57 protein-coding genes and 1 pseudogene are annotated in these 56039 nt (G+C 63.2%); 33 read left to right on the forward strand and 25 right to left on the reverse strand.

Features of this window, described 5'->3' with window-relative positions; genetic code table 11:
• Nucleotides 1-261, reverse strand: a pseudogene (locus Q7C30_RS02590) (VRR-NUC domain-containing protein); the annotation flags it as partial.
• The gene (locus Q7C30_RS02595) at nt 258-758 is read right to left on the reverse strand and encodes a PAAR domain-containing protein (protein WP_317870568.1); all 501 of its coding nucleotides are present in this window, start codon (nt 756-758) and stop codon (nt 258-260) included. The gene Q7C30_RS02595 and the pseudogene Q7C30_RS02590, both read right to left, overlap by 4 nt.
• 361 nt (nt 759-1119) lie before the next feature.
• On the opposite strand from Q7C30_RS02595, the gene Q7C30_RS02600 reads away from it, so the two are divergent.
• The 6 genes from Q7C30_RS02600 (at nt 1120) to Q7C30_RS02625 (ending at nt 8029) form a co-directional block, all read left to right on the forward strand.
• Complete coding sequence (locus Q7C30_RS02600) at nt 1120-1632, forward strand: RNA polymerase sigma factor (protein WP_029613376.1); 513 nt, start codon at nt 1120-1122, stop codon at nt 1630-1632.
• 62 nt (nt 1633-1694) lie between these two features.
• Nucleotides 1695-2654, forward strand: coding sequence for a FecR domain-containing protein (locus tag Q7C30_RS02605; RefSeq protein ID WP_317870570.1), 960 nt, complete (start codon nt 1695-1697; stop codon nt 2652-2654).
• Between the two features lie 146 nt (nt 2655-2800).
• On the forward strand, nt 2801-5389 hold the full coding sequence (locus Q7C30_RS02610; protein WP_317870571.1) for a TonB-dependent receptor: 2589 nt from the start codon (nt 2801-2803) through the stop codon (nt 5387-5389).
• A 160-nt stretch (nt 5390-5549) separates the two neighbouring features.
• Nucleotides 5550-6155 (forward strand): biliverdin-producing heme oxygenase, encoded by a 606-nt coding sequence (locus Q7C30_RS02615; protein WP_295484259.1) that lies wholly within the window; start codon nt 5550-5552, stop codon nt 6153-6155.
• 52 nt (nt 6156-6207) lie between these two features.
• Complete coding sequence (locus tag Q7C30_RS02620) at nt 6208-6624, forward strand: YbaN family protein (protein WP_037027852.1); 417 nt, start codon at nt 6208-6210, stop codon at nt 6622-6624.
• 55 nt (nt 6625-6679) lie between these two features.
• A complete protein-coding gene (locus tag Q7C30_RS02625; RefSeq protein WP_317870572.1) occupies nt 6680-8029 on the forward strand; it encodes a CoA transferase in 1350 nt (449 codons plus the stop codon).
• An 18-nt stretch (nt 8030-8047) separates the two neighbouring features.
• On the opposite strand, the gene arcD (Q7C30_RS02630) is transcribed toward Q7C30_RS02625, so the two are convergent.
• Complete coding sequence (arcD, locus tag Q7C30_RS02630; RefSeq protein WP_317870574.1) at nt 8048-9475, reverse strand: arginine-ornithine antiporter; 1428 nt, start codon at nt 9473-9475, stop codon at nt 8048-8050.
• A 446-nt stretch (nt 9476-9921) separates the two neighbouring features.
• On the opposite strand from arcD (Q7C30_RS02630), the gene arcD (Q7C30_RS02635) reads away from it, so the two are divergent.
• The 11 genes from arcD (Q7C30_RS02635) to Q7C30_RS02685 all read left to right on the forward strand — a co-directional run bounded on the left by arcD (Q7C30_RS02635) (nt 9922) and on the right by Q7C30_RS02685 (nt 22603).
• A complete protein-coding gene (arcD, locus tag Q7C30_RS02635; protein WP_317870575.1) occupies nt 9922-11349 on the forward strand; it encodes an arginine-ornithine antiporter in 1428 nt (475 codons plus the stop codon).
• A gap of 26 nt (nt 11350-11375) precedes the next feature.
• Nucleotides 11376-12629 carry an arginine deiminase gene (arcA, locus tag Q7C30_RS02640; RefSeq protein WP_039575671.1) on the forward strand — a complete coding sequence of 418 codons (1254 nt, stop codon included), beginning with the start codon at nt 11376-11378 and terminating at the stop codon, nt 12627-12629.
• Between the two features lie 51 nt (nt 12630-12680).
• Nucleotides 12681-13691 carry an ornithine carbamoyltransferase gene (locus Q7C30_RS02645; protein ID WP_039575669.1) on the forward strand — a complete coding sequence of 337 codons (1011 nt, stop codon included), beginning with the start codon at nt 12681-12683 and terminating at the stop codon, nt 13689-13691.
• A gap of 88 nt (nt 13692-13779) precedes the next feature.
• A complete protein-coding gene (gene arcC, locus Q7C30_RS02650; RefSeq protein ID WP_317870576.1) occupies nt 13780-14709 on the forward strand; it encodes a carbamate kinase in 930 nt (309 codons plus the stop codon).
• 55 nt (nt 14710-14764) lie between these two features.
• A complete protein-coding gene (locus Q7C30_RS02655) occupies nt 14765-15133 on the forward strand; it encodes a DUF5064 family protein (protein WP_029613575.1) in 369 nt (122 codons plus the stop codon).
• An 88-nt stretch (nt 15134-15221) separates the two neighbouring features.
• Nucleotides 15222-16730 carry a sigma-54-dependent transcriptional regulator gene (locus Q7C30_RS02660; RefSeq protein WP_039575665.1) on the forward strand — a complete coding sequence of 503 codons (1509 nt, stop codon included), beginning with the start codon at nt 15222-15224 and terminating at the stop codon, nt 16728-16730.
• A gap of 280 nt (nt 16731-17010) precedes the next feature.
• A complete protein-coding gene (gene gcvH / locus Q7C30_RS02665; RefSeq protein ID WP_317870579.1) occupies nt 17011-17388 on the forward strand; it encodes a glycine cleavage system protein GcvH in 378 nt (125 codons plus the stop codon).
• Nucleotides 17389-17399: 11 nt separating this feature from the next.
• Complete coding sequence (gene gcvP / locus Q7C30_RS02670; RefSeq protein WP_317870581.1) at nt 17400-20255, forward strand: aminomethyl-transferring glycine dehydrogenase; 2856 nt, start codon at nt 17400-17402, stop codon at nt 20253-20255.
• A 91-nt stretch (nt 20256-20346) separates the two neighbouring features.
• Entirely contained in the window at nt 20347-21468 is a 1122-nt protein-coding gene (gcvT, locus tag Q7C30_RS02675; protein WP_317870583.1) for a glycine cleavage system aminomethyltransferase GcvT, read from the forward strand.
• A 344-nt stretch (nt 21469-21812) separates the two neighbouring features.
• Entirely contained in the window at nt 21813-22025 is a 213-nt protein-coding gene (locus Q7C30_RS02680; protein WP_029613578.1) for a cold-shock protein, read from the forward strand.
• Nucleotides 22026-22114: 89 nt separating this feature from the next.
• Complete coding sequence (locus Q7C30_RS02685; protein WP_317870584.1) at nt 22115-22603, forward strand: RDD family protein; 489 nt, start codon at nt 22115-22117, stop codon at nt 22601-22603.
• Between the two features lie 77 nt (nt 22604-22680).
• On the opposite strand, the gene lptG is transcribed toward Q7C30_RS02685, so the two are convergent.
• Together lptG and lptF are read right to left on the reverse strand one after the other, a co-directional pair.
• Nucleotides 22681-23742: an LPS export ABC transporter permease LptG gene (gene lptG / locus Q7C30_RS02690; RefSeq protein ID WP_317870585.1), complete on the reverse strand. Its 1062-nt coding sequence runs from the start codon at nt 23740-23742 to the stop codon at nt 22681-22683.
• Nucleotides 23735-24850, reverse strand: a complete 1116-nt coding sequence (lptF, locus tag Q7C30_RS02695; RefSeq protein ID WP_029613581.1) for an LPS export ABC transporter permease LptF — start codon at nt 24848-24850, stop codon at nt 23735-23737. The genes lptG and lptF overlap by 8 nt, the downstream gene beginning before the upstream one ends.
• A 334-nt stretch (nt 24851-25184) precedes the next feature.
• On the opposite strand from lptF, the gene Q7C30_RS02700 reads away from it, so the two are divergent.
• The 5 genes from Q7C30_RS02700 (at nt 25185) to rlmF (ending at nt 31597) form a co-directional block, all read left to right on the forward strand.
• Nucleotides 25185-26678 carry a leucyl aminopeptidase gene (locus Q7C30_RS02700; RefSeq protein ID WP_295484291.1) on the forward strand — a complete coding sequence of 498 codons (1494 nt, stop codon included), beginning with the start codon at nt 25185-25187 and terminating at the stop codon, nt 26676-26678.
• A 54-nt stretch (nt 26679-26732) separates the two neighbouring features.
• Entirely contained in the window at nt 26733-27161 is a 429-nt protein-coding gene (locus Q7C30_RS02705; RefSeq protein WP_317870587.1) for a DNA polymerase III subunit chi, read from the forward strand.
• Between the two features lie 5 nt (nt 27162-27166).
• Entirely contained in the window at nt 27167-27529 is a 363-nt protein-coding gene (locus Q7C30_RS02710; RefSeq protein WP_317870588.1) for a DNA polymerase III subunit chi, read from the forward strand.
• A 138-nt stretch (nt 27530-27667) separates the two neighbouring features.
• Nucleotides 27668-30514: a valine--tRNA ligase gene (locus Q7C30_RS02715; protein ID WP_317870590.1), complete on the forward strand. Its 2847-nt coding sequence runs from the start codon at nt 27668-27670 to the stop codon at nt 30512-30514.
• Nucleotides 30515-30643: 129 nt separating this feature from the next.
• Nucleotides 30644-31597 carry a 23S rRNA (adenine(1618)-N(6))-methyltransferase RlmF gene (gene rlmF / locus Q7C30_RS02720; RefSeq protein WP_317870591.1) on the forward strand — a complete coding sequence of 318 codons (954 nt, stop codon included), beginning with the start codon at nt 30644-30646 and terminating at the stop codon, nt 31595-31597.
• 50 nt (nt 31598-31647) lie between these two features.
• On the opposite strand, the gene Q7C30_RS02725 is transcribed toward rlmF, so the two are convergent.
• The gene (locus tag Q7C30_RS02725; RefSeq protein WP_029613585.1) at nt 31648-31929 is read right to left on the reverse strand and encodes an HU family DNA-binding protein; all 282 of its coding nucleotides are present in this window, start codon (nt 31927-31929) and stop codon (nt 31648-31650) included.
• Between the two features lie 390 nt (nt 31930-32319).
• Here Q7C30_RS02725 and yejK point away from each other — a divergent pair, with 390 nt between their 5' ends.
• Entirely contained in the window at nt 32320-33327 is a 1008-nt protein-coding gene (gene yejK / locus Q7C30_RS02730; protein WP_039575640.1) for a nucleoid-associated protein YejK, read from the forward strand.
• On the opposite strand, the gene Q7C30_RS02735 is transcribed toward yejK, so the two are convergent.
• The 13 genes from Q7C30_RS02735 to Q7C30_RS02795 all read right to left on the reverse strand — a co-directional run bounded on the left by Q7C30_RS02735 (nt 33308) and on the right by Q7C30_RS02795 (nt 43427).
• A complete protein-coding gene (locus Q7C30_RS02735) occupies nt 33308-33628 on the reverse strand; it encodes a GIY-YIG nuclease family protein (protein ID WP_029613587.1) in 321 nt (106 codons plus the stop codon). The two genes, yejK and Q7C30_RS02735, sit on opposite strands and share 20 nt — an antisense overlap.
• 11 nt (nt 33629-33639) lie before the next feature.
• Entirely contained in the window at nt 33640-34107 is a 468-nt protein-coding gene (locus Q7C30_RS02740; protein ID WP_317870593.1) for a nuclear transport factor 2 family protein, read from the reverse strand.
• A gap of 99 nt (nt 34108-34206) precedes the next feature.
• Complete coding sequence (locus Q7C30_RS02745; RefSeq protein ID WP_039575633.1) at nt 34207-35487, reverse strand: MFS transporter; 1281 nt, start codon at nt 35485-35487, stop codon at nt 34207-34209.
• Nucleotides 35484-36533, reverse strand: a complete 1050-nt coding sequence (hisC, locus tag Q7C30_RS02750) for a histidinol-phosphate transaminase (protein ID WP_317870594.1) — start codon at nt 36531-36533, stop codon at nt 35484-35486. The genes Q7C30_RS02745 and hisC overlap by 4 nt, the downstream gene beginning before the upstream one ends.
• Nucleotides 36534-36535: 2 nt before the next feature.
• Nucleotides 36536-37858, reverse strand: a complete 1323-nt coding sequence (gene hisD / locus Q7C30_RS02755; RefSeq protein ID WP_317870595.1) for a histidinol dehydrogenase — start codon at nt 37856-37858, stop codon at nt 36536-36538.
• Between the two features lie 127 nt (nt 37859-37985).
• Nucleotides 37986-38621: an ATP phosphoribosyltransferase gene (gene hisG, locus Q7C30_RS02760; RefSeq protein WP_029613592.1), complete on the reverse strand. Its 636-nt coding sequence runs from the start codon at nt 38619-38621 to the stop codon at nt 37986-37988.
• A gap of 102 nt (nt 38622-38723) precedes the next feature.
• Nucleotides 38724-39989 (reverse strand): UDP-N-acetylglucosamine 1-carboxyvinyltransferase, encoded by a 1266-nt coding sequence (gene murA, locus Q7C30_RS02765; protein ID WP_317870596.1) that lies wholly within the window; start codon nt 39987-39989, stop codon nt 38724-38726.
• Between the two features lie 25 nt (nt 39990-40014).
• Nucleotides 40015-40254 carry a BolA family protein gene (locus Q7C30_RS02770; RefSeq protein WP_029613593.1) on the reverse strand — a complete coding sequence of 80 codons (240 nt, stop codon included), beginning with the start codon at nt 40252-40254 and terminating at the stop codon, nt 40015-40017.
• Nucleotides 40255-40373: 119 nt separating this feature from the next.
• A complete protein-coding gene (locus Q7C30_RS02775) occupies nt 40374-40676 on the reverse strand; it encodes an STAS domain-containing protein (RefSeq protein ID WP_317870598.1) in 303 nt (100 codons plus the stop codon).
• Nucleotides 40673-41326, reverse strand: a complete 654-nt coding sequence (locus Q7C30_RS02780) for an ABC transporter substrate-binding protein (protein WP_295484323.1) — start codon at nt 41324-41326, stop codon at nt 40673-40675. The genes Q7C30_RS02775 and Q7C30_RS02780 overlap by 4 nt, the downstream gene beginning before the upstream one ends.
• 9 nt (nt 41327-41335) lie before the next feature.
• Nucleotides 41336-41821 carry an outer membrane lipid asymmetry maintenance protein MlaD gene (mlaD, locus tag Q7C30_RS02785; protein ID WP_039575620.1) on the reverse strand — a complete coding sequence of 162 codons (486 nt, stop codon included), beginning with the start codon at nt 41819-41821 and terminating at the stop codon, nt 41336-41338.
• Nucleotides 41821-42618 (reverse strand): lipid asymmetry maintenance ABC transporter permease subunit MlaE, encoded by a 798-nt coding sequence (mlaE, locus tag Q7C30_RS02790; RefSeq protein ID WP_295484326.1) that lies wholly within the window; start codon nt 42616-42618, stop codon nt 41821-41823. The genes mlaD and mlaE overlap by 1 nt, the downstream gene beginning before the upstream one ends.
• Nucleotides 42618-43427 (reverse strand): ATP-binding cassette domain-containing protein, encoded by an 810-nt coding sequence (locus tag Q7C30_RS02795; protein ID WP_295484328.1) that lies wholly within the window; start codon nt 43425-43427, stop codon nt 42618-42620. The genes mlaE and Q7C30_RS02795 overlap by 1 nt, the downstream gene beginning before the upstream one ends.
• A 245-nt stretch (nt 43428-43672) precedes the next feature.
• Here Q7C30_RS02795 and Q7C30_RS02800 point away from each other — a divergent pair, with 245 nt between their 5' ends.
• The 10 genes from Q7C30_RS02800 (at nt 43673) to Q7C30_RS02845 (ending at nt 50675) form a co-directional block, all read left to right on the forward strand.
• Complete coding sequence (locus tag Q7C30_RS02800) at nt 43673-44647, forward strand: KpsF/GutQ family sugar-phosphate isomerase (RefSeq protein WP_317870601.1); 975 nt, start codon at nt 43673-43675, stop codon at nt 44645-44647.
• A gap of 1 nt (nt 44648) precedes the next feature.
• Entirely contained in the window at nt 44649-45173 is a 525-nt protein-coding gene (locus Q7C30_RS02805) for an HAD family hydrolase (protein ID WP_116887625.1), read from the forward strand.
• An 8-nt stretch (nt 45174-45181) separates the two neighbouring features.
• Complete coding sequence (lptC, locus tag Q7C30_RS02810; RefSeq protein WP_317870604.1) at nt 45182-45754, forward strand: LPS export ABC transporter periplasmic protein LptC; 573 nt, start codon at nt 45182-45184, stop codon at nt 45752-45754.
• Entirely contained in the window at nt 45741-46265 is a 525-nt protein-coding gene (gene lptA / locus Q7C30_RS02815; RefSeq protein ID WP_029613600.1) for a lipopolysaccharide transport periplasmic protein LptA, read from the forward strand. The genes lptC and lptA overlap by 14 nt, the downstream gene beginning before the upstream one ends.
• A gap of 3 nt (nt 46266-46268) precedes the next feature.
• The gene (lptB, locus tag Q7C30_RS02820) at nt 46269-46994 is read left to right on the forward strand and encodes an LPS export ABC transporter ATP-binding protein (protein WP_029613601.1); all 726 of its coding nucleotides are present in this window, start codon (nt 46269-46271) and stop codon (nt 46992-46994) included.
• A gap of 174 nt (nt 46995-47168) precedes the next feature.
• The gene (locus Q7C30_RS02825) at nt 47169-48662 is read left to right on the forward strand and encodes an RNA polymerase factor sigma-54 (protein ID WP_039575611.1); all 1494 of its coding nucleotides are present in this window, start codon (nt 47169-47171) and stop codon (nt 48660-48662) included.
• A gap of 79 nt (nt 48663-48741) precedes the next feature.
• On the forward strand, nt 48742-49050 hold the full coding sequence (raiA, locus tag Q7C30_RS02830; RefSeq protein ID WP_029613602.1) for a ribosome-associated translation inhibitor RaiA: 309 nt from the start codon (nt 48742-48744) through the stop codon (nt 49048-49050).
• Nucleotides 49051-49062: 12 nt separating this feature from the next.
• Nucleotides 49063-49527 (forward strand): PTS IIA-like nitrogen regulatory protein PtsN, encoded by a 465-nt coding sequence (gene ptsN / locus Q7C30_RS02835; protein ID WP_039575609.1) that lies wholly within the window; start codon nt 49063-49065, stop codon nt 49525-49527.
• 2 nt (nt 49528-49529) lie between these two features.
• Nucleotides 49530-50384: an RNase adapter RapZ gene (gene rapZ / locus Q7C30_RS02840; RefSeq protein WP_029613604.1), complete on the forward strand. Its 855-nt coding sequence runs from the start codon at nt 49530-49532 to the stop codon at nt 50382-50384.
• A gap of 18 nt (nt 50385-50402) precedes the next feature.
• Complete coding sequence (locus Q7C30_RS02845; RefSeq protein WP_029613605.1) at nt 50403-50675, forward strand: HPr family phosphocarrier protein; 273 nt, start codon at nt 50403-50405, stop codon at nt 50673-50675.
• Nucleotides 50676-50699: 24 nt separating this feature from the next.
• On the opposite strand, the gene Q7C30_RS02850 is transcribed toward Q7C30_RS02845, so the two are convergent.
• From Q7C30_RS02850 to pmbA, 6 genes are all read right to left on the reverse strand, one after another.
• Nucleotides 50700-51593: a ZIP family metal transporter gene (locus tag Q7C30_RS02850; RefSeq protein WP_317870607.1), complete on the reverse strand. Its 894-nt coding sequence runs from the start codon at nt 51591-51593 to the stop codon at nt 50700-50702.
• An 11-nt stretch (nt 51594-51604) separates the two neighbouring features.
• Entirely contained in the window at nt 51605-52216 is a 612-nt protein-coding gene (locus Q7C30_RS02855) for a superoxide dismutase (RefSeq protein WP_317870609.1), read from the reverse strand.
• A gap of 1 nt (nt 52217) precedes the next feature.
• A complete protein-coding gene (locus Q7C30_RS02860; protein ID WP_317870610.1) occupies nt 52218-52679 on the reverse strand; it encodes a hypothetical protein in 462 nt (153 codons plus the stop codon).
• Nucleotides 52680-52706: 27 nt separating this feature from the next.
• The gene (locus Q7C30_RS02865; protein WP_317870611.1) at nt 52707-54083 is read right to left on the reverse strand and encodes a class II fumarate hydratase; all 1377 of its coding nucleotides are present in this window, start codon (nt 54081-54083) and stop codon (nt 52707-52709) included.
• Nucleotides 54076-54477: a FagA protein gene (locus Q7C30_RS02870; RefSeq protein WP_295484359.1), complete on the reverse strand. Its 402-nt coding sequence runs from the start codon at nt 54475-54477 to the stop codon at nt 54076-54078. The genes Q7C30_RS02865 and Q7C30_RS02870 overlap by 8 nt, the downstream gene beginning before the upstream one ends.
• A 127-nt stretch (nt 54478-54604) precedes the next feature.
• A complete protein-coding gene (gene pmbA, locus Q7C30_RS02875; protein ID WP_317870613.1) occupies nt 54605-55951 on the reverse strand; it encodes a metalloprotease PmbA in 1347 nt (448 codons plus the stop codon).
• Nucleotides 55952-56039 lie beyond the last annotated feature (88 nt).

The raw sequence follows: 56039 nt of genomic DNA on the forward strand, positions 1-56039 counted from the left end.
GGTCATGTCGTAACTGACCTCGGGCTTGTAGGGGCTGCGCTGTTGCAGCACATCGTCCAGCGCCCGCAGGTGCTGCGCCACGCACACTTGCTTGAGATTGCGCCCGTCACGGCTGATGGCGGGCGCCGCCGAGCAATGACAAACCGCCGAACACAGCACGCTTTTGTCGTTCTGATCGAGCTGAGGCGCTTGCAGGCGAACAGGATTGACGCGCTCGCCCACCGCCGTACCGCCCTGGTCGAGACGGGGCCTGTCGCTCATGCCTCGTCGTCTCGCAGCAGATCGATGTAGAGCGTCTCGGGGCGGCTGTGAACGCGCGAAACCGTACGACCTTCTGCATCCGTGGTGTCGACCAGGTTCCACCCATCGTCCGACCACAGCCTGACCCTGCGCCCGGCAATGGGCTTACCTGTCATCTGGTCTATCAGTTGAAAGTGCCCGCGATAGCAGTCAGGCGAGTCGTCAGAAGCCGCAGGTACGGCTTTTGCCGCCCCGCCGATATTGACGTTCCCGGATCCGCCAATCACTAGGCCACCATGACCGCCGCCACTGCCCTGTAACGCAGCCGGTTTGCCATTGATGAACACGGAGGTGGAAAAGCCGGTGCTCAGGGTGTCGCCACAAGCGCACTCATCGCCTTCGCGAGCGGCGGGACGACCGTTGATCAAGACGTTGGAGGAACCGGAAAGAAGCGTGCTGTCGCCATGCACCGGGCACTTGATCGAGTCGCCCTTGCGGGCGGCTGGCTTGCCAGTCATGACAGTTCTCCTCGCTCAGCGCTCGGTCCCAAACGCTCGATGAGCACCGCAAATTCGGCGAAGTGAATGGGCGAAATGCTCCGAGCCGCCTGATAGGCCATGGTGTCTCCCGATCGTCATCGCGTGAGGTTGGAGACACAAACCTAGGCAGCTCCTTCCTTCAAGACAACGCTTGATCGAGAAACCAGAAAATCCCTACTTATAGAAACAATTAGAAACTCAATAGCTGATTATCACCGCAGATTTCTTACATTGAAAATAATCCTCGCCCCCATAGAGCATGGCGCCATGACATTTCCCAGCTTGACCTTTAGCGCGAATGATACGCATCATCAAAAATCCCATTCGGTCAGGTTTTCTCGTGAGTCAGTCCCGCTTCACTGCCCTGTTTCTCAACCAGCGCCTGAGCCTGCTGCGCACGCTCCAGCGCATGGTCGGTAACCCGAGCACGGCTGAAGACCTGGTGCAGGAAACCTACCTGCGGGTCACTCGCGCATTGGGCGAGCGTCCCGTGGAACACCTCGAACCTTTCGTCTTCCAGACCGCGCGCAACCTGGCGCTCGACCACCTGCGCGCACGTCGCGTCCAGGCGCGCACGCTGGTGGACGACGTCTGCGAGCAGGTTCTGCACAATGTCGCCGCGCCGCTGAGCAGCCGCGAAGATGCCCTGCACGCCGAACAACTGCTGGAGCGTCTGAGCCTGAGCCTCGGCCAGCTCAGCGAGCGGCAACAACGCATCTTCATCCTCAGCCGCTTGCAGGGCGCCAGCTACCAGGAAATCGCCGAGCAATTGCAGGTCTCGGCCAGCACGGTGCAGAAGGAACTGAAACTGATCATGGCGATCTGCGTGAGCGTGGCCGAGCGCCTCGCCTGAGCGCTTGCCAGCCCTGGCGCCAGCACCGATCATCTGCAGCAGCCATCGCCCAAGGACATGCCGTGACCGACTCCGCCTCTCGCCCATCGCTCGCCGCGCCAGACGCCCGCGCCCGTGCCCTGGACGAGGCCCAGGACTGGCTGATCCGTCTGCAATGCCCTAGCGCCGAAGACACCGAACACTTCCAGGCCTGGCTGAGCGCCAACGACCATAACGCCCACGCCTATGTGGAGGCCGAAGCGCTATGGAACGGCGCGCAGGTGCGCCGACTCGCCGGCGATCTGCACCAGCGCCGTCGCGCGTCCCTGCGCGGTCGCCTCCGTCGCCACTGGAAACCGCTGGCCACGGCTGCGTTGCTGTTGGTGGGGCTGTTCACCTTCGGCAATCTGCCGGTGCGCCTGCAAGCCGACCACCTGACCCAGGTCGGCGAACGCCAGCGCTTGCAACTGGACGGTGGCGCCCACGTGCTGCTGAACACCGATTCGGCATTCGCCAGTCACGCGCGCGACGGCCAGCAAGTCGCACGCCTGCTACAAGGCGAGGCCTACTTCGAAGTGCCCGGCGGCGACCAGCCGGCGCTGGAGGTCCAGGCTGGTCCGCTGCGTGCGCAGGCACGCGATACCCATTTCGCCGTGCGCTACCTCGACGGCCAGGCGCAGGTGCGGGTACAGCGCGGAGATGTCGACCTGCAGGCCGCCAGCGACCAGCGCATTCGTCTTCGTGCCGGCGACAGCATCGCGGTCGGCCCCGAGGGCTTCGGCCAGCGCCAGCGGGTCGATCCGCAGAAGGACCTGGCCTGGGTCGAGGGTCGCCTGGTCTTCGAGAATTGCCCCATGAGCCAGGTGCTCGACGAGTTGCGCCGCTACTACCCCGGCTGGATCATCAATCGCAACCCGCGCCTGGAAACCGTAGCGGTGACTGGCAACTACCGCCTGGACCAGCCACTGGAGGCGCTACGGGCCCTGGCGCACATCACTTCAGCGCACGTGCATGAGTACCCGAAGGTGGTGATTCTCAACTGATCGCCGCGCTCCCGCGCAGTCCATCCCACTATTTTTTACGCAATCGCGATCCTGGCACGTCTCGTTATAGCCAATGCAACTGATTCTTGTTCAAAAACAAGAACTGCACTCACTCATAACGGTTCGCGCGACAGGGAGCGCTTTCGATGTCCTCAGGTCCAACCCGTCTTCATTCCTCCCCCCAACGCCGGGGGCAGTTGTCCCTATTGACCTTGGCCTTGATCGCCAGTGGCGTCGGCTGCCTGCCTGCGCTGGCCGCCGCGCCCGCCCAGGTCAGCAGCCCACGTAGCGGCGAATACCGCTTCGCCATCGCCCAGCAGCCACTGGTCTCAGCCATCAATGCCTTCAGCCAGACCACCGGCTGGCAGGTCGGCTTTTCCGCCGAACTGGCCCAGGATGTGGCCTCCCCCGGCGCCCAAGGCGCGCTGTCGCCTGAGGCCGCGTTGCGCCAGTTGCTCGCCAATACCGGTCTGGATTTTCGCATCCTCGGCCCCGGCAACGTGGTGCTCGAACGTCAGCGCGCCGGCACGGTGATCGCCTTGCAGCAGATGACCGTCAGCGCCACCCGCAGCGCCCAGGATGCCAGCCAGGTGCCCAGCAGCGTCAGCGTACACACCCGCGAACAACTGGACCGGCAGAACGTCGGCGACATCAAGCAACTGGTGCGCTACGAGCCCGGCGTATCGGTGGGCGGCACCGGCCAACGCAGCGGCCTGAACGGTTTCAACATCCGCGGCATCGACGGCGAGCGCATCCTCACCCAGATCGATGGTGTGTCGATCCCCGACAGCTTCTTCTACGGCCCCTACGCCCAGACCCAGCGCAACTACGTCGACCCTGAAATCGTCAAGCGCGTGGAAATCCTGCGTGGCCCGGCCTCGGTGCTCTACGGCAGCAATGCCATCGGCGGCGCGGTGAGCTACTACACCCTGGACGCGGACGACATCATCAAGCCCGGCAAGGACATCGGCGCGCGCCTGAAGACGGGCTACAGCTCGGCCGACGAGAGCTGGCTGACCTCCGCCACCGTCGCCGGCCGCCAGGGCGACGTCGACGGCTTGCTGCACCTGAGTCAGCGCAACGGCCACGAGACCGAGTCCTACGGCAGCCACGGCGGTACGGGCCTGGCCCGGACCGAGGCCAACCCCGAAGACGTGCGCACCACCAACGTGCTGGCCAAGCTGGGCTGGAACTACACCGACGACGCGCGCCTGGGCCTGACCTACGAGCACTACAAGGACGACCGCGATCAGAACATCCGCAGCGCCGTGGGTGGGCCGTTCATCCCAGGCTTCGGCGCCATGAACAGCTACCGCCTGCGCCAAGGCAACGACACCGTCACCCGCGAACGCGTGGGCATCAATCATGAATTCGGCCTCGACAGCCTGCTGGCAGATCACGTCAAGTGGAGCCTGAACTACCAGATCGCCAAGACCGACCAGCGCACCGACGAGCTGTATTTCGCGTCCGGGCGCCAAGTGGCGCGCGATCGCCAGACCACCTACAAGGACCGTCAGTGGGTGCTCGACGCGCAATTGGACAAGGCCTTCAGCCTCGGCGAGACCGAGCACCTGCTGACCTACGGCACCACCTTCAAGCATGAGAAAGTCACCGGCTCACGCAGCGGTAGCGGCGTCTGCCTGAATGTCGGCGGCACCTGCCGCGCCATCGGCCAGGTCAGCACGAACGACGGTCAGGCACGGGTCAGCGACTTCCCCGACCCCACCGTCGACACCTACAGCCTGTTCGCCCAGGATGAGATCCGCTGGAACGACTGGACCTTCCTGCCCGGCGCCCGCTACGACTACACCCGCCTGTCGCCGAAGATGACCGACGAATTCCTGCGCGGCATCCAGGGCAACGGCGCGGCGGCCGCCGGTATCGACGACAGCGACAAAAAGTGGCATCGGGTCTCGCCCAAGTTCGGCATCACCTATGCCTTCGACGATCACTACACCTGGTACGGCCAGTACGCCGAGGGCTTCCGCACACCGACCGCCAAGGCCATGTATGGCCGCTTCGACAACCCGACATTGGGCTATCGGGTCGAGCCCAACCCGAACCTGGAACCGGAAAAGAGCAAGAGCTACGAGACGGGCCTGCGCGGCCAGTTCGAGGCCGGCCAGTTCGATGTCGCGGTGTTCTACAACAAGTACCGCGACTTCATCAACGAAGACGCTGTGCAGTCGGCCAACCTCGGCTCGACCTTCCAGGCCAACAACATCCGTCACGCCACCATCAAGGGTGCCGAACTCAAGGGTCGTCTGAACCTGGACAGCTTCGGCGCCAGCCAGGGCCTCTACACCCAGGGTTCGCTGGCCTATGCCCATGGCCGCAATGACGACAATGGCCAGCCGCTGAACAGCGTCAACCCGCTCACCGCCGTACTGGGCCTGGGCTACGAGCAGCCGCAGTACGGTGGCCTGCTGAGCTGGACGCTGGTCAAGCGCAAGACCCGGGTCGACGACAGCACCTTCTTCGCCCCGGACGGTACCAGCTCGCAGTTCCGCACCCCAGGCTACGGCGTGCTCGACTTGACCGGCTTCTACAAGGTCACCGACGACGTGACCGTCAACGCAGGCCTGTACAACCTCACCGACAAGAAATACTGGCAGTGGGATGACGTGCGCGGCTACGACGGCCTGGGCGAAGCCGCCGTGACCCAGCCGGCCAACCTCGACCGCCTGACGATGCCCGGTCGCAACTTCGCCATCAATGTGGTGTGGGATATCTGATTCGGGGCTGTTCACCGTGAGCCACTGCGCGCGCAGTGGCTCACCCGCCCATCTGACCCTCAATGCGAATACGTCCCGACCGCAGGTGAGGTTTTTTTACTGCCCTGCGTCTTCTCTTTCGTCTTTTACCTAGACAGCCCCATTTCCCAAGGATGCCTCCATGACCCAAGCCCCTTCCGAGCGCCCTGCCCTGCGCTCGCAGCGCCTGAACCAGGTGACCCACGCCCCGCATACCGAGCTCGATGCCCTGGTCAAGTCGCATGCGCCGTTCGACAGCCGCGACAGCTTCGCCCGCTTCGTCGTCGCCCAGTACCTGTTCCAGTCCGAACTGCAGGCGCTGTACAACGACCCGGCGCTGATCTCGCTCTTCCCGGACCTCGCCGCCCGCTGCCGGGCCGAACAGGCACGGCTGGATCTGGCAGACTTGAATACCGCTGTGCCGTCACCCGTTCCCGGCGCCGTGACCGCGCCGACGCTGGGCCAGGCGCTGGGCTGGATCTTCGTCTCCGAAGGCTCCAAACTGGGCGCCGCGTTCCTGATCAAGCGCGCGCAGGCGCTGGGCCTGTCCGACAGCTTCGGTGCCCGCCATCTGGGCGAGCCCGAAGGTGGCCGGGCCGAAGGCTGGAAACAGTTCACCCGCACGCTGGACGGCTTGCAGTTGTCGCCAGAACAGGACGCCGCCGCCGAGCACGCCGCCGTGGCTGCCTTCGAGCGCTTTACCGAGCTGCTCAGGCACGCCTATGCCACCGATGCCGCGCTGGCTTGAAATGCCTTTGCCGGCCACCCTCCCGGTGGCCGTACCGCCTTGCAGTGAGACCATGACGACCCGACTTGCCCGCTCCCGAGTGTCACGCCTGCTGTATGCGCTTCTGGCCTATGTCAGCCTCGGGATAGGCCTGGTCGCCATCGTGATACCCGGCCTGCCCACCACCGAGTTCATCCTCCTCGCCGCCTGGGCCGCGACCCGCAGCTCGCCCCGCTTGGCAGCGTGGCTGGACAACCATCGGCTGTTCGGACCGATCCTGTGGAACTGGCGCAATGGCAAGGTCATCCAGCGCCGCGCCAAGATCAGCGCCACCCTGAGCATGCTGTTGTGCGCCAGCCTGATGCTGATCGTGCTCGAGCACCGCTGGCCGGTGTTCCTGGCCATCGCCGGCATGACCCTGGGCAACCTGTGGATCTGGTCGCGTCCAGAGCATCCCACTGCGCCACTTCCCGCCGAACTGCAACGCTGACATTGCATCGACGCGCCGGATGTACTGCAATGACTTCCAGCACGGAGGATCCTGCATGCATCAGATGCTCGACACCATCGCCCAAGCACTCGACCTGGACAGCAGCGCCCTGCGTTGGCACGGCATCGGCGCGCTGCCCTCGACCTTCGCCGTCACCGACCTGGCCGCCGCCAGTGTGGCAGCCGCTGGTCTGGCCCTGGCCAGGCTGCTGCAACAACAGACCGACCAATGCCCGTTGGTCAGCGTCGATCGGCGCCTGGCTTCGTTCTGGTTCGCCACCAGCCTGCGTCCCCACGGCTGGCAGACACCGCCGTTGTGGGACGCCATCGCGGACGACTACCCCACCCGTGACGGCTGGATTCGCCTGCACACCAACGCCGTCCATCACCGTCAGGCGGCACTGGCTGTGCTGGGCACCCCCGCCGAACGCCAGGCCGTCGCCGCCGAGGTCGCGCGCTGGGATGCCGAAGCGCTGGAAAGCGCCGTGGTCCAGGCCGGCGGCTGCGCGGCGAAGATGCGCAGTTGGGCGCAGTGGTGCGCGCATCCCCAAGGCCTGGCCGTCAACCAGGAGCCGCTGGTGCTGCGCGAAGGCTTCGAAGCCGGCCCGATCCTGACCTGGCAGGGCACACCGACGCGTCCGTTGGCAGGGCTCAAGGTACTCGACCTGACCCGCATCATCGCCGGCCCCACGGCCAGCCGCCTGCTGGCCGGCTTCGGCGCCCAGGTCCTGCGTATCGACCCGCCAGCCTGGGAAGAGCCCTCGCTGGTCGCTGAGGTCACCCTCGGCAAGCGCTGCGCGCGTCTGGACTTGCACGCCCCCGCAGACCGCGAGACGTTCGCCGCCCTGCTTGCCGACGCCGACGTCCTGCTGCACGGCTATCGCGCCAATGCCCTGGAGCGTCTGGGCTTCGGCGCGCGGTATCGGCGCCAGCTCAACCCCGGTCTGATCGACGTCAGCCTCAATGCCTACGGCTGGAGCGGGCCGTGGCAGGATCGCCGGGGTTTCGACAGCCTGGTGCAGATGAGCAGCGGTATCGCCCGTGAAGGCATGCGCTGGCAGCAGGCGGAAAAACCCATACCGCTGCCAGTGCAGGCGCTCGACCACGCCACCGGTTACCTGATGGCCGCCGAAGCGATTCGGGGCCTGCAACAGCGCCTGCACAGCGGCGCCGGTTGCCGCGCGCGCCTGTCGTTGGCGCGCACCGCCGCCTTGCTGGTCGAGCACGGTACGGTCGGCGAAGACCTGCCACTGGCCGAAGAAAGCGCCGACGATCTCGATCCCCACCTGGAGCAAACGCCCTGGGGCGTGGCGCAGCGGCTCAAGGGCCCGTTGAGAGTGGGCTGCGCGCAGTTGGAGTGGGCACTGGGCGCCAACGAGCTGGGTTCGGCCGGCCCGGCCTGGTGACCGTCACAGGGCGGGACGCTAAAGACTCAGCAGCCCCACCGAAAGCGCCCAGGCCGCCACCCCGGCGCCCAGCAGCACCACGGCGAAGATCAGCGTCTCCCATCGGCTGAACAGCGCCCGGCCCTGCTCTCGGCGAGCCCGTGCGAACAGGATTGCACCAGGGGCATACAGCAGCGCCGAGAGCAGCAGGTACTTGGCGCCACCGGCGTACAGCAACCACAGCGCATACACCAGGGCCAGCAGACTAATCATCAGGTCCTTGCGCCGCGTTGCCGACTGCCCGGCATAACCCTCGCCGCACCAGGCCAACTTCAAGGCATAGGCGGCCGACCAGAAGTACGGCATCAGGATCATCGATGAGGCGAGGTAGATCAGGCTGGTGTAGGTGCCGGCAGAAAACAGCGTGATCAACAGGAAACCCTGGATCATGCCATTGGTCAGCCACAGCGCATTGGCCGGGACCTGGTTGGCGTTCTCCTTGGCGAGAAAACGCGGCATCGTGCCGTCACGGGCCGTGGCAAACAGGATCTCGGCACAGAGCAACGCCCACGACAGCAAGGCGCCGAGCAGCGACACCGCCAGGCCGACGCTGATCAGCAGCGCGCCCCAGGGGCCTACCAGGTGCTCCAGTACCGAAGCCAACGACGGGTTCGGCAATCCTGCCAACTGGCCACGACTCATCACCCCCAGCGACAGCACATTGACCAGCACCAACAGCGCCAACACGCCGAGAAAACCGATCAACGTCGCCCGGCCCACATCCGAGCGACGCCGCGCGCGTCCGGAATAGACGCTGGCGCCCTCGATGCCGATAAACACGAACACCGTCACCAGCATCATGCTGCGCACCTGCTCCAGCACGCTGCCCAACTGCGGCGTATCCAGGCCCCAGACATCGCGGGTGAAGACATCGGCGCGAAAAGCGCAAGCGGCGATGACGATGAAGATCAGCAGCGGCACGACCTTCGCTACGGTCGTGACCAGATTGATGAACGCCGCCTCCTTGATGCCGCGCAGCACCAAGAGGTGCACGCTCCAGAGCAACAGTGAGGCACAGCCGATGGCCAGGGGCGTATTGCCCTCGCCGAACAACGGAATGTAGAACCCCAGCGTGCTGAACAGCAGGACGAAGTAGCCGACATTGCCCATCCAGGCACTGATCCAATAGCCCCAAGCCGAGCAGAAACCCAGATAGTCGCCGAACCCGGCCTTGGCGTAGGCATACACGCCCGAGTCGAGTGTCGGCTTGCGATTGGCCAGGGTCTGGAACACGAACGCCAGCGCCAGCATGCCCACGGCGGTGATCGACCAACCGATCAGCACCGCGCCCACTTCGGCACGGGCGGCCATGTTCTGCGGCAGCGAAAAGATACCGCCGCCGATCATCGACCCCACGACCAAGGCGACGAGCGCGCCCAGGCCCAGTTTGTGTCCTTGCTCGCCCATCAAGGAGCACCCTCACCGCGTGCACGGCAGTTGAACGATCGAATTGAAGCGTGAGATTTCATGACAGTCATATCAACTAAAACCATTAAATTTAAATGACTCATAACGGATCTGTCTATCGGTGAGCGCTTATCCAGAAGCCGAGTGCCAAACGTTTCACATCCTGAGCACTTATCGCCTTTGAAGACGAGAAAAATGGGCGAAAACCCAGGAAACGACTAGGTTGAAAGTTTACTTGGCAAACGCCGTGTTTTTCTGGCGGCCGACCTCAAAGCCTTGTGGCACATGGCCTTCATGCAGAGGGATGGATCGCCTTCGTCTTCAATTTAGAACTAGCGAGCGGGAAGTTTCTGACGACGAATCCTCAACGACTGATCCAAATCAGCGAATGTCGAACGCGTCGGATTTATTCTTTCAGCAACTTCCTCCTGACGTGGAGTCGTTAAATGTCTGATGCTCCCGGAAAACTCAAACTTGGTGCATTAGTTGCCCTCGTAGTGGGGTCGATGATCGGCGGCGGTATCTTCTCGCTGCCGCAGAACATGGCCGCCAGCGCCGGGGTCGGCGCGGTGCTGATCGGCTGGGCAATCACCGCCGTGGGCATGCTCACCCTCGCCTTCGTGTTCCAGACCCTGGCCAACCGTAAGCCCGACCTGGACGGCGGCGTCTACGCCTACGCCAAGGCCGGGTTCGGCAACTACATGGGCTTCTCTTCGGCCTGGGGCTACTGGATCAGCGCCTGGCTAGGCAATGTCGGCTATTTCGTCCTGCTGTTCAGCACCCTGGGCTATTTCTTCCCGATCTTCGGCCAGGGCAACACGCCAGCGGCCATCGTCGGCGCCTCGCTGTTGTTGTGGAGCGTGCACTTTCTGGTGCTGCGCGGCATCAAGGAGGCGGCGTTCATCAACTTGGTCACCACGGTGGCCAAGGTGGTGCCGTTGCTGCTGTTCGCCTTGATCTGTCTGTTCGCCTTCAAGCTCGACGTGTTCACCGCCGACATCTGGGGCCAGGACTCCCCCGACCTGGGCGGGGTGATGAGCCAGGTGCGCAACATGATGCTGGTGACCGTATGGGTGTTCATCGGCATCGAAGGCGCGAGCATCTTTTCCTCACGGGCGCAAAAACGCGCCGACGTGGGCAAGGCCACGGTCATCGGCTTCGTCACCGTGTTGCTGTTCCTGGTGCTGGTGAACGTGCTGTCGATGGGCGTGATGACCCAACCGGAACTGGCCAGATTGCAAAACCCATCGATGGCCGCCGTGCTCGAACACGTCGTCGGTCACTGGGGGGCGCTGTTGATCAGTGTCGGCCTGATCATTTCGCTGCTGGGAGCGCTGCTGTCGTGGGTGCTGCTGTGCGCGGAAATCATGTTCGCGGCCGCCAAGGACCACACCATGCCGGCGTTCCTGCGCCGTGAGAACGCCAACCATGTGCCGGCCAATGCCCTGTGGCTGACCAACGCCATGGTGCAGATCTTCCTGGTCATCACCCTGTTTTCCAACAGCACCTACCTGTCGCTGATCTACCTCGCCACCTCGATGATCCTGGTGCCCTACCTGTGGTCGGCGGCCTATGCGGTGCTGCTGGCGGTGCGCGGGGAAACCTACGCGCAGGCCCTGGCCGAACGACGCAAGGACCTGGCCATCGGCACCATCGCCCTGCTCTACGCCATCTGGCTGCTGTACGCCGGCGGCGTGAAGTACCTGCTGCTGTCGGCATTGCTCTACGCACCGGGCGCGATCCTGTTCGCCAAGGCCCGGCACGAAGTGGGCCAACCCATTTTCAGCCGCCTGGAAAAACTGATCTTCGCCGCCGTGGTCCTGGGCGCCCTGCTGGCAGCCTACGGCCTGTACGACGGCTTCCTGACCCTGTGAATCACCTCTTGCTGGAGGAACACCTCATGTCTGCGGACAAAGCGAAATACGGCGTCCATTCAGAAGCCGGCAAACTGCGCAAAGTGATGGTCTGTGCACCGGGGCTGGCGCACAAGCGTCTGACCCCAAGCAACTGCGACGAACTGCTGTTCGACGATGTGATCTGGGTCGACCAGGCCAAGCGCGACCATTTCGACTTCGTCACCAAGATGCGCGAGCGCGGCGTCGAGGTGCTGGAGATGCACAACCTGCTGACCGACATCGTGCAGGACAAGGCGGCGCTGGCCTGGATCCTCGACCGCAAGATTTCGCCGGACACCGTCGGCGTCGGCCTCACCAACGAAGTGCGCAGTTGGCTGGAGGGCCTGGAGCCGCGCCACCTGGCCGAATTCCTGATCGGCGGCGTGGCCGGCCAGGACCTGCCGCAGAGCGAAGGCGCGGCAGTGGTGAAGATGTACAACGACTACCTGGGCCATTCCAGCTTCATCCTGCCGCCGCTGCCCAACACCCAGTTCACCCGCGACACCACCTGCTGGATCTACGGTGGCGTCACGCTCAACCCCATGTACTGGCCGGCGCGCCGCCAGGAGACCCTGCTGGCCACGGCCATCTACCGCTTCCACCCACAGTTCACCCAGGCCGACTTCCAGGTCTGGTACGGCGACCCTGACAAGGAGCATGGCCAGTCCACCCTCGAGGGCGGCGACGTGATGCCGATCGGCAACGGCGTCGTGCTGATCGGCATGGGCGAGCGCACTTCGCGCCAGGCCATCGGCCAGTTGGCGCAGAGCTTGTTCGCCAAGGGCGCGGTGGAAAAAGTCATCGTCGCCGGCCTGCCCAAGTCGCGCGCAGCGATGCACCTGGACACGGTGTTCAGCTTCTGCGACCGCGACCTGGTCACGGTCTTCCCGGAGGTGGTCAGCGAAATCGTGCCGTTCATCATTCGCCCCGACGAGAGCAAGCCCTACGGCATGGACGTACGCCGGGAACATAAATCGTTCATCGACGTGGTCGGCGAACACCTGGGGGTGAAGCTGCGAGTCGTGGAAACCGGTGGCAACAGCTTCGCCGCCGAGCGCGAGCAGTGGGACGACGGCAACAACGTGGTGGCCCTGGAGCCCGGCGTGGTCATCGGCTACGACCGCAACACCTACACCAACACCTTGCTGCGCAAGGCCGGCGTGGAAGTGATCACCATCAGCGCCGGCGAACTGGGCCGGGGTCGCGGCGGCGGCCACTGCATGACCTGCCCGATCGTGCGCGACCCGATCGACTACTGAGAGCCGTCATTCCCGGCCACACGAGCCTACCGAACCCAAGGAGACACCGTCATGGCGTTCAACATGCGTAACCGCAACCTGCTCAGCCTCGAACACCACAGCACCCGCGAACTCAAGTACCTGCTGGACCTGTCGCGCGACCTCAAGCGTGCCAAGTACACCGGCACCGAGCAGCAGCACCTGAAGGGCCGCAACATCGCGCTGATCTTCGAGAAGACCTCCACCCGCACCCGCTGCGCCTTCGAGGTCGCCGCCTATGACCAAGGCGCCAACGTCACCTACATCGATCCCAATTCCTCGCAGATCGGCCACAAGGAAAGCATGAAGGACACCGCCCGCGTGCTCGGGCGCATGTACCACGCCATCGAATATCGCGGCTTCAAGCAGGAGATCGTCGAGGAGCTGGCCACATTCGCCGGCGTGCCGGTGTTCAACGGCCTGACCGACGAATACCACCCCACGCAGATGATCGCCGACGTGCTGACCATGCGCGAGCACAGCGACAAGCCGCTGCACGACATCAGCTATGCCTACCTGGGCGATGCGCGCAACAACATGGGCAACTCGCTGCTGCTGATCGGCGCCAAGCTCGGCATGGATGTGCGCATCGCCGCGCCCAAGGACCTCTGGCCCCACGACGATCTGGTGCAACGCTGCAAGCAGTACGCCGAAGAAAGCGGCGCACGCCTGACCCTGACCGAAGACCCGCGCGCGGCCGTCAAGGGCGTGGACTTCATCCACACCGACGTGTGGGTGTCGATGGGCGAGCCGATCGAAGCCTGGGGCGAGCGCATCACGCTGCTCAAGCCTTATCAGGTCAACGCTGCGCTGATGCAGGCCAGCGGCAACCCGCGGACCAAATTCATGCACTGCCTGCCCGCCTTCCACAACTGCGAGACCAAGGTCGGCAAGCAGATCGCCGCGCAGTACCCGGAGTTGACCAACGGCATCGAGGTCACCGACGACGTGTTCGAGTCCCCGGCCTGCATCGCCTTCGAACAGGCCGAGAACCGCATGCACACGATCAAAGCGATCCTGGTCTCGACCCTCGCCGATCTTTGAGCGTCAAGCTGCGAGCCTCAGCCCGACCGCGCGTCTACTGGCCGCTCGGCGCTCACCGCTCGCAGTGGCTTCCCAAAGGAGATTCCCCATGCGTATCGTGGTTGCACTGGGCGGTAACGCCCTGCTTCGCCGCGGCGAACCGATGACCGCTGATAATCAGCGCGCCAACATTCGTACCGCTGCCGAGCGTATCGCCCGCATCCATCCGGGCAACGAGCTGGTCATCGCCCACGGCAACGGCCCGCAGGTTGGCCTGCTGTCGCTCCAGGGCCAGGCCTACAAGCCTGACGAGGCCTATCCGCTGGACGTGCTCGGCGCTGAGACCGAAGGCATGATCGGCTACATGATCGAGCAGGAATTGGGCAACCTGCTCGACTTCGAAGTGCCCTTCGCCACCCTGCTCACCCAGGTCGAAGTCGATGCCGACGACCCGGCCTTCAAAGACCCGACCAAGTTCATCGGACCGATCTACGAACGGCAGGAAGCCGAGCGCCTGGCGCAGGAAAAGGGCTGGGTGGTCAAGGCCGATGGCGACAAGTACCGCCGCGTGGTCGCCAGCCCCAAACCCAAGCGTATCTTCGAGATCCGCCCGATCAAATGGCTGCTGGAAAAGCGCACACTGGTGATCTGTGCCGGGGGTGGCGGCATTCCGACGATGTACGATGCCCATGGACGACTCAAAGGCATCGAGGCCGTGATCGACAAAGACCTGTGTTCCGCGCTGCTGGCCGAGCAGCTCGACGCCGACCTGTTGATCATCGCCACCGACGTCGATGCCGCTTATGTGGACTTCGGCAAGCCGACGCAAACCGCCATCGCCCAGGCGCACCCGGACGCGCTGGACACGCTCGGTTTCGCCGCCGGCTCCATGGGCCCCAAGGTCCAAGCCGCCTGCGAGTTCGCCCGCAATACCGGCAAGGTCGCAGTCATCAGCTCGCTGGAGAACATCGAGGACATCGTCAAAGGCACCGCCGGTACACGCATATCGACCGGCCTGCCCGGGATCAGCTACCGTTGAACGCAGTTGGCCGGTGCGCCCCACCGGCCGTTTTCGATTTACAGGAGGACGCCCCATGGCCCAGTTCCATCCTGGTCACGTGCACATCGAGCGCGTCGCGCTCAACAGCCACGACCACAGCTACGACCTCGCCATCGAGTACGAGGCCACCCAGGACCCCAAGGAAGGGCACGGCATCCAGTTCCACATGCATGGCAGCATCGAAGGCAAACCGGTGGACGAACGCTTCTTCCTGGCCAAGGACCAGGTCCTGCCGAGCTTTCTCATGCAACTCACGCGCAGGGCGCAGGCACACCTTCCGGCACCGAAGAAGTTCGAGAGCCTGAACTCGCCGCACAAACTCTACGACCACATGTTCGAAGACATCCGCCAGACGCTGGCGGTGAAGTCCGGCGATCCGATCAAGCCTGAACATTTGCAGTGACCCCAGCGCCGACCATGCACCGTTCGTGTGGGCGCGCCAGGCATCTCGAGGCATACTGCTGCCTCTCGTCCCAAGACCGCTCGCCCCCATGCGCATCCACGTCAGCTTCATCGACCGCGTCGGTATCACCCAGGAAGTCCTGGCCCTGCTCGGCGCCCGTCACCTCAACCTCGATGCGGTGGAGATGGTTCCGCCCAACGTCTACATCGACGCACCGACCCTGAGCCCTGCCGTGCTCGAAGAGCTGCACGATGCGCTGTTCGAGGTGCACGGCGTGCAGGCGGTGGAGGTGGTCGACATTCTGCCCGGCCAGCGCCGTCACCTGCAGCTCGATGCCCTGCTGGCGGCCATGAGTGATCCGGTGCTGGCCGTGGACAGCGCCGGCAAGGTGCTGCTGGCCAACCCGGCACTGATCGCCCTGTGCGGGCGCGAATCGGCCGGCCGCTCGGTGGGCGAGCTATTCGGCGACGACAACCTGCTCCAAGCCCTGCTGGACAACAACTTCCACCTACCCATGCGCGAAATGCAGCTCAATGGCCAGAGCCTGCTGCTCGACGCCACACCGATCACCCAGGCCGGTGGCCTGCTCACGCTGTATCCGCCGAACCGCATGGGTGAGCGCCTGTCGGCGCTGCGGCACGACCGCGCCGAAGGCTTCGATGCACTGCTCGGCGAGTCGCCGGTCATCCGCACCCTCAAGGCCCGCGGCCTGCGCGTGGCGACCTTGGATGCGCCGCTGCTGGTGCATGGCGAAACCGGCACCGGCAAGGAACTGGTGGCCCGCGCCTGCCATGCGTTGAGCAGCCGCCAGGCCGCACCATTCCTGGCACTCAACTGCGCCGCGCTGCCCGAGAGTCTGGCCGAGAGCGAGCTGTTCGGCTATGCCCCCGGCGCCTTCACCGGCGCCCAGCGCGGCGGCAAGCCCGGTCTGATGGAGCTGGCCAACAAAGGCACGGTGTTCCTCGACGAGATCGGCGAAATGTCGCCGTACCTGCAAGCCAAGCTGCTGCGTTTTCTCAGTGACGGCAGCTTCCGCCGGGTTGGCGGCGACCGTGAGGTCAAGGTCGACGTGCGCATCATCAGCGCCACCCACCGCGACCTGGAGCGCATGGTCGCTGAAGGCAGCTTCCGCGAAGACCTGTTCTATCGGCTGAACGTGCTCAACCTGCAAGTGCCGCCCTTGCGCGACCGCGGGCAGGACATCCTGATGCTGGCCCACTACTTCATGCAGCAGGCTTGCACCCAGATCCAGCGCCCGCCCTGCCGCCTGGCGCCCGCCACCCACCAAGCGCTGCTGGCCAACCCCTGGCCGGGCAACGTGCGCCAGTTGCAGAACGTGATTTTCCGCGCCGCCGCCATTTGCGAAAGCCACTTGGTGGACATTGGCGATCTGGACATTGCTGGCACGTCGGTCGCGCGCGGGCAGGACGGCGAAGTGGCTAGCCTGGAACAGGCCGTCGGCGATTTCGAGCGCAGTTTGCTGCAACGGCTCTATGCCAGCTACCCCTCGACGCGCCAACTCGCCGCGCGGCTGCATACCTCGCATACCGCCATTGCGCAGCGCTTGCGCAAGTACGGCATCTCTGGAAAGTCCTGAGGCCGACCACGGCCGTACTGATTTCAATACACCGTAATGAAATCAGTACAAACCCTGTTGCGCTTGTCTCTGCAAAGGTTTGATTGGTCGATCTTTTGTTCCCACTTTTGCGCCGTAGCGTTTTCATTCCATCTCCACGCTCCCCCGCACCCACAAAAAGCTCCCAACCCATTGAATTGAAGGGCTTCCATTCGAGTGGCCGCATTATTGCTAGGTGAAATCCCATCTCAAGAGCGCGGAACCACCGCGCCCATCGACCCCTGCGTTACGAGGATTTCCCATGAGCGAGTTGCGTTTCACCGAAGATCACGAATGGCTGCGCGTCGAAGCGGACGGCAGCGTCACCGTCGGCATTACCGCCTACGCCCAGAACGCCTTGGGCGATGTGGTCTTCGTGCAACTGCCGGAGTTGCAGCACTACGACAAAGGTGCCGAAGCCGCCACCGTCGAATCGGTCAAAGCCGCCAGCGGTGTGTACATGCCGCTCACTGGCGCAGTGGTCGCCGTCAACGAAGACCTCAACGACAGCCCGGAACAGGTCAACGAAGACCCACTGGGCCAAGGCTGGTTCTTCCGCTTCGTCCCCGCCGACATGGCTGAAGTGGCCGCCCTGCTCGACCAGGATGCCTACGACCGCCTGCTCAACGCCAACGCCTGAGGATCACCACCATGACCAGCAACCTCGGCACCGCCAACGAATTCATCGCCCGCCACATCGGCCCGAATAGCGCCGACGAACAGGGCATGCTGCACACCCTGGGCTTCGATTCGCTCGAAGCCATGACCGCTGCGGTCATTCCCGAAAGCATCAAGGGCACCAGCGTGCTCGGTCATGCCGATGGGCAAAGCGAAGCCGACGCGCTCGCCGCCCTCAAGACCATCGCTGCACGCAATGAGCTGTTCAAGAGCTTCATCGGCCAGGGCTACTACGGCACCCACACGCCAGCGCCGATCCTGCGCAACTTGCTGGAAAACCCGGCCTGGTACACCGCCTACACCCCCTATCAGCCGGAAATTTCCCAGGGTCGCCTGGAGGCGCTGCTGAACTTCCAGACGCTGATCAGCGACCTGACCGGTTTGCCGATCGCCAACGCCTCGCTGCTCGATGAAGCCACCGCTGCGGCCGAGGCCATGACCTTCTGCAAGCGGCTGTCGAAGAACAAGGCCAGCAATGCCTTCTTCGCCTCCGTGCATTGCCATCCGCAGACCCTCGATGTACTGCGCACCCGCGCCGAGCCGCTGGGCATCGAAGTGGTGGTGGGCGATGAGTTCGCGCTGCAGGACACCAGCGCCTACTTCGGTGCGCTGCTGCAGTATCCGGCCAGCCATGGTGCAGTGTTCGACTACCGCGAAGTGGTCCAACGCCTGCACGACGGCAACGCGTTGGTAGCAGTAGCCGCCGACCTGCTGGCCCTGACCCTGCTCACCCCGCCGGGCGACTTCGGTGCCGACGTGGCCATCGGCAGCGCCCAGCGCTTCGGCGTGCCGCTGGGCTTTGGCGGTCCCCACGCGGCGTACTTCGCCACTCGCGACGCGTTCAAGCGCGACATGCCGGGCCGCCTGGTCGGCGTGTCGATCGACCGCTTCGGCAAAACCGCCCTGCGCCTGGCCATGCAGACCCGCGAGCAGCACATCCGTCGCGAGAAGGCCACCAGCAACATCTGCACCGCCCAGGTGCTGTTGGCCAACATCGCCAGCATGTACGCCGTCTATCACGGCCCCGACGGCCTCAAGCGCATCGCCGAACGCACGCACACGCTGACTGCCGTGCTCGCTACCGGCCTCGACAGCCTCGGCGTCTCGGTGCTCAACAGCACCTGCTTCGACACCCTGACCCTGAACACCGGCGCCGCCACCGCCGCGCTTCACGAAAAAGCCCGGGCACAGCGCTTCAACCTGCGCCAGATCGACGCCACGCACGTGGGCCTGTCGTTGGACGAAACCAGCACCCAAGCCGATGTCGAAGCGCTGTGGGGGCTGTTCGCCGAAGGCCGTCGCCTGCCCGACTTCAACGCCCTGGTCGAAGGCCCCGTTTCGCGCCTGCCGCAGGCCCTGCTGCGCCGCTCGGGCTACCTCGAACACCCGGTATTCAACCGCTACCACAGCGAAACCGAGTTGATGCGCTACCTGCGCCGCCTGGCCGACAAGGACCTGGCCCTGGACCGCAGCATGATCCCGCTGGGCTCGTGCACCATGAAACTCAATGCGGCCAGCGAAATGATGCCGGTGACCTGGGCCGAATTCGGCAACCTGCACCCGTTCGCCCCGGCCAGCCAAAGCCAGGGTTACCAGCAACTGACCGATGAATTGCAGGCCATGCTCTGCGCTGCCACCGGCTACGACGCGGTGTCGCTACAGCCCAATGCCGGCTCGCAGGGCGAGTATGCCGGCCTGCTGGCGATCCGCGCCTATCACCGAAGCCGCGGCGACAGCCACCGCGACATCTGCCTGATCCCCTCTTCGGCCCACGGCACCAACCCGGCCACGGCCCACATGGCCGGCATGCGCGTGGTGGTGACTGCCTGCGACGCGCGCGGCAACGTCGATGTCGACGATCTGCGGGCCAAGGCCAGCCAGCACCGCGAGCACCTCGCCGCACTGATGATCACCTACCCGTCGACCCACGGCGTGTTCGAGGAAGCCATCGGTGAGATCTGCGCGCTGATCCACGACAACGGTGGCCAGGTGTACATCGATGGCGCCAACATGAATGCCATGGTCGGGCTGTGCGCCCCAGGCAAGTTCGGCGGCGATGTCTCGCACCTGAACCTGCACAAGACCTTCTGCATCCCCCACGGCGGTGGCGGGCCGGGCGTCGGGCCGATCGGCGTCAAATCCCACCTGGCACCGTTCCTGCCCGGTCATGCGGCGCTGGAGAACACCACTGGGGCGGTCTGCGCTGCGCCATTCGGCAGCGCCAGCATCCTGCCCATCACCTGGATGTACATCCGCATGATGGGCGGGGCGGGGCTCAAGCGCGCTTCGCAGATGGCCATTCTCAATGCCAACTACATCGCCCGCCGACTGGAAGAGCACTATCCGGTGCTGTACAGCGGCAGCAATGGCCTGGTGGCCCACGAATGCATCCTCGACCTGCGCCCGCTCAAGGACTCCAGCGGCATCAGCGTCGATGATGTGGCCAAGCGCCTGATCGACTTCGGTTTCCATGCCCCGACCATGTCCTTCCCGGTGGCCGGCACGCTGATGATCGAGCCGACCGAGAGCGAGTCGCGCCAGGAACTGGACCGCTTCTGCGAAGCGATGATCCAGATCCGCGAAGAGATTCGCGCGGTAGAGAACGGCAGCCTGGACAGGGACGACAACCCGCTGAAGAACGCCCCGCACACCGCAGCCGAGTTGGTCGGGGAATGGGCACATGGCTACAGCCGCGAGCAGGCGGTGTATCCGCTACCCAGCCTGATGGACAACAAGTACTGGCCGCCGGTGGGCCGCGTCGACAACGTCTACGGCGACCGCAACCTGGTCTGCGCCTGCCCGTCGATCGAAAGCTATCAGGACGTCTGAGGCCGCCAACGTCGCAGCCTCAGCAAGGCCTGCGTGCGAATGCCACTTGCCGCTCGCGCGCAGGGCTGGACCACATTCCAAGGAGTCATCGATGTCCGCCACACTGCTCAAGACCCCGCTGCACGCCCTTCACCTGGAACTGGGCGCACGCATGGTGCCGTTCGCCGGCTACGACATGCCCGTGCAGTACCCGCTGGGCGTACTCAAGGAACACCTGCACACCCGCAGCCAGGCGGGATTGTTCGACGTCTCGCACATGGGCCAGATCCTGCTGCACGGGCCTGAGGCGGCGACCGCTTTGGAAAGCCTGGTGCCAGTGGACATCGTCGACCTGCCGGTGGGCACCCAGCGCTATGCGCTGTTCACCGACGAACAGGGCGGCATCCTCGATGACCTGATGGTCGCCAATCTCGGCGACGACACGCTCTTTCTGGTGGTCAACGCCGCCTGCAAGGAGCAGGACCTGGCCCATCTGCGCGAGCATCTGGGCGCCCGTTGCGAGGTGCAACCGCTGTTCGAGACGCGCGCCCTTCTGGCACTGCAAGGCCCGGCAGCGGCCTCGGTGCTGCAGCGCCTGGCACCTGAAGTGGCGCAGATGACCTTCATGCAGGTGCGGCGCGTGACGCTGCTCGAGGCGGATTGCCTGATCAGTCGCTCTGGCTACACCGGCGAAGACGGCTACGAGATCTCGGTACCCACGGCGCACGCCGAAGCCTTGGCGCGGCGCCTGCTGGCCGAACCCGAGGTACAACCCATCGGCCTCGGCGCCCGCGACTCGCTGCGCCTGGAAGCCGGGCTATGCCTGTATGGACACGACATGGACCCTGACACCACCGCAGTGCAAGCCAGCTTGTGGTGGGCCGTGTCCAAGGCCCGTCGCGCCGAGGGCGCGCGTGCGGGCGGTTTCCCAGGCGCTGAGCGGGTGTTCGAGCAGCAGCGTGAGGGCGTGGCCCGCAAGCGCGTCGGCCTGCTGCCACTGGAGCGTACGCCGGTTCGAGAAGGTGCCGACATCGTCGATGGCACTGGCAAGACGGTCGGAAGGGTGTCCAGTGGCGGCTTCGGACCGACATTGAATGCGCCTGTGGCGATGGGGTACGTCGATAGTGAACACAGTGCATTGGAAACGCCGCTGTTCGCCGTGGTGCGGGGCAAACAAGTTGCCTTGAAGGTCAGCAAAATGCCTTTCGTTGTACCGCGTTACTACCGAGGTTGAAGGTAATTCATTAAGCGCTCGCTTATTCGATTGCGAACCCATTCAATAACTTTCGAACATGGCGCCAGCCCAGGCGCCATGCTGTTTGCGACCATTGTGTCGGTAATCGGCAAAAGCCTGATCTGGAGGCGATTCGGGGCTTGTTTTTGTCGCGAGAGTTGGCGTAGAGTCGGCTCACTGTGTTTGCATGGGTCGCAACAGTTCGTGACCTGGGCCAGTAGCCGAATTTTGCTACAACCCGTCTGACGTCTCTTACTTTCCTGCAACCCAGCCCAGTACTCTTTCGTCCTTCCAAAACGAAAGAAACTGAAATCACTATCTAAAGATTCATAGGAAGCAAGAAAATGGCTGAGCGTCAGAACGGTACCGTCAAGTGGTTCAATGACGAGAAAGGTTACGGCTTCATTACCCCCGAAAGCGGTGCGGATCTGTTCGTTCACTTCCGCGCGATCGAAGGCAATGGCTTCAAGAGCCTGAAAGAAGGCCAGAAGGTCACCTTCGAAGCCGTGCAAGGCCAGAAAGGCATGCAAGCTGACAAGGTTCAGGTTGCAGAGTAAGCCGATCCGGCTTCGAAAAAGCCCCTGCCAAGTGCAGGGGCTTTTTTTTAACCGTAGAATGGCGGCTTCGTCTTTCGGAGCCACCGTGCATGACCAAGCCCTTGCTCACTCCCCAGGGTGAATTCCCGCCTGTCGGCCTTGGCCGACGCCTGGCAGCGATGTTCTACGACTTCCTGCTCTGCACGGCCCTGCTGATCGTGACGGCGGGCGTCTACAAGCTGATCCAGATGTCGATCATCGGCGAGGCTCGCATGCGAGCGCTCACCGAGACGGGCGCGCTGGATGGCGACCCGCTGCTGTCCACGGTGTTGCTGTTCGCCCTGTTCGGCTTCTTCGCCAAGTTCTGGACCCACGGCGGCCAGACGCTGGGCATGCAGGTCTGGGGAGTGCGCGTGCAGAATGCCGATGGTAGCGCCATCACGTTGTGGCAGGCTTTACTGCGCTTCGTGGTCTCGATCGCGTCCTGGCTGTGCCTGGGCCTGGGCTTCATTTGGTCCTTGATCGACAAGCACAAACGTAGTTGGCATGACATCTACTCCGAAACCCGGCTGGTACGCGTGCCAAAGTCGAAGAAATGACGGCGGCCAGGCTCTGCGCAGCGGCCAACAAAAAGCCGACCCTAAGGTCGGCTTTTTCGTTTACGCCAAGGCTAGGCTCATCCCGCCCTTCGTAGCAGCCATACCCCTGCAAGGGCGCAGACCCCTGCCGGTATCACCACCGCCAGCAACGGCGGGAAGCCGAACACTTGGCTCGAGGGGCCGAGCAAATCCTGGGCGATGCGGAACACGAAGCCCACCAGCACCCCGGTGAACACGCGCTGACCCAAGGTCACCGAGCGCAGCGGACCGAAGATGAAGGAGATCGCCATCAGCACCAATGCGGCGGTCACCACCGGCTGCAGAATCTTGCTCCAGAAAGCCAGCCAGTAGCGGGCATTGTTCAGACCCTGATCGGCCAGGTAATGGATGTACTCCCACAGCCCAGTCATCGACAGCGATTCGGGCGGCAGCACCACGGTATTGAGCAGTTCCGGCGTCACCGAAACATCCCAGAGTTCTTCCGGCACCTGCACCACTTCGGTGTGATCGCCCTTGAAGAACGTGGTGTTGACGTCATGCAGCACCCAGCGCTCGTCCTTGTACAGGGCACGACGGGCGAAGCTGGAACTGAGAATCTTGCGCTCGTCGTCGAAACGGTAGCGAGTCACGCCCAGCAGCAGGCCGTTGGGCTGCACCGAGTTGATGTGCACGAACTCGTCGCCCTGGCGGTGCCACATGCCTCGCTTGGAGCTCTGCGCCTCGCCACCGCCCTGGGCCAACGAACGCTCGGCCTGGGCCTTGTTCTCGGTGACCGGGGCGACGTATTCGCCAACCAGAAGGCCGACCAGCATCAGCACCAGCATCGGCTTCATCACCGCCCAGACGATGCGGCCGATGGACACGCCAGCGGCACGCATGATGGTCAATTCGCTGCTGCTGGCCAGGCTGCCGAGGCCAATCAGGCAACCGATCAGTGCGGCCATCGGCAGCATGTCGTAGAGGCGGCGCGGCGCGGTGAGCAGCACATAGCTGCTGGCATCGAGCAGGCTGTAGGTGTCGCTCAAGTCACCCATCTCGTCGATGAAGGCGAACAGCGAGGCCAGGCCGAGGATGATCCCCAGCACGGCGAGAATGGCCAGCAGTACGCTCTTGCCAATGTAGCGGTCGAGTTTAACCACGGCTCACCCCCGCACGGCGCGAGGCCATCTTCAAGCGCAGCGGCTCCCAGTACATCAGCGCAAGACCGATGAGCAGGAACAGCGTGTGTACCCACCAGAAGCCAAGGGAAATCGGCAGCTTGCCTTTCTCCAGGGCACCGCGAACGGAAATCAGCATCGTCAGGTAGGCCATGTACAGAAGAATCGCCGGCAGCAGCTTGAGGAAGCGGCCCTGGCGTGGATTGACCCTGGCCAGCGGCACCGCCAGCAGCGTCACGATGAAGACCAGCAGTGGCAGCGACAGCCGCCACTGCAACTCGGCGCGCTCGCGCAGACCGTCGTGCCCGATCAGGTCGGAGGTCGGGATGGCTTCGCGCTCGGTGACCTCCTGGCTGACTTCCGGCTTGGGCAATTGCACACCGTAGGTCTCGTACTTGATCGCACGATAACCGGCCTCGCCTGGGTTGCCATCGTAGCGATAGCCGTTTTCCAGGATCAGGTAGCGGTTGCCGTCGGCCTGGACTTCCTGATGGCCCTTTTCGGCGACCAGTACCGAAGGCGCACGGTCCTTGGTCTTGTCTTGGTTGAAGCGCTTCTCGGAGATGAACACGCCACCGAGATTGACCCGATCGTCGGACATCGTTTCGGCATAGGTGACACGGGTACCGTCACGCAGGCTCTGGAAGCGACCGGGCACCAGGGTATCGAACTCGGTCAAGGCATCTTGCTGGGCCACGATCTTCTGCACCTGGGCAACGCCCAACGGCGCCAGGCTCAGACTCAGCCACGCCACCAACAGCGCGACCAGCGCAGCCGGCGCCATGGTCAGCGCCAACAGGCGCTGCTGGCTCATGCCGGTGGCCGAAAGCACGGTCATCTCGCTTTCCAGGTAGAGCCGGCCGTAGGCCAGCAGGATGCCGAGGAACAACCCCAGCGGCAGGATCAGCTGCAGAAACCCCGGCAGGCGGAAGCCCATGATCAGGAACAGCACACCCGGATCGAGTGCACCCTGGGCCGCCTGGGCCAGGTACTTGATGAAGCGCCCGCTCATGATGATCACCAACAGCACGGCGCTGACGGCGCTCAAGGTGACCAGGACCTCGCGGGACAGATAACGAAAGACGATCAAACCAGACACTCCTGGGTTGTCAGGGGCGGATTGCCAGGACACTGACTGAAAGGACAATCAGGACCCGCGCCGGTTCGCCAGCAGCGAACCTCCATTCAAAAGTGCGCGCATTATCCTGTGATTGGGGGCGCCTGTCACTTGGCGGCGCATCACAGCGAATGTCCTGACTGGCGAAAGCCGGATGCCCCCCTGCAAAAGCGGGCTCCGGGGTTGTCAGCGAGGCGCCGGCAGGCTCAAACTGGCAGCTTTTCCACTGGCCCGCGACAGCGCCGCCAGGCCGGGCGCGTCGCTTGCGCGGCCGTCGCCACTCTACAGATCATTCGGGGACCCTCACATGCAACTGGTTGTAAAGACCGTAGCCGCAGCATCCGTGAAAACCGCCACTCTGGTCGTTCCGGTCGGTGAAGGCCGTCAGCTTGGCGCCGTCGCCAAGGCCATCGACCTGGCGACAGAAGGCGCCCTGGCAGCCATCCTCAAGCGCGGCGATCTGGTCGGCAAGCCGGGTCAGACCCTGTTGCTGCACAACCTGCCGGGCCTCAAGGCCGAGCGCGTACTGCTGGTCGGCTGCGGCAAGGAAGAGGCTTTGGGCGACCGCACCTGGCGCAAGCTGGTCGCCAGCGTCGCCGGGGCTCTGCGCAACCTGGCGGGCACCGACGCCGTGCTGGCCTTGGACGACATCGCCGTGACCAATCGTGACGGTCATTACGGCAAATACCGCCTGCTGGCAGAAACCCTGCTCGACGGCACCTACGTGTTCGACCGTTTCAAGAGCCAGAAAGCCGAACCGCGCGCCCTGAAGAAGGTCACCCTGCTGGCCGACAAGGCCGGCCTGTCCGAGGTCGAGCGCGCGGTCAAGCACGCCACCGCCATCACCAGCGGCATGGCGCTGACCCGCGACCTGGGCAACCTGCCACCGAACATCTGTCACCCCAGCTTCCTCGCCGAGCAGGCCAAGGATCTGGGCAAGGCGCACAAGGGCCTGAAGGTCGAAGTGCTCGACGAGAAGAAGATCAAGGACCTGGGCATGGGCGCGTTCTACGCCGTCGGCCAGGGCAGCGATCAGCCGCCACGACTGATCGTCATGCAGTACCAGGGCGGCAAGAAGACCGACAAGCCGTTCGTGCTGGTCGGCAAGGGCATCACCTTCGACACCGGCGGCATCAGCCTCAAGCCGGGCGCCGGCATGGATGAAATGAAATACGACATGGGTGGTGCGGCCAGCGTGTTCGGCACTCTGCGCGCGGTGCTCGAACTGCAACTGCCGATCAACCTGGTGTGCCTGCTGGCCTGCGCCGAGAACATGCCCAGTGGCGGCGCGACTCGACCTGGCGACATCGTCACCACCATGAGCGGGCAGACGGTGGAAATCCTCAACACCGATGCCGAGGGCCGTCTGGTGCTGTGCGATACCCTGACCTACGCCGAGCGCTTCAAGCCGCAGGCCGTGATCGATATCGCCACCCTCACCGGTGCCTGCATCGTCGCCCTGGGCAGCCACACCTCCGGTCTGATGGGCAACAACGACGATCTGGTCGGTCAACTGCTCGACGCCGGCAAGCGCGCCGACGACCGCGCCTGGCAACTGCCGCTGTTCGAGGAGTACCAGGAACAACTGGACAGCCCGTTCGCCGACATCGCCAACATCGGCGGCCCGAAGGCGGGCAGCATCACCGCCGGCTGCTTCCTGTCGCGCTTCGCCAAGAACTACAGCTGGGCGCACCTGGACATCGCCGGCACCGCCTGGACCAGCGGCGGCAAGGACAAAGGCGCCACCGGGCGTCCGGTGCCCCTGCTGACCCAGTACTTGCTGGACCGCGCGGGCGTTTGATGGCAGCGAGGCGATGGCGTTGCCGTCGCCTCGTGGCTGACGACCTGACCGACCATGAGCAAAGTCGACTTCTACATTCTGCCCACCGACTCGCTGTCGGCGCGCCTGGACTTCGCCTGCAAGCTGTGCGAGAAGGCCTGGCGCCTGGGCCATCGGGTCTACCTGCATTGCCAGGACGACGCTCAGCGCGTGGATCTGGACGAACGCCTGTGGCGCTTCAAGGGCGAGGCGTTCGTCCCCCACGACCTGGCCGAGCAGCACCCTGAAGCCCAGGTGGCCTTGGGCATCGACGCCAGTGCGGGCGAACATCGCGACCTGTTGATCAACCTCGGCGCCAGTGTGCCTGCCTTCGTCGGCCAGTTCGAGCGGGTGGCGGAAATCGTCGTCGAGGACGCAGCCATCCGCCAGTCGGCCCGAGACCGATTCCGTTTCTACCGTGAACAGGGCTATGCTCTGCAAGATCACCGCTTACAGCGACTTTGACGACGATGGACAAACCCACTTCCCAGAATCAATCCGCCCACCTGCTCGACGACCTCGAGTCGATTCGCCAACTGTTGGGCGACGCCGACCTGCAGCCGCCACTGCTCACCGAAACCGTCGAGCAGATGCCCCTGCAGTTGGACGCATCTTCGCCAATCGCTGCGCCAAGCGCCGAACCGGCACCGGCGCCAGCCGAAGACTCGCAAACCCGCCGCCAGGACACCCTGTTGCACCTGGACGCCGAGTTGCGCGCCGCCGCGCAATCGATCATGCAAGACGTGATCAACGACTACACCCCGCACATCGAAGCCGAAATCAAGCGTCGCCTCGAGGCGCGCATGGAACGCCTGATCAAGCGTTCGGAGTAAGCCGCTGCGCGTTGCGCTCATCGTGGTCCAGCTTCGATGGGCCTGACGCGCGCCCTCCTTGCAGCTTGTCGCTTGCAGCTCGCAGCTTGGTTATACTTCCCGGCTTTCCCGAATTAATGCCTAAGGGTCCCGCCGCGCATGGATAAGACCTACCAGCCGCACGCCATCGAAACTTCCTGGTACAACACCTGGGAGTCGGAAAACTATTTCGCTCCGCAAGGTGCAGGCGAGTCCTACACCATCATGATCCCGCCGCCGAACGTCACCGGCAGCCTGCACATGGGTCACGGCTTCAACAACGCGATCATGGACGCGCTGATTCGCTTCCGCCGCATGCAGGGCCGCGACACCCTGTGGCAGCCGGGCACCGACCATGCCGGCATCGCGACGCAGATGCTCGTCGAACGCCAGCTCGAAGCCAAAGGCCAGAATCGTCACGACTTGGGCCGCGAGCAGTTCCTGGAAAAAGTCTGGGAGTGGAAAGACCAGTCCGGCGGCAACATCAGCCGTCAGATTCGTCGCCTGGGTTCGTCGGTCGATTGGAGCCGTGAGCGCTTCACCATGGACGACGGCCTGTCCGAAGCAGTGAAAGAAGCATTCGTGCGCCTGCATGAAGACGGTCTGATCTACCGCGGCAAGCGCCTGGTCAACTGGGACACCAAGCTGCACACCGCCATTTCCGACCTCGAAGTGGAAAGCCACGACGAAAAGGGCCATCTGTGGAACCTGCGCTACCCGCTGGCCGATGGCGCTACCACGGCCGAAGGCAAGGACCACCTGGTGGTGGCCCCCACCCGTCCGGAAACCGTGCTGGGCGACGTCGCCGTTGCGGTCAACCCGAACGATGAGCGCTACCAGGCCCTGATCGGCCAATTCGTCGAGCTGCCGCTGGTCGGTCGCCGCATCCCGATCATCGCTGACGATTACTGCGACCCTGAATTCGGCACCGGCTGCGTGAAGATCACCCCAGCCCACGATTTCAACGACTACGAAGTCGGCAAGCGCCACGACCTGCCGCTGCTGAACATCTTCGACAAGAACGCCAGCGTGCTCGCCGCCGTGCAGGCCTTCAACCTCGATGGCAGCGTCAACGAGCGCGTCGATACGTCCCTGCCGACCCAGTACGCCGGGCTCGACCGTTTCGTCGCGCGCAAGCAGATGGTGGCCGATCTGGATGCCCAGGGCCTGCTGGTGAGTGTCGACGACCACGCCTTGAAAGTGCCCAAGGGCGACCGCTCCGGCACCATCATCGAACCTTGGCTGACCGACCAGTGGTACGTCTCCACCAAGCCCCTGGCCGAGCCTGCCATCGCTGCCGTGGAAGATGGCCGGATCCAGTTCGTGCCCAAGCAGTACGAGAACATGTACTTCTCCTGGATGCGCGACATCCAGGACTGGTGCATCAGCCGTCAGCTGTGGTGGGGCCACCGCATCCCAGCCTGGTATGACGAGGCTGGCCAGGTATATGTCGGGCGCAACGAACAGGAAGTGCGCAGCAAGCACAACCTGGGTGCCGACGTGACCCTGCGCCAGGACGACGATGTCCTGGACACCTGGTTCAGCTCGGGGCTGTGGACCTTCTCCACCCTGGGCTGGCCGGAACAGACCGAGTTCCTGAAGAAATTCCACTCCACCGACGTGCTGGTCACAGGCTTCGACATCATCTTCTTCTGGGTCGCCCGGATGATCATGCTGACCATGCACCTGATCAAGAACGAAGACGGCACCCCGCAGGTGCCGTTCAAGACCGTGTACGTGCACGGCTTGGTGCGTGACGGTCAGGGACAGAAAATGTCCAAGTCCAAGGGCAACGTGCTCGACCCGCTGGATATCGTCGACGGCATCACCCTCGAGGCGCTGCTGGAGAAACGCACCAGCGGCATGATGCAGCCCAAGCTGGCCGAGAAGATCGCCAAGCAGACCAAGGCCGAATTCCCCGAGGGCATCGCCAGCTACGGCACCGACGCCCTGCGCTTCACCTTCTGCTCGCTGGCCTCCACCGGTCGCGACATCAAGTTCGACATGGGCCGTGTCGAAGGCTATCGCAACTTCTGCAACAAGATCTGGAACGCCGCCCGCTACGTGCTGGACAAGGGCGAAGATTGCGGCCAGAACGGCGAAGCCTGTGAGCTGTCGCTGGCCGATCGCTGGATCATCTCGCAGTTGCAACGCACCGAAGCCGAGGTGACCCGCCAGCTCGAGCAGTTCCGTTTCGACCTGGCCAGCCAGGCGCTCTACGAGTTCGTCTGGAACCAGTACTGTGACTGGTACCTGGAGCTGTCCAAGCCGGTGCTGTGGGACGAGAACGCGCCAATCGAGCGTGCTCGCGGCACGCGTCGCACGCTGGTGCGCGTGCTCGAAGTGGTGCTGCGCCTGGCCCATCCGTTCATGCCCTTCATCACCGAAGAAATCTGGCAGCGCATCGCGCCGCTGGCCGGTGTCCAGGGCAAGACCATCATGCTGCAGTCGTGGCCGGTGGCCAACGAAAGCCGCATCGATACGGCCGCAGAGGGCGATATCGAGTGGCTGAAAGACTTGATGGTGGGCCTGCGCAACATTCGCGCCGAAATGAACATTGGCCCAGGCAAGCCGCTGCCGCTGTTCCTGAAGAACGCCAACGCCGACGACCAGCGTCGCCTGCAGGACAACGAAGCCCTGCTCAAGAAGCTGGCCAAGGTCGAGTCCTTCACCGTGCTCACCGAGCAGGACGAAGCGCCGCTGTCGGCCACTGCCCTGGTAGGCGATCTGCAGGTGCTGGTGCCCATGGCTGGCCTGATCGACAAGGATGCCGAGCTGGCCCGCCTGAACAAGGAAATCCAGCGCCTGCAGGGCGAAGTCCAACGGGTCGGCGGCAAGCTGTCCAACGCCGCCTTCGTCGACAAGGCACCGCCGGCGGTGATCGAGAAGGAGCGCGCCAAGCTGGCTGAGTCCGAACAGGCACTGGCCAACTTCACCGAGCAACACGCGCGGATCGCTGCGCTGTAATCAACACACCGTTGGGGCCGCTTGGCGGCCCTGTCGCGGCACGAGGCCGCTCCTGCACGCCACTAGGCGCTTGCCGGAGCGGCCTCGCCGTGACAGGGCCGCGAAAGGTTCGCAACACCGGATGCGACCATGATCGACAAACCTACCCTGCACCCACGCAACCGCCATCAGGGCCGCTACGACTTTCCACGGCTGATCGAGGCACACCCCGATCTGGCCCGCTTCACCCTCACCAATCCCCATGGCAAACCCAGCATCGACTTCGCCAATCCCGAAGCCGTGCGCGTGTTCAACCGCGCGTTACTCAAGGCCCAATACGGCATCCAGCACTGGGACATTCCCCCCGATTACCTCTGCCCGCCCATCCCAGGCCGCGCCGATTACATTCATGTGCTGGCCGATCTGCTCGCCGAAGACAGCAGCGGACAGATTCCACGCGGCCCGAAAGTGCGCGCACTGGACATCGGCGTCGGCGCTAACTGCATCTACCCACTGATCGGGCACAGTGACTACCGCTGGTCATTCCTGGGCTCGGACATCGATCAGGTGGCGCTGGCCTCGGCCAAGACCATCGTCCAGGCCAATGGCCTGAGCAAGGTCATCACGCTGCGCCAGCAACCGGAGCGCACCCATATCCTCAGCGGCCTGCTGCAGGCCAGCGAACGCTTCGACCTGACCCTGTGTAATCCGCCCTTCCACGCCTCGCGCGAAGAAGCCACGCGCGGCAGTCAGCGCAAATGGAAGAACCTCGGCAAGCAGGACCCCAAGCGCCGGTTGCCGGTGCTCAACTTCGGTGGGCAGAACAATGAGCTGTGGTGCGAAGGGGGCGAGATTCGCTTCGTCAGCCAGCTGATCAGCGAAAGCGTGCAGTACGCCAGCCAAGTGCTGTGGTTCACCAGTCTGGTGTCCAAAGTCGGCAACCTGCCCGGGATCGAAGCAGCACTGAAGCAAGCAGGCGTCAGTGACCAACGCGTGGTCGCGATGGGCCAAGGACAGAAGCAAAGCCGCATGGTCGCCTGGAGCTTCCACGACGACAGCGCCCGGGCTGCCTGGTCCAGCGGTCGAGACAAAACGCGGGCATGAAAAAACCGCGCCCGGACAAGCCGGGCGCGGTTTCAACGAAGCATCGACAATTACTTGTTGACGGCGTCGGTCAGCACTTTTGCAGGTACGAACTTGACGACTTTCTTGGCCGCGATTTCGATGGCAGCGCCAGTCGAAGGGTTACGGCCGGTACGGGCAGGACGCTCGGAGACTTTCAGCTTGCCGATGCCCGGCAGAGTGATTTCAGCGCCGTTTTCCAGTTGGTCGGCAACGATCTGGCCCAGTTGCTCCAGGGCGTTGCGCGCGGTGGTCTTCGGCGCATCGATGGCTTCGGCGATGTCGGCAATCAGTTGGTCTTTGGTCAATGCCATGGTGGTGTTCCTTCCCTATCAAATCAGAGGTATGCAGCGTGCTTCATCGTTATCGGGCCTGCACGGAAGTCCCGGCTAGCCTCGCCAATCGCGAATGTAGATGCGCAAATCGACGTTTGGTTCGACACGAGGCAAGCGAGCTGCCAGCAATGCGCCACCCCAAGGGGCGCAAGACGGCGCAAAACTAACACAGGCCTGCGGAAATATCCGCTGCCGACACTGTTTTTATTCAGGTTTTTCGGGGGTTTTGCCGAAAAAACCGACTTTTGATCAAAAAACATACAACACCGTGTATCTGCCACGATCTGACCACTGCATCGCCCCCGCCCTGCGGTAAACTGCGAGACTTTGCAGCGCGGCGTTCCACCGCCCCTTTTTTCAGAGAATTCCATGCCAATCCGTCATTGCATCGTTCACCTGATCGACAAGAAGCCCGATGGCAGCCCCGCCGTGCTCCATGCACGAGACACCGAACTGGCTGCATCGGATGCCATCGAAAATCTTCTGGCTGACCTCAACGACAGCTACAACGCCAAACAGGGCAAAGCCTGGGGCTTCTTCCATGGCGAGTCCGGCGCCTATCCGCTCAGCGGCTGGCTCAAGCAGTACCAGGAGCAGGAAAAAGACTTCGCCACCTTCAGCCGCGTGGCGGTCGAGCACCTGCAGAAGCTGATGGAGGAGTCCAACCTGTCCACGGGTGGTCATGTGCTGTTCGCCCATTACCAGCAAGGCATGACCGAGTACCTGGTCATCGCCTTGCTGCACCATAGCGAAGGCGTGGCAGTGAACGCCGAACTGGACGTCACGCCATCGCGTCACCTGGACCTGGGGCAACTGCATCTGGCGGCGCGTATAAATCTGTCCGAATGGAACAACAACACGCACTCACGCCAGTACATTTCCTTCATCAAGGGCAAGAACGGCAAGAAGGTTTCGGACTACTTCCGTGATTTCATCGGCTGCCAGGAAGGCGTCGACGGCCCTGGCGAAACCCGTACCTTGCTCAAGGCCTTCAGCGACTTCGTCGAGAGCGAGGATCTGCCTGAAGAAGCGGCGCGGGAAAAGACCCAGACCCTGGTCGACTACGCCACCAGTCAAAGCAAGCAGGGCGAGCCGATCACCCTGGAAGAACTGTCGAGCCTGATCGACGAAGACCGCCCCAAGGCGTTCTTCGACCATATCCGCAACAAGGATTACGGGCTATCGCCGGAAATCCCAGCGGATAAGCGCACCCTCAACCAGTTCCGTCGCTTCACCGGCCGGGCCGAGGGCTTGTCGATCAGCTTCGAAGCGCACCTGCTGGGCTCGAAGATCGAGTATGACGAAGCGGCCGGCACGCTGGTGATCAAGGGCTTGCCCACGCAGTTGGTCGATCAGCTCAAACGTCGCAAGGACTGAGTTCGGTCGCGACCTGCTCACTGACATAGGAGGCCACCAGGGCCTCCTTGGCGCACTTGCGCAGCTTCTTCACCAGCCGCTCCTGTTGCAGCGCCTGGCGCCTGTCGGGCCACTGCTCCACATACACCAGCGCCTGCGCAGGGCTGGTCTTGAAATAGCGCGCGCCCTGCCCGCTGCAGTGCTTGAGAAAGCGCCGCTGGGGATCGTCGCTGATACCGCAGTACAGCGAGCCATTGGCCGCCCGGACCAGATAGACGAACCAAGGCTTGCCTGGCGCCTCGGCTATCGACTCACCTTCCACGACGCTGCGCCTCAGCGCGCCTGGAACGCGCGCAGGCCATTCAACGCCTGCTGACGCACCTTGTTGCGCAGCATCTGACTCCAGCCCAACAGCAGGCCTGGCGTACCCAGTGCCTGACGCGACCAGCGCCACACATCGAAGCTGTCGTCATGCTGGCAGATCAAGCCGTCGCGAATCACGAAGCAGGCCTGGATATCGTTGACCACCGTGCGGCCGGTCTGGCCAAACACATAGGTGGCGACCCAATGCGCGCTGCCGCCGTGCGTGTCGGCGCGCACATGGTCGAAGGTCAGTGAGAAGTCCTTGGCGCGGCTGATCAACATTCGCCACATATCGCCTGCATCCTTGCCCCTCAGGGTACCGAAGGCCGGATCGCTGAAGACGATGTCGTCGCTGTAGCAGGCCACCATGGCCTCGGCGTCCAAGCGCTGGAAGGCCTGGTAGAAACGGGTGATCAAGGCGCTGTTGGCGTCGCTCATGGGGCAGATCCGAGAAAGGGATTGAAGGCTGCACGATAATCCGCGCAACCTGCGGGCGCCATGCCCATCAGTGCGGTGAACAAGCCAATGAGCGGGCGTTCAGCGCTGCACACGCTCGCTGACCACCTGCACATGCAGGGCCCGCCCGGCACCCAGCCCGAAGACGATAGCGCCCAGGCCCAGCACGCCGAAGATCCAGCCCACCGCAGCCCAGCCGCCGGTCAGGTCGTGCACCAGGCCAACGGCGAACGGCCCCATCGATGCCAGGGTGTAGCCCACGCCTTGAGCCATGCTCGACAGGTTGGCGGCGACGTGGGCGTCCTTCGAACGCAATACGATCAGGGTCAAGGCCAAGGCAAAGGTGCCGCCCTGCCCCAGCCCCAACAACACGGCCCAGCCCCAGAGCCCGGAAACCGGGGCGTACAGACAGCCGAACAAGCCGCACAGGGTAATCAGCATGACCAGCACGATCGCCAGCCGCTGATCCTTGCCTCGGGTGGCCAGCCACGGGGCGCTGAGCGAGCTGATCAGCTGCACCAGCACCGATCCGGACAGCACCAGCCCTGCTTCGGTCGGGCTCAGGCCACGGCCGATGAGGATGGAGGGCAACCAGCCGAACACGATGTAGGCCAGCGACGACTGCAGGCCCATGTACAAGGTCACCTGCCAGGCCAGCGGATCGCGCCAGAGGCCCCGTACCCGGTAGGCGACCTTATGGGCGCCGTGCCCCTGGCGAGCCTGCGGCATCCACACCAGCATCGCCAGCAGCGCAGGCACGGCCCAGAAGCCCAGGCCCAGCGCCCAACGGTCGTCGAAGACATGACTGAGCGGCACGGTACTGCCCGCCGCCATGGCCGCGCCCAGGCACAAGGCCATGGTGTAGACCCCAGTCAGCGTGCCGGCATGGGCGGGGAAATCCCGTTTGACGATGCCTGGCAGCAACACGCCGATGATGCCGATACTGGCACCGGCGATGAGACTGCCGATGAAGACCCCAGCGACACCCAACGCACTGCGCACCACGATACCCAGGGCCAGCATCAGCAGAATGCCGAGAATCACCCGTTCGCTGCCCAGGCGCCGCGCCAGCACGGGTGCCAACGGCGCGAAAAGCCCCAGGCACAACACGGGCAGGGTGGTCAGCAGACCTGCCGCCGAAGCGCTCAAGCCCAGGCCATCGGACACCTGCCCCAGCACCGGCGCCATGCTCGACAGCGCCGGGCGCAGGTTCAGAGCGACCAGCACCAGGCCCAGTAACAGCAACCAGGGGCGCTGCAGCGTCACCGGCTGCTGCTGGACCTGCTCGTCATCGGCCTCGGCATCGATCAGCCACTCGTCGGCTTCGTGCTGTTCGGGCTCGGCCCCGTTAACCCGCTTCAAGCGGGCAACGCGTCGAGCAGCGCCTGGTTCATCTCCGGCGTGCCGATGGTGATGCGCAGGAACTGGTCGATGCGGGTCTGCTTGAAGTGACGCACGATCACCCCGTGTTCACGTAGACGCGCCGCCAGTTGTGCAGCGTCCTGTTGCCGATGGCGAGCGAAGATGAAGTTGGCCGCCGAGGGCAGCACCTCGAAGCCGCGCGCGGTCAGTTGCTCGACCAGTGCCTCGCGGCTGTCGATGACCTTTTGGCAAGTCTGTGCGAAATAGGCCTCGTCCTCGAACGCTGCGGCCGCGCCGGCAATGGCCATGCGGTCCAGCGGGTAGGAGTTGAAGCTGTTCTTGATCCGCTCCAGGGCCTCGATCAGGTCTGGGTGTCCGACAGCAAGACCGACCCGCAGCCCAGCCAGCGAACGCGACTTGGACAAGGTCTGGGTCACCAGCAGGTTGTCGTAGCGCGCGACCAGGCTGATCGCCGTCTCGCCGCCGAAGTCGATATAGGCTTCGTCCACCACCACCACCGAGTCGCGATTGGCCTGCAGCAGTTGCTCGATGGCCTGCAATGGCAGCAGACAACCCGTCGGTGCGTTGGGATTAGGGAAGATGATGCCGGCATTGGGACGCTGATAGTCCTCGATGCGGATCTGGAACGCCTCGTCCAGCGCCACGGCTTGGTACGCAATGCCGTACAGACCGCAGTACACCGGATAGAAGCTGTAGCTGATGTCCGGGAACAGCAGCGGCCCCGGGTGCTGGAACAGTCCGTGGAAGATGTGTGCCAGCACCTCGTCCGAGCCATTGCCGACGAACACCTGCTGCGTGCTGACGCCATAGTACTCAGCGACTGCCTGCTTGAGCCGATCACCGTTGGGGTCCGGGTACAGGCGCAGGTCATCGTTCAACTGCTCGCGCATGGCCTGCAAAGCCTTGGGCGATGGGCCGTAGGGGTTTTCATTGGTGTTGAGCTTCACCAACCGCGCGAGCTTGGGTTGCTCGCCTGGGACATAGGGCACCAGATCCTTGACGAAGGGGCTCCAGAATCGACTCATGTTCAGTTCCCCTTGTTGTCGAGAATACGGAATTCGGCGCTGCGCGCGTGGGCGGTCAACGACTCGCCACGGGCCAGTACGGATGCGGTATGCCCCAACTGCGAGGCACCCTGCTCGGAGCAGAAAATGATCGAGGAGCGCTTCTGGAAGTCGTAGACGCCCAGCGGTGAGGAGAATCGCGCCGTGCCGGAGGTAGGCAACACGTGATTGGGGCCAGCGCAGTAGTCGCCCAGCGCTTCGCTGGTGTGACGTCCCATGAAGATCGCTCCGGCATGGCGGATCTGCCCCAGCCAGGCCTGCGGGTCGGCCACCGAAAGCTCCAGGTGTTCGGGCGCGATGCGATTGGCCACCTCGATGGCCTGCTGCATGTCGCGCACCTGGATCAGCGCACCCCGACCATTGATCGATTTCTCGATGATGTCGGCGCGCTCCATGGTCGGCAGCAGTTTTTCGATGCTGGCGGCGACGCGGTCGAGGAAATCGGCATCCGGGCTGACCAGGATCGCCTGGGCATCTTCGTCGTGCTCGGCCTGGGAGAACAGGTCCATGGCGATCCAGTCCGGATCGGTCTGACCATCGCAGACCACGAGGATCTCCGAAGGGCCAGCGATCATATCGATGCCGACCTGACCGAACACATGGCGCTTGGCAGTGGCCACGTAGATGTTGCCCGGGCCGACGATCTTGTCCACCTGCGGGACGCTTTCGGTGCCGTAGGCCAACGCTGCGACTGCCTGTGCACCGCCAACGGTGAACACCCGATCGACCCCGGCGATGCAGGCCGCGGCCAGCACCAGTTCGTTCAGCTCGCCCCGTGGCGTCGGCACCACCATGACCACTTCGCCAACCCCGGCAACCTTGGCGGGAATGGCGTTCATCAGTACCGACGAAGGGTAGGACGCCTTGCCGCCCGGCACGTACAGCCCGGCGCGGTCCAGCGGAGTGACTTTCTGGCCCAGCACCGTGCCATCGGCCTCGGTGTATTGCCAGGAGTCCTGTTTCTGCCGCTCGTGGTAGCTACGTACCCGATTGGCGGCGGTTTCCAACGCCTCGCGCTGCGCTGGAGTGATGCGCGTGAGCGCCAGTTCCAGGCGCTCGCGGTCGAGGATCAGGTCAGCGATGCTGCTGGCCTGAACGCCATCGAAGCGCTGGGTGAACTCCACCAGCGCGGCGTCGCCTCGCTCACGCACGGCCTTGATGATGTCGAGCACCCGCTGATTGACCGCGTCGTCGGACACGCTCTCCCAGCTCAGCAGATGATCCAGATGGCGTGCGAAATCCGGATCGGCAGCATTGAGACGGGCGATTGCAGTGGACAGCGTCATGACGAGGGCCTCGTTTTAGTGGCGAATGCTCAGGCGCCCTAGGCTACCAGTCGATCCGCGCGGGCACCCGAGAAAAGTGGCAATGACGCGGATCGACGGGCGCGACAGCGAAGGTCGCGCGCAGAGGTCAACCGCGGTGTCGCGACTCGACAGCCTTGCGCAAGGTGTCGATGAGGGTCTGGATGCGGGCGTGCTGCATCTTCATGGAGGCCTTGTTCACCACCAGTCGCGAGCTGATGGTGGCGATCAGTTCCTGGGGTTCGAGACCGTTGGCGCGCAGGGTGTTGCCGGTGTCCACCACGTCGATGATCTTGTCGGCGAGGTTGATCAGCGGTGCCAGTTCCATGGAGCCGTACAGCTTGATGATGTCGACCTGACGGCCCTGCTCGGCGTAGTAACGCTTGGCGACATTGACGAACTTGGTGGCTACGCGCAGACGCCCCTTGGGCTCCGGCGCACCCACCACACCGGCGGTCATCAGCTTGCATTGGGCGATCTGCAGGTCCAGCGGCTCGTAGAGCCCCTGGCCGCCGTATTCCATCAGCACGTCCTTGCCAGCCACGCCCAGGTCGGCAGCGCCGTGCTCGACATAGGTCGGCACATCGGTGGCGCGCACGATCAGCAGGCGCACGTCGTCCTGCGTGGTGGGGATGATCAGCTTGCGGCTCTTGTCCGGATTCTCGGTCGGCACGATACCGGCCTCGGCCAGCAACGGCAGGGTATCGTCGAGAATACGGCCCTTGGAAAGCGCGATGGTCAACATTGCAACGTCGGTCCTTAAGCAGCTACGGCCGGCCGGGTCCTGGACCCGACCGCGTTCGATTCGGCTGGCACGTCCTTGTGCCGATCACAGGCAGAGGCCGGATTAACCCGGTACGCGACGGATCTTCGCGCCCAGCATCTGCAGTTTTTCTTCGATGCACTCGTAGCCACGGTCGATGTGGTAGATGCGATCGATCAAGGTATCGCCTTCAGCCACCAGCGCAGACAGCACCAGGCTGGCCGAGGCGCGCAGGTCGGTGGCCATGACCGGAGCACCCTTGAGCGCAGTGACGCCGGTGACGATGGCGGTGTTACCTTCGACCTGAATCTGCGCGCCCATGCGGTGCATCTCGTACACGTGCATGAAGCGGTTTTCGAAGATGGTCTCGATCACGGCACCGGTGCCTTCGGCGATGGCGTTCAGAGAAATGAACTGCGCCTGCATGTCGGTGGGGAACGCCGGGTACGGGGCGGTACGCAGGTTGACGGCCTTGGGCCGCTTGCCGTGCATGTCCAGCTCGATCCAGTCTTCGCCGGTGGTGATCTCGGCGCCGGCTTCCTTGAGTTTCTCCAGGACCGCTTCGAGGATGGTCGGATCGGTGTCCTTGACCTTGACCCGACCACCGGTGACGGCGGCGGCGACCAGGTAGGTGCCGGTCTCGATACGGTCGGGCATCACCCGGTACGTGGCCGAGTGCAGGCGCTCGACGCCATCGATGGTGATGGTGTCGGTGCCCGCGCCCTGGATCTTGGCGCCCATGGCGATCAGGAAGTTGGCCAGGTCGACCACCTCAGGCTCGCGCGCCGCGTTCTGCAGCACGCTGCGACCCTTGGCCAGCGCTGCGGCCATCATGATGTTCTCGGTACCGGTCACACTGACGGTATCGAAGAAGAAGTGCGCACCGCGCAGGCCGCCTTCAGGCGCCTTGGCTTTGATGTAGCCGCCTTCGACCTCGATCTTCGCGCCCATGGCTTCCAGGCCACGGATGTGCAGGTCGACCGGACGCGAACCAATGGCGCAACCGCCTGGCAGGGCCACTTCAGCCTCACCGAAGCGAGCGACCATCGGGCCGAGCACCAGGATCGAGGCGCGCATGGTCTTGACCAGCTCATACGGCGCGACCAGGGTCTTGATGGTGCGCGGGTCGATTTCCACGGCCAGCTTTTCGTCGATCACAGGCTCGATGCCCATGCGCCCGAACAGCTCGATCATGGTGGTGATGTCGTGCAGGTGCGGCAGGTTGCCGACGGTAACCGGGCCATCGGCCAGCAGTGTCGCCGAAAGAATCGGCAGTGCCGCGTTCTTGGCCCCGGAAATGCGGATTTCGCCGTCGAGACGTGCGCCACCCGTGATAATCAGTTTGTCCATTTCAATCTCGCCGCCAACTGTTGGCTCAGGTGCGCTCAGCCCAGGCTGCGCTGCTGAAAAATTTCATGGTTACCGCATGGATGCTGCCGTCGGCGATCCACGGATTCAGGTGAGCATAGATCGCCTGCTGGCGCTTGACCGGGCTCTGGCCGGCCAGCTCGTCGCTGATCACGTTCAACTGGAAGTTGCAGCCTTCGCCCTCAACTTCGACCCGGGTTCCCGGCAGTTTTTCTTCAAGGAAGCTCTTAACTTCTACGGCCTGCATGCTCAACCTCAATCGGCGCCCAGTGCGCGCGGGTCGGCCATCATACAAAAAAGCCCCTCGCCTGCGAAGCCCAATAGCTGGACGCGCTGACCGAGGGGCGTTTTCGGCGAGGCGGGCTATCAGCCCGCCAATACCTCGTCGAGACCATAGACCTCGGCGATTTCCCGCATATCAGCGGGCATGTTCCGGACTTCGCACGCCTTGCCGACGCCTTGCCCATCACGGATGAACGCCAGCAGCAAAGACAGCCCCACGCTACTGGATTTGCTCACCGCCGCGCAATCGAGCACCAGCCGCGGCTCACGGCTGGCGGCGATCAGCGCCTTGCCCTGTTTGCGCAAGACGGGCCCGCTGCGATAGTCCAGCACGCCGGCCAGGCTCAGCACGCCCGGCTCGGCCATGCTTACCCCGGACTCGCTCATTTGACTGCCTTCTCGGGCGAGTTGTCGGCAGTTTCCTTGGCCTTGGCCACTTCGCCAGCCCAACCGTCGATGGTCTTGTCCAAGTCGTTGCGGTTGCGATTCATGGCATCGGCGAACTGGTCACGGAACAGTTTGCCGATATTGATACCGTTGACGATGACGTTACGCACCTTCCACTCGCCACCCAGGTTTTCCAAGGTGTAGGACACCGGATAGATAGCCCCGTTGTTGCCGGAAACCTTCATGCCGACCGTTGCGCGATTATCTTTAACGGAACTGCCCGGATCGACGGTAATGCCCTGATTGTCGTAATCGAGCAGCGCATTGCCGTAGAACTGGAACAGGCTGCGACGGAAGTTATCCTGGAAGCGCTGCATTTGCTCAGGCGATGCCCTGCGCGAGTACTTGACCGTCATGATGCTTCTGGAGATGCCGTCGGCATCGACCACAGGACCAAGGATGCGGTTGAGCGCCTCATAAAACGCCGTGGGGTTGGATCGGTACTGTGCCTTGTTGGCCTTTAGGTCGGACAGCAGCTCATTCGTGGTGCTTTGCACCACATCGCGCGGGGACTGCCCGGGAGCCGCCAAGGCCATCAAAGGGAGAGTCGCCAGCAACACCAGCAGACCACGTCGCAGGATCGAAATCATGGAAATTCCTCAATTAGCTGGTTGGGCTTCTTTGGGTTCCTTGCCAACGGAGTTGAGCAGGAACTTGCCAATCAGATCTTCAAGCACCAGGGCCGACTGGGTGTCGTGAATCGTGCTGCCCTCTTTGAGCACAGCTTCCTCGCCGCCCACGCTGATACCGATGTATTTCTCGCCGAGCAACCCAGCGGTCAGGATCGACGCCGTGGAATCGGTCGGCAGGTTATTGACCGACTTGTCCAACTGCAGCGTGACCCGACCGGTGAAGGAGTCGCGATCCAGATCGATGGCGGTGACCTTGCCAATGGTCACACCGGCCATGGTCACCTTCGCTCTGACAGTCAAACCGGCGATATTGTCGAAGTAGGCATAAACTTTATAGGTGTCGGTGCTCGGGCTGGCCGACAGCCCGCTGACGCGCAGGGCCAGCAGCAACAGCGCCAGGATCCCGGCCAGGAGGAACAGGCCGACACCGATTTCCAGGGTGCGGTTTTGCATCAGAAATCTCCAAACATCAAGGCGGTCAGAATAAAGTCCAGACCCAGGACGGCCAGCGAGGCATAGACCACGGTCCTGGTGGTGGCACGGCTGATCCCTTCTGAGGTGGGTTCGCAGTCATACCCTTGGAATACGGCAATCCAGGTGACGACGAAGGCGAACACCAGGCTCTTGATCAGCCCGTTGATCACGTCGTCGCTGAACGACACGCTGTTCTGCATGTTGGCCCAGAACGAGCCTTCGTAGACGCCCAGCCAGTCGACGGCCACCCAGGAGCCACCCCAGATACCGACCACACTGAAGATCAGGGCCAGCAACGGCAACGAGATGAAGCCGGCCCACAGACGCGGCGCCACGATGTACTTGAGCGGATCGACGCCGATCATCTCCAGGCTGGAGAGCTGCTCGGTCGACTTCATGTTGCCGATTTCGGCAGTGAGCGCGGAGCCTGCACGGCCGGCGAACAGCAACGCGGTGACGACCGGACCCAGTTCACGCAGCAGCGTAAGCGCGACCATCTGGCCCACGGCCTGTTCCGAGCCGTACTTGGTGAGAATGCTGTAGCCCTGCAGAGCCAGCACCATGCCGATGAACATGCCGGAAACGACGATGATCGCCAACGACAGCACACCGACCGAGTACAACTGCCGGGTGAGCAGTTGGAAGCCGCCGCCGATACCGCCACGCCCGGCCAGGGCGTGGAAGAGGAACAGGCAGGAACGCCCGAGCACGGCCAGCACGTCGATAGCCGCGCGACCGAACAGGCGAATGCGTTCGAGTATGGATTTTCTGCGCATCAACGCGCTCCCAGCAGGTCGGCGCGGTAGTCTGGCGCGGAGAAATGAAAGGGTACCGGCCCGTCCGGATCGCCCTTCATGAATTGACGAATGCGCGGGTTGTCCGAGCCCATCAGTTCGTCGGGCGTGCCCTGCCCCAGCACCTGACCGTCACCCACGACATAGAGATAGTCGGCGATGCTCGCCGTCTCGGCCAAGTCGTGGGACACCACGATACTGGTGATACCCAAGGCATCGTTGAGCAGGCGGATCAGTCGTACCAGGACGCCCATGGCGATGGGGTCCTGACCGACGAAAGGTTCGTCGTACATCAGTATCTGCGGATCGAGCGCGATGGCACGGGCCAGCGCGACGCGGCGCTTCATGCCGCCGGAAAGCTCGTCGGGCATCAGGTCGATGGCGCCGCGCAGGCCCACGGCCTGCAGCTTCATCAGCACGATGTCGCGGATCATCTCGTCGGGCAGTTCGGTGTGTACCCGCAGGGGGAATGCCACGTTCTCGAAGACGTCCAGATCGGTGAACAACGCACCGCTCTGGAACAATACGCCCATCTGCTTGCGGGCATCGAACAGATCGCTGCGCGACAGCGCAGGCAGGTTCTGACCGGCGACCCAGACCTCGCCGCTGGAAGGACGCAACTGCGCGCCCATCAGGCGCAACAGCGTGGTCTTGCCGCACCCGGAAGGCCCCATGATGCCGGTGACCTTGCCATGGGGGATACGGATATCGACGTTGTTGAAAATGCTGCGCGAACCGCGTTTGAAGGTCACACCCTTCAACTCGACCGCGTAGGCGCTATCCGAACTCATCTAGACTCCTTGCTAGGTGGCCTCGTCAACATGGACGCCGCTCCTCATGAGGAAGACACGTGCATCCCGGCGGGCCAAACAGCGGCGAACTATAGCACTGCGTACAAGGCTCCCCAAGGTACTTTCCCAGGGTCGTTCAGACGCCATACAGCAACCGGCGCGTGTTCCTACGACAACTCGAAGGTGAGGGTTTCTCACATTGTCGCTATAATCGGCGCCTTTTTATCAGGCATTGCTTTTTCGACATGAGCCAATCCAGCGAGCTGATCCACTCCGCCCAGCGTACCCTGAGCCTGGAACTCGAGGCCGTACAAGGCCTGCGGGCGCGTATCGACGACAACTTCGTCAAGGCTTGCGAGCTGATTCTGGGCAGCAAGGGGCGCGTCGTGGTGGTCGGCATGGGCAAGTCCGGCCATATCGGCAACAAGATCGCCGCCACGCTGGCCAGTACCGGGACACCCTCGTTCTTCGTGCACCCGGCCGAGGCCAGCCACGGCGACATGGGCATGATCACCCGCGACGACATCATCCTGGCCCTGTCCAATTCCGGCAGTACTGCCGAAATCGTGACCTTGCTGCCGTTGATCAAGCGTCTGGGCATCTGCCTGATCAGCCTGACTGGCAAGGTGGACTCGCCGCTGGCCCAGGCCGCCGAAGTGAATCTGGACGCCAGCGTCGCCCAGGAAGCCTGCCCGTTGAACCTGGCCCCGACGTCGTCAACCACCGCGGCCCTGGTGCTGGGCGACGCGCTGGCCATTGCCTTGCTCGAGGCCCGCGGCTTCACCGCCGAGGATTTCGCCTTCTCCCATCCGGGGGGGGCACTGGGACGTCGCTTGCTGCTCAAGGTCGAGCACGTCATGCATGCCGGTGACGAATTGCCGCAGGTACAACGGGGCACCCTGCTCAAGGACGCGCTGCTGGAAATGTCGCGCAAGGGCCTGGGCATGACGGTGGTGATGGAGGCCGACGGCCGGCTGGCCGGCGTCTTCACCGACGGTGACCTGCGCCGCAGCCTGGATCGCAACATCGACGTGCATCGCACGCTGATCGACGAAGTGATGACTGTCCATGGCAAGACCGCCCGCGCCGAAATGCTCGCCGCCGAGGCCCTCAAGATCATGGAAGACCACAAGATCAGCGCGCTGGTGGTGGTCGACGATCAGGATCGCCCGACCGGCGCGCTGAACATGCACGACCTGCTGCGTGCTGGAGTGATGTGAAATGAACCAAGACCTGATGCAACGGGCCAAAGCCGTCAAGCTGGCCGTTTTCGATGTCGATGGCGTGCTGACCGACGGCCGCCTGTATTTCCTGGAAGACGGTAGCGAGTTCAAGACCTTCAACACCCTGGATGGCCACGGCATCAAGATGCTCATGGCTTCTGGCGTCACCACCGCTATCATCAGTGGACGCAAAACTCCGGTGGTCGAGCGTCGCGCCCGCAATCTCGGCATCCCGCACCTGTTCCAGGGGCGCGAGGACAAACTGGTGGTGCTCGATGGCCTGCTCGCCGAACTGGGCCTGCGCCACGACCAAGTGGCGTACCTGGGCGACGACCTTCCCGACCTGCCGGTGATTCGCCGGGTTGGCCTGGGGATCGCCGTGGCCAACGCCGCAGCCTTCGTGCGCGAACATGCCCACGGCGTCACCCAGGCCCGCGGCGGCGAAGGCGCCGCCCGCGAGTTCTGTGAACTGATCATGCAGGCCCAGGGCACCCTGGACGCTGCCAACGCCCATTACCTGTAGGCCACGCCATGTTCAGCAAGAAAATTCGCAATGCCGTGCTGTTGACGGCCATCGCCGCCGTTCTGGTCGCAGTCGGCTACTGGAACATCAGTCCGGAGAGCTTCCTCGACGAGCCTGCGGCCCAGGTCGACGAGAGCGCCATCGACTACTATGCGATCAACGCACACAGCGTTCAGTTCTTGCCCGATGGCAAGCTGCAGTACGAAATGACCGCCGACAAGGTCGAACACCTCAAAGCCAGCGAAATCACGCTGGTGACCACGCCAGACATGCATATTTTCCGCGGCACCGCTTACCCCTGGCATGTCCAGAGCGTGCGCGCCGAGGTCAATCCGGACGGCAGCGAAGTCGAACTGATCGACAACGTACGTATTGCCCGCACCGACGAGAAGCAGCGTGACACCCTGATTACCAGCAGCCGCATGACGGTGTTCCCGCAGAAGCAATATGCGCAGACCGATCAAGCCGTTAGAATCGACGGCGCCGGTGGCACGACCACGGGCGTAGGAATGAAAGCGTACTTGGAAGACGGCAGGATGGACCTGCTGTCCAACGTAAGAGGACAGTATGAGGCTCGTTAAAACCCTCCCCCTTTTGCTCAGCCTGAGCGCAGCACTGGGAAGCGCGAGCGCCTTGGCCCTGCCGAACGACCGTGATCAGCCGATCCGCATCCAGGCTGACAACGCGCACCTGGACGACAAGCAGGGCGTGGCCACCTACACCGGCGATGTCATCATCACCCAGGGCTCGATGGTGATCAAAGGCAACACCGTGACCATGACCCGTGCGCCCTCCGGCGATATCGACGTGGTGACTTCGGTGGGTAACCTGGCCTACTTCGAGCAACAGCAATCGGCCGCCAAGCCCGACAAGATGAAAGGCTGGGCAGTGACCATCCAGTACCAGGCGCAGAAGGACATGGTAATCCTCACCGACCGCGCCAAGGTCGAGAACGAAGGCAACACCACCGAAGGCGAGAAAATCGTCTACAACACCAAGACTCAGGTGGCAACCGCCGGTCGTGGTGGCAAGGTGACCCAACCTCGTCAGCGCATCGACATGGTCATCCAACCGAAGAAAAAGGCCGAATAACAGATGGCAACCCTCAAAGCTCAGCACCTGGCCAAGAGCTACAAGGGCCGCCAGGTCGTACGCGATGTCAGCCTGTCCATCGACAGTGGCCAGATCGTCGGCCTGCTCGGCCCCAACGGCGCCGGCAAGACCACCTGCTTCTACATGATCGTGGGCCTGGTGCAGGCCGACCAGGGCCGCGTGCTCATCGACAGCCTTGATGTCAGCCACCAGCCCATGCATGGTCGTGCGCAGGCAGGCATCGGCTACCTGCCGCAGGAAGCCTCGATCTTCCGCAAGCTGTCGGTGGCCGACAACATCATGGCCATCCTCGAGACCCGCAAGGACATCGACCGCGACGGTCGTCGCAAGGAGCTGGAAAGCCTGCTGCAGGAATTCCACATCAGCCACATTCGCGACAACCTGGGCATGAGCCTGTCCGGCGGCGAACGACGCCGGGTCGAGATTGCCCGCGCCCTGGCCACTTCGCCGAAGTTCATCCTGCTGGACGAACCCTTTGCCGGCGTCGACCCGATTTCAGTGGGTGACATCAAGCAGATCATCCACCACCTCAAGGCCAAAGGCATTGGCGTCCTGATCACCGATCACAACGTGCGTGAAACGCTCGACATCTGCGAGACCGCCTACATCGTCAACGACGGTCAACTGATCGCTGAGGGCGACGCCGAGACCATCCTGGCCAACCAGTTGGTCAAGGAAGTTTACCTGGGTCATGAGTTCCGCCTCTGACAGCCAGGCAACGGCCTGGAGCGCTGTTAAAACCTGTTGAAACGGGCTTAAGTGTTACAGCGCTCTAGGCAAACGCTACAATTTCAGGCATATAACTTGCTTAAGATTTGGCGCTCCGGCGCCCTGTAGTGGATGGCGCATGCGCGCCGGCGAACAAGGTATTAAGCCCCAGCCATGAAACCATCGCTCGTCCTAAAAATGGGCCAGCAACTGACGATGACCCCTCAGTTGCAACAGGCCATTCGTCTGCTCCAGCTTTCCACCCTGGACCTCCAGCAGGAAATCCAGGAAGCACTGGAATCCAATCCGATGCTCGAACGCCAGGAAGAGGGCGACGACTTCGACAACAGCGACCCGATGGCAGAAAACGGCGAGAGTAAACCAGTCGCCGAAGCCCAGGACAGCAGTTTTCAGGAAAGCAGTGGCAATGCCGAGTCCACCGACGAAGGCGAGTGGAGCGAACGCATTCCCAACGAACTGCCAGTAGACACGGCCTGGGAAGACATCTACCAGACCAGCGCCAGCAGCCTGCCGAGCAACGATGACGACGAATGGGACTTCACGACCCGCACGTCCGTAGGCGAGAGTCTGCAAAGCCACCTGCTGTGGCAACTCAACCTGGCCCCGATGTCGGACACCGACCGACTGATCGCCGTCACCCTGATCGACAGCATCAACGCCCAGGGCTATCTCGAAGACAGCCTTGAGGAGATCTGCGCCGGTTTCGATCCTGAGCTCGACATCGAGCTGGATGAGGTCGAAGCGGTTCTGCATCGCATCCAGCAGTTCGAACCTGCCGGCATCGGTGCCCGCACACTCGGCGAATGCTTGCTGCTGCAACTGCGCCAACTACCCGCCGGCACGCCGTGGATGGCCGAAGCGCAGCGCTTGGTCAGCGACTACATCGACCTGCTCGGCAGCCGCGACTACAGCCAACTGATGCGCCGCATGAAGCTCAAGGAAGACGAGCTGCGCCAGGTCATCGAGCTGGTCCAGAGCCTCAATCCACGTCCAGGCTCGCAGATCGAGTCCAGCGAGCCGGAGTATGTCGTTCCCGACGTCATCGTGCGCAAGGACAGCGATCGCTGGCTGGTCGAGCTGAATCAGGAAGCGGTGCCGCGGTTGCGGGTGAACCCGCAGTACGCCGGCTTCGTGCGTCGTGCGGATACCAGTGCCGACAACACCTTCATGCGCAACCAGTTACAAGAGGCCCGGTGGTTCATCAAGAGCCTGCAGAGTCGCAACGAGACGCTGATGAAAGTGGCCACGCAGATCGTCGAGCACCAGCGCGGTTTCCTCGACTATGGCGACGAGGCCATGAAGCCGCTGGTACTGCACGATATCGCCGAAGCGGTCGGTATGCATGAGTCGACCATTTCGCGGGTCACTACGCAGAAGTACATGCATACGCCGCGCGGCATCTATGAGTTGAAATACTTTTTCTCCAGCCACGTCAGCACTGCCGAAGGCGGCGAATGCTCGTCCACGGCAATCCGCGCGATCATCAAGAAACTGGTTGCTGCGGAAAATCAGAAAAAGCCATTGAGTGACAGCAAGATCGCTGGTTTACTGGAGGCACAAGGCATTCAGGTAGCCCGTCGCACGGTCGCCAAGTACCGCGAGTCGCTCGGCATTGCACCTTCCAGCGAACGCAAGCGACTGATGTAAAGCCCGGATGTGCCACGGCGTTTCAGTGGCAGGTGCAACACCTGCCTCTTACATGCACGGCAACAAAAGGAGAAGCTGTATGCAAGTCAACATCAGTGGACACCATGTAGAAGTCACCGAGCCCCTGCGCGACTATGTACTCGATAAACTTGCCCGGGTGGAGGGTCACTTCGACAAGATCACCAACGTGCAGGTCATCCTGAAAGTCGAGAAGCTGCAGCAGAAGGTCGAAGCCACCCTGCAGATTCCGGGCGGTGAAGTGGTTGCCAACGCAGAACACGAAGACATGTATGCAGCCATCGACGCCCTGGCCGACAAGCTCGACCGCCAATTGAAAAAACACAAGGAAAAACAGCAAAGCCTGCTGCAAGGTGCAGCCGCACGCTGATACCCCTCATCCATGACCCGACTTGAATCCATCCTGACCCCCGGCCGTTCCTTGGTGAACGTGCCGGGCGGCAGTAAGAAGAGCGCCCTGGAAAAGGTCGCCAACCTGATTGCCCAGCAAGTACCCGAGCTGAAGATGCAGGACGTCTTCGAGAAGCTTCTTGCCCGCGAGAAGCTGGGCTCCACTGGGTTCGGCAACGGCATTGCCATTCCCCACTGCCGCCTGAAAGGTTGCAGCGCTCCCGTAAGCGCGTTGCTGCATCTGGATGCGCCCATCGACTATGACGCGATCGACGGAGCGCCGGTCGACCTGCTTTTCGTGCTACTGGTACCAGAAGCTGCCACTGACGCGCATCTCGAATTGCTGCGCCAGATCGCCAGCATGCTCGACCGCAAAGATGTTCGTGACCGTCTGCGTGCCGCCGACAGCAACGAAGCGCTTTATCAGGTCGTCTTGAACGTCCAGAACGAGCTCTGAACATGCGCCTGATCATCGTCAGCGGCCGATCCGGCTCCGGCAAGAGCACCGCGCTCGATGTGTTGGAAGACAACGGTTACTACTGCATCGACAACCTGCCCGCCGGGTTGCTGCCACAACTGGCCGAAAGCGCACTGATCAACACCGAGCTGTCGCAGCCCAAAGTCGCCGTCTCAATCGACGCGCGAAACCTGCCCAGCCATCTGTCCCGTTTCCCCGAGTTACTCGAGGATGCCCGCGCGCGACACATCCAGTGCGACGTGGTCTACCTCGATGCCGACGAAGATACGCTGCTCAAGCGCTTCTCGGAAACCCGCCGGCGCCACCCCCTGACCAACGCCAACCGTTCACTCGCCGAAGCGATTCGCGTCGAGACCGAACTGCTCGGGCCGATCGCCGACCTCGCCGACCTCAAGATCGACACTACCAGTCTGAACCTTTATCAACTGCGTGATTCGATCAAGCTGCGCCTACTCAACCAGCCCGAACCCGGCACCGCATTCCTCGTCGAATCCTTCGGTTTCAAACGTGGCATGCCAGTGGACGCGGACCTGGTGTTCGACGTACGCTGCCTGCCCAATCCATACTGGAAGCCCGAGTTGCGTGAGCATTCTGGGCTCGAGCAGCCGGTCATCGATTACCTGGCGGCCCAGCCAGATGTCGAGGAGATGTACCAAGACATCTCCAGCTACCTGCTCAAATGGCTACCGCGTTTTGCGGCCAGCAACCGCGCCTACGTGACCATCGCCATCGGCTGCACCGGCGGACATCATCGTTCGGTGTACATCACCGAGCGGCTGGGGCAATTGCTACAGCGCACCCTGAAAAACGTCCAGGTTCGCCATCGCGACCTCTAATACAGGATCCACCCGACAATGCCGGCCCGCGAAATCACCATCATCAACAAGCTGGGCCTGCATGCCCGCGCGGCAGCCAAGTTCGTCGGCGTGGCCGGGAAGTTTCCCTGTCAGGTACGTGTCGGGCGCGCCCCAGACAAGCTGGTGGACGGAAAAAGCATCATGGCAGTGATGATGCTGGCAGCCGGCAAGGGCACCCCGGTGCACCTGCACACCGAGGGAGAGCAGGACGAAGAAGCCCTGCAAGCCTTGGTGGCGCTGATCAACAACTATTTCGACGAGGGCGAATGAACCCAAGCCTGGCGCAAACCAGGCTCAGGACATCGCCGTATCCATCACCATCATCAGGCAGAAGCCGATACACAGGCCCAGGCTGGCCAATCGGTGATGACCATTGCTGCGCGACTCCGGAATGATTTCCTGAGTCACGACCAGTAACATCGCCCCTGCCGCACAGGCCAGCCCAAGCGGCAGCAGCAACTGTGCGACATTGACCAGCCAGGCGCAGATCAGCGCCGCCACCGGCTCCACCAGCCCTGACGCCGCACCGATCAAGAATGCCTTGAACCGGTGCATGCCAGCGCCCGCCAAGACCAGCGCAATGACCAGTCCCTCCGGCACATCCTGCAAAGCGATGCCCATCGCCAGGCTGTCGGCATCGGGCATGCCTCCGCCAGCGGAGACGCCTATCGCCATGCCTTCAGGAATGTTGTGGGCGACGATGGCGGCCACGAACAACCAGACCCGCGCCGCGATCACTGGCTGATGCCCCTGCCCTGCCAGGGACTCGGGCGAAACCCGAGCGATACGCAGTTCGATCAGGAACAGGCACAGGGCCCCGGCAAGCAAGCCGGCACTGACCAGCGCCCCGGCGCCCAAGGGATCGAAACCGATGGCCCGCGCGGCTTCCAGGCCAGGCATGATCAGCGAAAACGCCGTCGCAGCCAGCATCACCCCAGCACCGAAACCCAGCAACGTATCAGCGATGGCCACCGGCATCTTGCGGATCACCAGGACCGGCACCGCGCCCAATGCCGTGCCCAAGGCGCACAAGGCACCGCCCTGTAGCGCACGCAACATCCGTGGCTCCAGTTCCAACCAGGCGATGCCTCGTGCCACCAGCAGCGCAGTGCCGGCCAAGAGCAGCAAGGTCCCAAGCGCCATGCGGAACAGGCGCACACTCCCGACAGACATCACGTCAGTGCGCATCGCGGATCGACTCACTTGAGGGCTTCGAGATAACGACGTTCCACGTCCGCCCAGTCGATGACGTTATAGAAGGCGCCAATGTACTCCGGTCGGCGGTTCTGGTACTTCAGGTAATAGGCATGCTCCCACACATCCAGCCCCAGGATTGGCGTATTGCCGTGCATCAGCGGGCTGTCCTGATTGCCGCTGCTTTCCACCACCAGACGCTTGTCCGGCGCGACGCTGAGCCAGGCCCAGCCGCTGCCGAAGCGCGTCAACGCGGCCTTGGTGAACGCCTCCTTGAAGGCATCGAAACCACCCAGTTCGCGCTCGATGGCCTGCGCCACCTGCCCTGATGGCTGACCGCCGCCCTGCGGCGACATCACGGTCCAGAACAGGCTGTGGTTGGCATGCCCCCCGCCCTGGTTGATCACCGCGCCTTGCAGCTTCTCGGGCAGTTGCTTGACCGCCCCGACCAAACGCTCCACCGGCCAGTCGGCCCACTCGGTGCCTTCAAGAGCAACATTGAGATTGTTGATGTAGGTCTGGTGGTGCTTGCTGTGGTGGATCTCCATGGTCTGGGCGTCGATGTGCGGCTCCAGGGCATCGTAGGCGTAGGGCAAGGCAGGCAAGGTGTGGGGCATATCAGTGGATTCCGTAGACAGATGGACGGGAGAAGGTGTCTGGTCGAGCCGTCAGCTCGCTCGCTTCGGCAGCTTGGCGGTGGAGCAGGCGCTCGGTGCGGGGGTATTGGCCGTATTCGCCGATGAAATTCAGCAGCTCGGTGTAAGTGCGCCCACTGTGCCGCAGCGCGGCCTCTCGCAGCGCTGCGGGCAGACGCTGCTCCTGACTGGCCTGGAGCAAGCGCTGATGCGCCGCACACAGGTAGTCGGCGCTTTCATGGGGTTGGTTCAGACGTACGTGCAGGTCGGCCAGGTTGTGATGAGCGATGACGAATGCCGCCACCGCCTGATCGACGTCATGCCAGCGCTCGAACAGCACCTGCGCCAGGGCCAGCGCTTGCAGGTAGTGCTCTCGGGCGTCTATCAGCTCGCCCTGTGCGAACAGCCGATTGGCGATGTCCGTGGTGCGTTTCCAGTGTTGCATGACGTGTCTCCTGATGAAGAACGCGAGTCAGATACCGCCCGCAGTGAGCTTCTCCGGATCCAGCAAGGCCTCCAGTTGATCGCGTGACAGATCGGTGTACTCCAGGGCCACATCGACGATCGGTCGTCCCTGCTTGTAGGCAGTCTTGGCGATGTCGGCCGCCTTCAGATAGCCGATGATCGGATTCAAGGCCGTGACCAGGATCGGGTTGCGCGACAGGGCCTCCTTGAGCTTGGGCTCGTTGACCTTGAAGCTGGCGATGGCTTTGTCCGCCAGCAATCGACTGACGTTGGCCATCAGTTCAATGCTCTCGAACAGGTTGCGGGCGATCACCGGCAGCATCACGTTGAGCTCGAAGTTGCCCGACTGACCCGCGATGGCGATGGTGGCGTCATTGCCTATCACCTGCGCGGCGACCATGGCGGTGGCCTCGGGAATCACCGGATTGACCTTACCGGGCATGATCGAGGAGCCCGGTTGCAGGCCTTCCAGTTCGATCTCGCCAAGCCCGGCCAGAGGGCCAGAGTTCATCCAGCGCAGATCGTTGGCGATCTTCATCAGCGCCACGGCGGTGGTCTTGAGCTGCCCGGACAGCGCAACGGCCGTGTCCTGAGAGCCGATCAGCGCGAACAGGTTTTCGCCTGGCGTGAACGGGATGCCGGTCAACGCGCTCAATTCACGGGCAAAACCGGCTGCGAACTGTGGATGGGCGTTGATTCCGGTGCCGACGGCGGTGCCGCCCTGAGCCAGCGCTTGCAGCGCGGGCAGGCTGGCGTGCAGGTGCGCCTGTGCGCCCTTGATCTGCGCGGCCCAGCCGTCGAGCACCTGACTCATGCGCACCGGCATGGCGTCCATCAGGTGAGTGCGGCCCGTCTTGACGAAGCGATGCACCTCCAGCGATTTTTTCTCGAGCACTTGCACCAGATGCGTCAACGCCGGCAGCAGTTGCTCATGCAGGGCCAAGGCCGCACTGACATGGATCGTGGTGGGGATGATGTCATTGCTGCTCTGCCCGCAGTTGACATGGTCGTTTGCATTGACCTGATCGCCCAGCACGCGACTGGCGAGCGTAGCGATCACCTCGTTGGCATTCATGTTGGAACTGGTGCCGGACCCGGTCTGGAAAACGTCGACCGGGAAGTGCTGGATGAAGTCTTCACCCAACAGTTGCTCCACCGCGCGGACGATCGCCCCGCCCTGCTGCGCGCTCAATTGGCCCAGTTCGATGTTGGCCTTCGCAGCCGCCGCCTTGGCCAGCAGCAAGGCGCGGATGAACTGCAGCGGCATGCGCTGGCCGCTGACCGGAAAGTTATCGACCGCACGCTGGGTCTGCGCGCCATACAGGGCCTGGGTCGGGACCTGCAACTCGCCCATGCTGTCACGCTCGATACGGGTATCACTCATCATCGAATCCTTGCATCAGTTCATCGGGAGAAATCGAAGGCAGCAGCACACAATTGGCCAACTGCAGGGCATAGGGCTGCCAACGCTGGTTGCCGTCGCGGCGATCGAGATTGCGCAGGTCGAGCAACGGACGCCACGCCTGGTCCAGGCAGTGGCAGCGCCAGTGCCACGGCAGCATGCGGTCGCAAGCGGTATCGAGCAGAAGGCGCAGGGAAGTCAGGGCCACGGTCCAGGCCGAGGTGTCGGTGCAGCACACCAGGTAGCGCCCCTCGGCGAGGTAGTGTTCGACCAGACGCGGCTCGTCGGGATCGAGCGCGCAACGAATGCGCCGGCTGAGCCAGCGCCAGTTTTCCAGGTAGGGCAGTTCGTGGAGAACGGTTTTCATGAACATCATCGCCGGAGTTGCCGTGTAATGATATTCATTATTAATTGATAAATAGAATCACTTCAAGCTCGAAAGCGTACATAAAAAACCCGGCGCTTCGTCCGGGTTTTGTACATCATCGCTTCATTTCAGACAGTCAACTGCCCGCGACGGTCATGCGCTCGATCAGCACGGAACCCGTGTGAATGTTGCTTCTGGTCTCAAGATCGCCACCGATGGCAACAATTTGCTGGAACATGTCCTTCATGTTTCCGGCGATGGTCACCTCCTGTACAGGGAACTGAATTTCGCCGTTCTCCACCCAGTAACCCGCCGCACCGCGGGAATAGTCACCGGTGACCATGTTCAACCCGTGCCCCATCAGTTCGGTCACCAGCAGACCACGGCCCATGCGTCGGATCAACGCAGCCTGGTCTTCCGAACCATGGGTCACGAACAGGTTGTGCACGCCCCCGGCATTGGCGGTGCTCGGCAGTTTCAGCTTGCGACCGGAGTAGGTGCCGAGGATGTACGACACCAGCTCACCTTTATCGACGAACGGTTTGGCATAGGTCGCCAGCCCGTCGCCATCGAACGCGGCGCTGCCCAGCGCCCGTGGAATATGCGGGCGCTCGTCCAGCGTCAGCCAGGTGGGGAACAATTGCTGACCGAGCGTGCCCTCGAGGAAGGACGACTTCCGATACAAACTGCCGCCGGAGATAGCCGAAAGAAAGCTGCCGAACAGTCCACCGGCCAGCTCTGCGGCGAACAGCACGGGCACTTCGCAGGTAGGCACCGGACGCGCGCCCAGTCGGCTGGCGGCCCGCTGTGCCGCACGCCGACCAATGTTTCGTGGATCGTCGAGCAGTGGGCCTTGGCGGCTGACGTCGTACCAGTAATCACGCTGCATCTGCCCTTCGCCCTCGGCGATCATCACGCAACTCAGGCTGTGCCGGGTCGAGGCGTAACCACCCACGAAGCCATGGCTATTGCCGTACACGCGCACACCCTGGTGGGTATTGAGGGTGGTGCCATCGGCGTTGAGGATACGCGGGTCGGCATCGAAGGCCGCCGCCTCGCACTCCAGGGCCATCTCGATGGCCCGTTCCGGCTCGATATTCCAATCGTGGTAGAGGTCCAGATCAGGTAGCTCACGTGCCATCAAGGCCGCATCGGCAAGGCCCGAGCACTCATCTTCGGACGTGTGCTTGGCGATCGCCAGGGCAGCGGCCACGGTCTCGCGGATGGCCTCGGCGCCGCTGGCCGAGGTGCTCGCCGAGCCCTTGCGCTGACCGACATAGAGGGTAATGCCGAAGCCCTGGTCGCGGTTGAATTCGACCGTTTCCACTTCGCGCTGGCGCACACTGGTCGACAGACCCTGCTCCAGCGAAACCGCCACCTCGCAGGCGCTGGCGCCCTGGCGTCGTGCTTCGGCGACGATCGCTTCGACCTGCTCCTGCAACGCCGGCAGGTCCTTGGGGCCTATGCTCTGGACTGCACTCATGGTGTTCTCCACTCAAATTCTGCGTTCGGCGAGGGTCGTTGTGCGACCGGGCCGGACAAAGCGGCCCCCGACTGGTTATCATGGCGGC

Source organism: Pseudomonas sp. RAC1 (genome assembly GCF_030658255.1).
Lineage (GTDB): Bacteria > Pseudomonadota > Gammaproteobacteria > Pseudomonadales > Pseudomonadaceae > Aquipseudomonas > Aquipseudomonas boreofloridensis.

What these genes read in the sequence shown, in the direction of transcription:
- Q7C30_RS02595 (WP_317870568.1), bottom strand. Translation starts at nt 758, where the DNA reads ATGACTGGCAAGCCAGCCGCCCGCAAGGGCGACTCGATCAAGTGCCCG.
- hisD (WP_317870595.1), bottom strand. Translation starts at nt 37,858, where the DNA reads ATGACGCTGTCCACTGCAATCGCCCGTCTCAATGCTGCCGATCCGGAT.
- lptB (WP_029613601.1), top strand. Translation starts at nt 46,269, where the DNA reads ATGGCAACCCTCAAAGCTCAGCACCTGGCCAAGAGCTACAAGGGCCGC.
- Q7C30_RS02845 (WP_029613605.1), top strand. Translation starts at nt 50,403, where the DNA reads ATGCCGGCCCGCGAAATCACCATCATCAACAAGCTGGGCCTGCATGCC.
- gcvH (WP_317870579.1), top strand. Translation starts at nt 17,011, where the DNA reads ATGAGCGAGTTGCGTTTCACCGAAGATCACGAATGGCTGCGCGTCGAA.
- mlaD (WP_039575620.1), bottom strand. Translation starts at nt 41,821, where the DNA reads ATGCAAAACCGCACCCTGGAAATCGGTGTCGGCCTGTTCCTCCTGGCC.
- Q7C30_RS02725 (WP_029613585.1), bottom strand. Translation starts at nt 31,929, where the DNA reads ATGGCATTGACCAAAGACCAACTGATTGCCGACATCGCCGAAGCCATC.
- Q7C30_RS02615 (WP_295484259.1), top strand. Translation starts at nt 5,550, where the DNA reads ATGACCCAAGCCCCTTCCGAGCGCCCTGCCCTGCGCTCGCAGCGCCTG.
- lptA (WP_029613600.1), top strand. Translation starts at nt 45,741, where the DNA reads ATGAGGCTCGTTAAAACCCTCCCCCTTTTGCTCAGCCTGAGCGCAGCA.
- Q7C30_RS02705 (WP_317870587.1), top strand. Translation starts at nt 26,733, where the DNA reads ATGAGCAAAGTCGACTTCTACATTCTGCCCACCGACTCGCTGTCGGCG.
- Q7C30_RS02825 (WP_039575611.1), top strand. Translation starts at nt 47,169, where the DNA reads ATGAAACCATCGCTCGTCCTAAAAATGGGCCAGCAACTGACGATGACC.
- yejK (WP_039575640.1), top strand. Translation starts at nt 32,320, where the DNA reads ATGCCAATCCGTCATTGCATCGTTCACCTGATCGACAAGAAGCCCGAT.
- Q7C30_RS02655 (WP_029613575.1), top strand. Translation starts at nt 14,765, where the DNA reads ATGGCCCAGTTCCATCCTGGTCACGTGCACATCGAGCGCGTCGCGCTC.
- Q7C30_RS02775 (WP_317870598.1), bottom strand. Translation starts at nt 40,676, where the DNA reads ATGAGCGAGTCCGGGGTAAGCATGGCCGAGCCGGGCGTGCTGAGCCTG.
- Q7C30_RS02870 (WP_295484359.1), bottom strand. Translation starts at nt 54,477, where the DNA reads ATGATGTTCATGAAAACCGTTCTCCACGAACTGCCCTACCTGGAAAAC.
- raiA (WP_029613602.1), top strand. Translation starts at nt 48,742, where the DNA reads ATGCAAGTCAACATCAGTGGACACCATGTAGAAGTCACCGAGCCCCTG.
- hisG (WP_029613592.1), bottom strand. Translation starts at nt 38,621, where the DNA reads ATGTTGACCATCGCGCTTTCCAAGGGCCGTATTCTCGACGATACCCTG.
- Q7C30_RS02625 (WP_317870572.1), top strand. Translation starts at nt 6,680, where the DNA reads ATGCATCAGATGCTCGACACCATCGCCCAAGCACTCGACCTGGACAGC.
- Q7C30_RS02700 (WP_295484291.1), top strand. Translation starts at nt 25,185, where the DNA reads ATGCAACTGGTTGTAAAGACCGTAGCCGCAGCATCCGTGAAAACCGCC.
- Q7C30_RS02710 (WP_317870588.1), top strand. Translation starts at nt 27,167, where the DNA reads ATGGACAAACCCACTTCCCAGAATCAATCCGCCCACCTGCTCGACGAC.
- Q7C30_RS02855 (WP_317870609.1), bottom strand. Translation starts at nt 52,216, where the DNA reads ATGCCCCACACCTTGCCTGCCTTGCCCTACGCCTACGATGCCCTGGAG.
- Q7C30_RS02770 (WP_029613593.1), bottom strand. Translation starts at nt 40,254, where the DNA reads ATGCAGGCCGTAGAAGTTAAGAGCTTCCTTGAAGAAAAACTGCCGGGA.
- ptsN (WP_039575609.1), top strand. Translation starts at nt 49,063, where the DNA reads ATGACCCGACTTGAATCCATCCTGACCCCCGGCCGTTCCTTGGTGAAC.
- gcvP (WP_317870581.1), top strand. Translation starts at nt 17,400, where the DNA reads ATGACCAGCAACCTCGGCACCGCCAACGAATTCATCGCCCGCCACATC.
- pmbA (WP_317870613.1), bottom strand. Translation starts at nt 55,951, where the DNA reads ATGAGTGCAGTCCAGAGCATAGGCCCCAAGGACCTGCCGGCGTTGCAG.
- Q7C30_RS02805 (WP_116887625.1), top strand. Translation starts at nt 44,649, where the DNA reads ATGAACCAAGACCTGATGCAACGGGCCAAAGCCGTCAAGCTGGCCGTT.
- rlmF (WP_317870591.1), top strand. Translation starts at nt 30,644, where the DNA reads ATGATCGACAAACCTACCCTGCACCCACGCAACCGCCATCAGGGCCGC.
- Q7C30_RS02715 (WP_317870590.1), top strand. Translation starts at nt 27,668, where the DNA reads ATGGATAAGACCTACCAGCCGCACGCCATCGAAACTTCCTGGTACAAC.
- Q7C30_RS02795 (WP_295484328.1), bottom strand. Translation starts at nt 43,427, where the DNA reads ATGAGTTCGGATAGCGCCTACGCGGTCGAGTTGAAGGGTGTGACCTTC.
- lptC (WP_317870604.1), top strand. Translation starts at nt 45,182, where the DNA reads ATGTTCAGCAAGAAAATTCGCAATGCCGTGCTGTTGACGGCCATCGCC.
- Q7C30_RS02800 (WP_317870601.1), top strand. Translation starts at nt 43,673, where the DNA reads ATGAGCCAATCCAGCGAGCTGATCCACTCCGCCCAGCGTACCCTGAGC.
- Q7C30_RS02685 (WP_317870584.1), top strand. Translation starts at nt 22,115, where the DNA reads ATGACCAAGCCCTTGCTCACTCCCCAGGGTGAATTCCCGCCTGTCGGC.
- Q7C30_RS02850 (WP_317870607.1), bottom strand. Translation starts at nt 51,593, where the DNA reads ATGCGCACTGACGTGATGTCTGTCGGGAGTGTGCGCCTGTTCCGCATG.
- Q7C30_RS02860 (WP_317870610.1), bottom strand. Translation starts at nt 52,679, where the DNA reads ATGCAACACTGGAAACGCACCACGGACATCGCCAATCGGCTGTTCGCA.
- mlaE (WP_295484326.1), bottom strand. Translation starts at nt 42,618, where the DNA reads ATGCGCAGAAAATCCATACTCGAACGCATTCGCCTGTTCGGTCGCGCG.
- arcC (WP_317870576.1), top strand. Translation starts at nt 13,780, where the DNA reads ATGCGTATCGTGGTTGCACTGGGCGGTAACGCCCTGCTTCGCCGCGGC.
- Q7C30_RS02610 (WP_317870571.1), top strand. Translation starts at nt 2,801, where the DNA reads ATGTCCTCAGGTCCAACCCGTCTTCATTCCTCCCCCCAACGCCGGGGG.
- Q7C30_RS02780 (WP_295484323.1), bottom strand. Translation starts at nt 41,326, where the DNA reads ATGATTTCGATCCTGCGACGTGGTCTGCTGGTGTTGCTGGCGACTCTC.
- Q7C30_RS02620 (WP_037027852.1), top strand. Translation starts at nt 6,208, where the DNA reads ATGACGACCCGACTTGCCCGCTCCCGAGTGTCACGCCTGCTGTATGCG.
- Q7C30_RS02865 (WP_317870611.1), bottom strand. Translation starts at nt 54,083, where the DNA reads ATGAGTGATACCCGTATCGAGCGTGACAGCATGGGCGAGTTGCAGGTC.
- Q7C30_RS02660 (WP_039575665.1), top strand. Translation starts at nt 15,222, where the DNA reads ATGCGCATCCACGTCAGCTTCATCGACCGCGTCGGTATCACCCAGGAA.
- hisC (WP_317870594.1), bottom strand. Translation starts at nt 36,533, where the DNA reads ATGAGTCGATTCTGGAGCCCCTTCGTCAAGGATCTGGTGCCCTATGTC.
- gcvT (WP_317870583.1), top strand. Translation starts at nt 20,347, where the DNA reads ATGTCCGCCACACTGCTCAAGACCCCGCTGCACGCCCTTCACCTGGAA.
- arcA (WP_039575671.1), top strand. Translation starts at nt 11,376, where the DNA reads ATGTCTGCGGACAAAGCGAAATACGGCGTCCATTCAGAAGCCGGCAAA.
- Q7C30_RS02680 (WP_029613578.1), top strand. Translation starts at nt 21,813, where the DNA reads ATGGCTGAGCGTCAGAACGGTACCGTCAAGTGGTTCAATGACGAGAAA.
- murA (WP_317870596.1), bottom strand. Translation starts at nt 39,989, where the DNA reads ATGGACAAACTGATTATCACGGGTGGCGCACGTCTCGACGGCGAAATC.
- Q7C30_RS02645 (WP_039575669.1), top strand. Translation starts at nt 12,681, where the DNA reads ATGGCGTTCAACATGCGTAACCGCAACCTGCTCAGCCTCGAACACCAC.
- arcD (WP_317870574.1), bottom strand. Translation starts at nt 9,475, where the DNA reads ATGGGCGAGCAAGGACACAAACTGGGCCTGGGCGCGCTCGTCGCCTTG.
- rapZ (WP_029613604.1), top strand. Translation starts at nt 49,530, where the DNA reads ATGCGCCTGATCATCGTCAGCGGCCGATCCGGCTCCGGCAAGAGCACC.
- Q7C30_RS02740 (WP_317870593.1), bottom strand. Translation starts at nt 34,107, where the DNA reads ATGAGCGACGCCAACAGCGCCTTGATCACCCGTTTCTACCAGGCCTTC.
- arcD (WP_317870575.1), top strand. Translation starts at nt 9,922, where the DNA reads ATGTCTGATGCTCCCGGAAAACTCAAACTTGGTGCATTAGTTGCCCTC.